The sequence below is a fragment of the Thainema salinarum CENA647 genome (assembly GCF_057732415.1).
Genome location: NZ_JBYJZJ010000022.1, coordinates 2,418,511 through 2,476,181 on the forward strand (window position 1 = coordinate 2,418,511; position 57,671 = coordinate 2,476,181).

Annotated in this window: 51 protein-coding genes, 1 tRNA gene and 1 CRISPR repeat array (1 of these 53 running past the window's edge); of the genes, 29 read left to right on the plus strand and 23 right to left on the minus strand. The window is 49.4% G+C overall.

Translation table 11 applies throughout. The features are described from left to right. Nucleotides 1-229: 229 nt before the first annotated feature. Complete coding sequence (locus tag AC286M_RS17560; RefSeq protein ID WP_488205624.1) at nt 230-406, plus strand: hypothetical protein; 177 nt, start codon at nt 230-232, stop codon at nt 404-406. 139 nt (nt 407-545) lie between these two features. Beyond that, nucleotides 546-1,241, plus strand: coding sequence for an ATP-dependent Zn protease (locus tag AC286M_RS17565; protein WP_488205625.1), 696 nt, complete (start codon nt 546-548; stop codon nt 1,239-1,241). A 4-nt stretch (nt 1,242-1,245) separates the two neighbouring features. Here AC286M_RS17565 and AC286M_RS17570 read toward each other — a convergent pair whose 3' ends face one another. The 4 genes from AC286M_RS17570 to AC286M_RS17585 form a co-directional block, all read right to left on the minus strand. Then, on the minus strand, nt 1,246-1,863 hold the full coding sequence (locus tag AC286M_RS17570; protein ID WP_488205626.1) for a hypothetical protein: 618 nt from the start codon (nt 1,861-1,863) through the stop codon (nt 1,246-1,248). A gap of 25 nt (nt 1,864-1,888) precedes the next feature. Beyond that, nucleotides 1,889-2,191, minus strand: coding sequence for a hypothetical protein (locus AC286M_RS17575; protein ID WP_488205627.1), 303 nt, complete (start codon nt 2,189-2,191; stop codon nt 1,889-1,891). Nucleotides 2,192-2,283: 92 nt separating this feature from the next. Continuing rightward, a complete protein-coding gene (locus AC286M_RS17580; RefSeq protein WP_488205628.1) occupies nt 2,284-2,526 on the minus strand; it encodes a hypothetical protein in 243 nt (80 codons plus the stop codon). After that, the gene (locus AC286M_RS17585; protein WP_488205629.1) at nt 2,523-2,903 is read right to left on the minus strand and encodes an acyl carrier protein; all 381 of its coding nucleotides are present in this window, start codon (nt 2,901-2,903) and stop codon (nt 2,523-2,525) included. Before AC286M_RS17585 ends, AC286M_RS17580 begins: the two co-directional genes overlap by 4 nt. A gap of 13 nt (nt 2,904-2,916) precedes the next feature. Here AC286M_RS17585 and AC286M_RS17590 point away from each other — a divergent pair, with 13 nt between their 5' ends. The 4 genes from AC286M_RS17590 (at nt 2,917) to AC286M_RS17605 (ending at nt 5,294) form a co-directional block, all read left to right on the plus strand. Then, nucleotides 2,917-3,300, plus strand: a complete 384-nt coding sequence (locus tag AC286M_RS17590) for an MGMT family protein (RefSeq protein ID WP_488205630.1) — start codon at nt 2,917-2,919, stop codon at nt 3,298-3,300. A gap of 60 nt (nt 3,301-3,360) precedes the next feature. Further along, on the plus strand, nt 3,361-4,002 hold the full coding sequence (locus AC286M_RS17595) for a hypothetical protein (protein ID WP_488205631.1): 642 nt from the start codon (nt 3,361-3,363) through the stop codon (nt 4,000-4,002). 45 nt (nt 4,003-4,047) lie between these two features. Continuing rightward, nucleotides 4,048-4,548, plus strand: coding sequence for a hypothetical protein (locus AC286M_RS17600; protein ID WP_488205632.1), 501 nt, complete (start codon nt 4,048-4,050; stop codon nt 4,546-4,548). Nucleotides 4,549-4,712: 164 nt separating this feature from the next. After that, the gene (locus tag AC286M_RS17605) at nt 4,713-5,294 is read left to right on the plus strand and encodes a Uma2 family endonuclease (RefSeq protein ID WP_488205633.1); all 582 of its coding nucleotides are present in this window, start codon (nt 4,713-4,715) and stop codon (nt 5,292-5,294) included. A gap of 377 nt (nt 5,295-5,671) precedes the next feature. On the opposite strand, the gene AC286M_RS17610 is transcribed toward AC286M_RS17605, so the two are convergent. Continuing rightward, complete coding sequence (locus AC286M_RS17610; protein WP_488205634.1) at nt 5,672-6,313, minus strand: TetR/AcrR family transcriptional regulator; 642 nt, start codon at nt 6,311-6,313, stop codon at nt 5,672-5,674. Between the two features lie 133 nt (nt 6,314-6,446). Between AC286M_RS17610 and AC286M_RS17615 the strand changes: the two genes are divergently transcribed. Together AC286M_RS17615 and AC286M_RS17620 are read left to right on the plus strand one after the other, a co-directional pair. Then, on the plus strand, nt 6,447-7,418 hold the full coding sequence (locus AC286M_RS17615; RefSeq protein ID WP_488205635.1) for a Rieske 2Fe-2S domain-containing protein: 972 nt from the start codon (nt 6,447-6,449) through the stop codon (nt 7,416-7,418). A 241-nt stretch (nt 7,419-7,659) separates the two neighbouring features. Then, complete coding sequence (locus AC286M_RS17620) at nt 7,660-8,283, plus strand: Uma2 family endonuclease (protein WP_488205636.1); 624 nt, start codon at nt 7,660-7,662, stop codon at nt 8,281-8,283. Between the two features lie 97 nt (nt 8,284-8,380). On the opposite strand, the gene AC286M_RS17625 is transcribed toward AC286M_RS17620, so the two are convergent. The 5 genes from AC286M_RS17625 to AC286M_RS17645 form a co-directional block, all read right to left on the minus strand. After that, the gene (locus tag AC286M_RS17625) at nt 8,381-8,857 is read right to left on the minus strand and encodes a Dps family protein (RefSeq protein WP_488205637.1); all 477 of its coding nucleotides are present in this window, start codon (nt 8,855-8,857) and stop codon (nt 8,381-8,383) included. Between the two features lie 235 nt (nt 8,858-9,092). Next, nucleotides 9,093-9,746 carry a WD40 repeat domain-containing protein gene (locus AC286M_RS17630; protein ID WP_488208848.1) on the minus strand — a complete coding sequence of 218 codons (654 nt, stop codon included), beginning with the start codon at nt 9,744-9,746 and terminating at the stop codon, nt 9,093-9,095. Between the two features lie 20 nt (nt 9,747-9,766). Beyond that, nucleotides 9,767-10,510 carry a hypothetical protein gene (locus tag AC286M_RS17635; RefSeq protein ID WP_488202632.1) on the minus strand — a complete coding sequence of 248 codons (744 nt, stop codon included), beginning with the start codon at nt 10,508-10,510 and terminating at the stop codon, nt 9,767-9,769. Between the two features lie 40 nt (nt 10,511-10,550). Then, on the minus strand, nt 10,551-11,033 hold the full coding sequence (locus tag AC286M_RS17640; protein WP_488203899.1) for a hypothetical protein: 483 nt from the start codon (nt 11,031-11,033) through the stop codon (nt 10,551-10,553). Nucleotides 11,034-11,091: 58 nt separating this feature from the next. Then, on the minus strand, nt 11,092-12,753 hold the full coding sequence (locus AC286M_RS17645) for a WD40 repeat domain-containing protein (RefSeq protein ID WP_488205638.1): 1,662 nt from the start codon (nt 12,751-12,753) through the stop codon (nt 11,092-11,094). On the opposite strand from AC286M_RS17645, the gene AC286M_RS17650 reads away from it, so the two are divergent. After that, nucleotides 12,752-13,836, plus strand: a protein-coding gene (locus AC286M_RS17650) for an ISKra4 family transposase (protein ID WP_488203071.1) whose coding sequence is annotated in 2 segments (ribosomal slippage) — nt 12,752-12,938 and nt 12,938-13,836 — 1,086 coding nt in all. Because the reading frame shifts where the segments join, the coding sequence is not laid out codon by codon here. The genes AC286M_RS17645 and AC286M_RS17650 overlap by 2 nt on opposite strands. On the opposite strand, the gene AC286M_RS17655 is transcribed toward AC286M_RS17650, so the two are convergent. The 3 genes from AC286M_RS17655 to AC286M_RS17665 form a co-directional block, all read right to left on the minus strand. Further along, nucleotides 13,808-15,145 (minus strand): AAA-like domain-containing protein, encoded by a 1,338-nt coding sequence (locus tag AC286M_RS17655; protein WP_488205639.1) that lies wholly within the window; start codon nt 15,143-15,145, stop codon nt 13,808-13,810. The genes AC286M_RS17650 and AC286M_RS17655 overlap by 29 nt on opposite strands. Before the next feature lie 218 nt (nt 15,146-15,363). Then, a complete protein-coding gene (locus AC286M_RS17660) occupies nt 15,364-16,383 on the minus strand; it encodes an AAA-like domain-containing protein (protein ID WP_488205640.1) in 1,020 nt (339 codons plus the stop codon). Nucleotides 16,384-16,541: 158 nt separating this feature from the next. Continuing rightward, complete coding sequence (locus tag AC286M_RS17665) at nt 16,542-16,757, minus strand: hypothetical protein (RefSeq protein WP_488205641.1); 216 nt, start codon at nt 16,755-16,757, stop codon at nt 16,542-16,544. Nucleotides 16,758-16,799: 42 nt separating this feature from the next. Here AC286M_RS17665 and AC286M_RS17670 point away from each other — a divergent pair, with 42 nt between their 5' ends. Next, nucleotides 16,800-17,204, plus strand: coding sequence for a GNAT family N-acetyltransferase (locus AC286M_RS17670; RefSeq protein ID WP_488205642.1), 405 nt, complete (start codon nt 16,800-16,802; stop codon nt 17,202-17,204). A 117-nt stretch (nt 17,205-17,321) separates the two neighbouring features. Here the strand turns inward: AC286M_RS17670 and AC286M_RS17675 are convergent, their stop codons facing one another. Further along, nucleotides 17,322-17,663: a hypothetical protein gene (locus AC286M_RS17675; protein WP_488205643.1), complete on the minus strand. Its 342-nt coding sequence runs from the start codon at nt 17,661-17,663 to the stop codon at nt 17,322-17,324. 287 nt (nt 17,664-17,950) lie between these two features. Between AC286M_RS17675 and AC286M_RS17680 the strand changes: the two genes are divergently transcribed. The 7 genes from AC286M_RS17680 to AC286M_RS17710 all read left to right on the plus strand — a co-directional run bounded on the left by AC286M_RS17680 (nt 17,951) and on the right by AC286M_RS17710 (nt 29,888). Further along, a complete protein-coding gene (locus tag AC286M_RS17680; protein ID WP_488205644.1) occupies nt 17,951-19,222 on the plus strand; it encodes an FGGY-family carbohydrate kinase in 1,272 nt (423 codons plus the stop codon). Nucleotides 19,223-19,475: 253 nt separating this feature from the next. Next, entirely contained in the window at nt 19,476-20,651 is a 1,176-nt protein-coding gene (locus tag AC286M_RS17685) for an ABC transporter ATP-binding protein (protein ID WP_488205645.1), read from the plus strand. Between the two features lie 80 nt (nt 20,652-20,731). After that, nucleotides 20,732-22,039 carry an ABC transporter substrate-binding protein gene (locus AC286M_RS17690; RefSeq protein ID WP_488205646.1) on the plus strand — a complete coding sequence of 436 codons (1,308 nt, stop codon included), beginning with the start codon at nt 20,732-20,734 and terminating at the stop codon, nt 22,037-22,039. A gap of 13 nt (nt 22,040-22,052) precedes the next feature. Further along, nucleotides 22,053-22,910, plus strand: a complete 858-nt coding sequence (locus AC286M_RS17695; protein WP_488205647.1) for an ABC transporter permease — start codon at nt 22,053-22,055, stop codon at nt 22,908-22,910. Nucleotides 22,911-23,091: 181 nt separating this feature from the next. After that, entirely contained in the window at nt 23,092-23,910 is an 819-nt protein-coding gene (locus AC286M_RS17700) for an ABC transporter permease (RefSeq protein WP_488205648.1), read from the plus strand. 105 nt (nt 23,911-24,015) lie between these two features. Continuing rightward, nucleotides 24,016-25,392 carry an AAA-like domain-containing protein gene (locus AC286M_RS17705; RefSeq protein ID WP_488205649.1) on the plus strand — a complete coding sequence of 459 codons (1,377 nt, stop codon included), beginning with the start codon at nt 24,016-24,018 and terminating at the stop codon, nt 25,390-25,392. Between the two features lie 104 nt (nt 25,393-25,496). Beyond that, nucleotides 25,497-29,888: a PAS domain S-box protein gene (locus AC286M_RS17710; protein ID WP_488205650.1), complete on the plus strand. Its 4,392-nt coding sequence runs from the start codon at nt 25,497-25,499 to the stop codon at nt 29,886-29,888. Nucleotides 29,889-29,967: 79 nt separating this feature from the next. On the opposite strand, the gene AC286M_RS17715 is transcribed toward AC286M_RS17710, so the two are convergent. The 4 genes from AC286M_RS17715 to AC286M_RS17730 form a co-directional block, all read right to left on the minus strand. Then, complete coding sequence (locus AC286M_RS17715) at nt 29,968-30,594, minus strand: precorrin-8X methylmutase (RefSeq protein ID WP_488205651.1); 627 nt, start codon at nt 30,592-30,594, stop codon at nt 29,968-29,970. A 140-nt stretch (nt 30,595-30,734) separates the two neighbouring features. Then, on the minus strand, nt 30,735-31,928 hold the full coding sequence (dxr, locus tag AC286M_RS17720) for a 1-deoxy-D-xylulose-5-phosphate reductoisomerase (protein WP_488205652.1): 1,194 nt from the start codon (nt 31,926-31,928) through the stop codon (nt 30,735-30,737). A gap of 28 nt (nt 31,929-31,956) precedes the next feature. Then, a complete protein-coding gene (gene cdf31 / locus AC286M_RS17725) occupies nt 31,957-32,898 on the minus strand; it encodes a CDF family zinc efflux transporter Cdf31 (protein WP_488205653.1) in 942 nt (313 codons plus the stop codon). Between the two features lie 175 nt (nt 32,899-33,073). Then, the gene (locus tag AC286M_RS17730; protein ID WP_488205654.1) at nt 33,074-34,015 is read right to left on the minus strand and encodes an ATP adenylyltransferase family protein; all 942 of its coding nucleotides are present in this window, start codon (nt 34,013-34,015) and stop codon (nt 33,074-33,076) included. A gap of 256 nt (nt 34,016-34,271) precedes the next feature. Between AC286M_RS17730 and AC286M_RS17735 the strand changes: the two genes are divergently transcribed. Beyond that, nucleotides 34,272-35,483: an HhoA/HhoB/HtrA family serine endopeptidase gene (locus tag AC286M_RS17735; protein WP_488205655.1), complete on the plus strand. Its 1,212-nt coding sequence runs from the start codon at nt 34,272-34,274 to the stop codon at nt 35,481-35,483. A gap of 173 nt (nt 35,484-35,656) precedes the next feature. Here the strand turns inward: AC286M_RS17735 and AC286M_RS17740 are convergent, their stop codons facing one another. Beyond that, on the minus strand, nt 35,657-36,805 hold the full coding sequence (locus AC286M_RS17740) for a transposase (protein WP_488203420.1): 1,149 nt from the start codon (nt 36,803-36,805) through the stop codon (nt 35,657-35,659). A gap of 524 nt (nt 36,806-37,329) precedes the next feature. Here AC286M_RS17740 and AC286M_RS17745 point away from each other — a divergent pair. After that, nucleotides 37,330-37,400: transfer RNA gene (locus AC286M_RS17745), tRNA-Cys, on the plus strand. 1,400 nt (nt 37,401-38,800) lie between these two features. On the opposite strand, the gene cas12k is transcribed toward AC286M_RS17745, so the two are convergent. Next, a complete protein-coding gene (gene cas12k, locus AC286M_RS17750; protein ID WP_488205656.1) occupies nt 38,801-40,669 on the minus strand; it encodes a type V CRISPR-associated protein Cas12k in 1,869 nt (622 codons plus the stop codon). Between the two features lie 117 nt (nt 40,670-40,786). Here cas12k and AC286M_RS17755 point away from each other — a divergent pair, with 117 nt between their 5' ends. Continuing rightward, nucleotides 40,787-41,110: a hypothetical protein gene (locus tag AC286M_RS17755; RefSeq protein ID WP_488205657.1), complete on the plus strand. Its 324-nt coding sequence runs from the start codon at nt 40,787-40,789 to the stop codon at nt 41,108-41,110. 129 nt (nt 41,111-41,239) lie between these two features. Then, nucleotides 41,240-41,899, plus strand: coding sequence for a CRISPR-associated protein Cas4 (locus tag AC286M_RS17760; protein ID WP_488205658.1), 660 nt, complete (start codon nt 41,240-41,242; stop codon nt 41,897-41,899). A gap of 222 nt (nt 41,900-42,121) precedes the next feature. Continuing rightward, a CRISPR array of direct repeats spans nt 42,122-45,787; the repeat unit is 36 nt; unit sequence GTTTCCAACTATTCCGAATTAACCCAATCGGTCGGG. 337 nt (nt 45,788-46,124) lie between these two features. Here the strand turns inward: AC286M_RS17760 and cas2 are convergent. Then, nucleotides 46,125-46,400 carry a CRISPR-associated endonuclease Cas2 gene (gene cas2 / locus AC286M_RS17765; protein WP_488205659.1) on the minus strand — a complete coding sequence of 92 codons (276 nt, stop codon included), beginning with the start codon at nt 46,398-46,400 and terminating at the stop codon, nt 46,125-46,127. Continuing rightward, on the minus strand, nt 46,400-48,490 hold the full coding sequence (ltrA, locus tag AC286M_RS17770; RefSeq protein ID WP_488205660.1) for a group II intron reverse transcriptase/maturase: 2,091 nt from the start codon (nt 48,488-48,490) through the stop codon (nt 46,400-46,402). The genes cas2 and ltrA overlap by 1 nt, the downstream gene beginning before the upstream one ends. A gap of 31 nt (nt 48,491-48,521) precedes the next feature. Between ltrA and AC286M_RS17775 the strand changes: the two genes are divergently transcribed. The 8 genes from AC286M_RS17775 to AC286M_RS17810 all read left to right on the plus strand — a co-directional run bounded on the left by AC286M_RS17775 (nt 48,522) and on the right by AC286M_RS17810 (nt 57,378). Beyond that, nucleotides 48,522-49,592, plus strand: a complete 1,071-nt coding sequence (locus tag AC286M_RS17775; protein ID WP_488205661.1) for an SAVED domain-containing protein — start codon at nt 48,522-48,524, stop codon at nt 49,590-49,592. An 87-nt stretch (nt 49,593-49,679) separates the two neighbouring features. After that, the gene (locus tag AC286M_RS17780) at nt 49,680-51,539 is read left to right on the plus strand and encodes a Cas10/Cmr2 second palm domain-containing protein (RefSeq protein ID WP_488205662.1); all 1,860 of its coding nucleotides are present in this window, start codon (nt 49,680-49,682) and stop codon (nt 51,537-51,539) included. A 4-nt stretch (nt 51,540-51,543) separates the two neighbouring features. After that, nucleotides 51,544-52,104, plus strand: coding sequence for a hypothetical protein (locus AC286M_RS17785; RefSeq protein ID WP_488205663.1), 561 nt, complete (start codon nt 51,544-51,546; stop codon nt 52,102-52,104). A 47-nt stretch (nt 52,105-52,151) separates the two neighbouring features. Next, a complete protein-coding gene (locus AC286M_RS17790) occupies nt 52,152-53,351 on the plus strand; it encodes an IS4 family transposase (RefSeq protein WP_488203413.1) in 1,200 nt (399 codons plus the stop codon). Between the two features lie 49 nt (nt 53,352-53,400). Further along, nucleotides 53,401-53,988 (plus strand): type III-B CRISPR module-associated Cmr3 family protein, encoded by a 588-nt coding sequence (locus tag AC286M_RS17795; RefSeq protein WP_488205664.1) that lies wholly within the window; start codon nt 53,401-53,403, stop codon nt 53,986-53,988. A 39-nt stretch (nt 53,989-54,027) separates the two neighbouring features. Then, nucleotides 54,028-55,077 (plus strand): RAMP superfamily CRISPR-associated protein, encoded by a 1,050-nt coding sequence (locus AC286M_RS17800; protein ID WP_488205665.1) that lies wholly within the window; start codon nt 54,028-54,030, stop codon nt 55,075-55,077. Next, complete coding sequence (locus AC286M_RS17805; protein ID WP_488205666.1) at nt 55,077-55,517, plus strand: hypothetical protein; 441 nt, start codon at nt 55,077-55,079, stop codon at nt 55,515-55,517. Before AC286M_RS17800 ends, AC286M_RS17805 begins: the two co-directional genes overlap by 1 nt. Then, a complete protein-coding gene (locus AC286M_RS17810) occupies nt 55,510-57,378 on the plus strand; it encodes a hypothetical protein (RefSeq protein WP_488205667.1) in 1,869 nt (622 codons plus the stop codon). Before AC286M_RS17805 ends, AC286M_RS17810 begins: the two co-directional genes overlap by 8 nt. A gap of 46 nt (nt 57,379-57,424) precedes the next feature. Here the strand turns inward: AC286M_RS17810 and AC286M_RS17815 are convergent, their stop codons facing one another. Next, nucleotides 57,425-57,671, minus strand: partial view of a TniQ family protein gene (locus AC286M_RS17815; RefSeq protein ID WP_488205668.1) — the 3' portion only. Its footprint extends 158 nt past the window's final position; 247 of the gene's 405 nt are visible here — the last part of the coding sequence; its start codon lies beyond the right edge, outside the window — the gene reads right to left on this strand; the stop codon is at nt 57,425-57,427.

The following is a 57,671-nucleotide window of genomic DNA, read 5'->3' on the forward strand; positions in this document are numbered from 1 at the left end:
GGATGAAATCAAGCAAGCGAGGAAAGCCGCGATTGCACTTCATTCCTACTGCTAGTCCTCCAGTTCAGCACTCTGTGGGAACACTTAAGTTAAGCCCAAATTTATCCAGTCTTCATCGGACTGGAACGGAATCTGAGTGCCTGATCTGTAGTTATTTCTGTAATCAGAATTTCTGTAATCAGAAACAGTCATCAACCCGTATTGCCATTAGGAAAAGAAGAGGTGAATTATGCTTATGCTGTGGCTCACTGTTCATACCAATTTTGTCGAAGCAGAAAATTTTGAAGCCAAAGAACCTCGCCATATTGCGCGGCAAGCCCTCATTCGGTTTTGGCACTTCAGCCGCTTCTACGGTCAGTTTGTTTCCACAAATCCGGCTCACCGCTCTTTGAATGAATCAAACTAAAATCTGCAAATCCCAAAAGAGGGGGCTGATGCCGCTTAGCGGCATCAGCCCCCTCTTTTGGGATTCGGATACAATATGCAGCACGAACGGGGATCGTTTGTTACGGTAAATAGAACTGTTCGCGTGATCCCGACCTGCCATGAATCAGACCAGCATTAACCTGATTGCCATCACCATCTTTGGCCTGACGATGTCGAGTCTGCTAGGGCCGATGCTGCATATTTCGCCTGTCATACCTGCGATCGCAACGGTTGGCATTTTAGGCGTGGCAACGGTAGACAGCTTTAGCTTCCAGGGACGCGGCGGCACGCTGCTGCTGGACTGGTTAAAAATGGGTTCAGCAGAGGAAAGGGAACGGGTGCTGCATCACGAGGCGGGGCATTTTCTGGTGGCGCATCTGCTAGAGATTCCCGTTACGGACTACAGCCTCAGTGCTTGGGAAGCCTTTCGGCGCGGTTTACCGGGACAAGGCGGCGTAATCTTTAGCACGGGTGAGCTAGAGCAGGAAATTGAACAGGGTCGACTCTCCGCCCAATTGCTCAATCGCTACGGCATGGTCTGGATGGCGGGCATTGCGGCAGAAATGCTGGTCTACAACAACGCTCAAGGCGGCACAGACGATCGGCAAAACTTCCGCATCCTCTGGACGCAGCTTCAGCGTCCGCTCAGTGAATGCGAGGCTCGTCAGCGCTGGTCAGCTTTGCAAGCGAAAACGTTATTGGAAAAGCATCGGGATGCCTATGATGCGCTGGTCACGGCGATGCAGGAACGGTTGCCTGTAGAGGAATGTAGAAGTGCGATCGCAGTTCACCTGCCCACTGAACCGTCAAAGTAATTGCCTATGTCCCAGCCAAAATCGCAATCAGGATGCGAAATAGCTCCTCTAAATCAGCGGGAACGCGATAGAGGTTCAAATCTTGCTCAATGCGGCGCTCATTCCGGTTAAAAAGACCGAACTGCCAGATATCTCCGGTCGAAACGGCGCCATAGAGAATGGGATCATTGCTCTCAGTCCACTGGTCGATCGCTATGAGTTCAACTGCGAGCTGCGTGAAACCTCTGGCTAGATCTGCGTTTTTAGCCTCAATAACCAACAGATTATGCTGAGTCTGCAAATAGTAATCTAATGAACCCTTCAGTTGTTCCGAAATATTGATGGCATATTCGATTCTCAGTTGGGCTTGGGTATAGTCAATCAATGCCAAGACAACTGGAGCAATGAGAACTTCCCGCCGAGCCGCTTCGCTAGTCAGACTGACGTAGGGTAGACGGCGCTGCATACTGCTTTTGAGATTGGCAAGCTGGCTGAGTTCAATGTCTGATCGAGGTAGGGTGAGCGCGCTGCGCTGAAGCGATACGCCAAATTCTGCCAGAATGTCATCTGGCTCATAGGCCATTTCAAAATAGTTGCGGAACGTGTAGGACTTTCCCGGTTCTAGAATGCTGGCTCTAGACATAATGAGACGTACCTGAAAAGCACAATTACTCTACTAAGCCACGATTCCTCTCGATTGTGTCTATCATGTCTTGAAACGATACGCCTTTTAAAACAGACAACAAGTTCACGGCTTTGGTCAGTAGATAGGATGTATCTTCATAATCATCTTGATTAGGCAAAACAATTTGAATTGGTTTACCTTGATCATCTATACCCTTCTCGAAAACAAGTAATTTTGGATTGGGGTGACTGATCGCAGTCCAGTGATGTTGTTGGAGGTAGGCCACGATTTCGGCAACATGAAGCTCCTGAATTGGAGGGTAATTTGACAAGACTTCGGGAGTCATGACCACTCTCCTATTTTGACATTCTGCATGGGTAACGCTAGCAATGCTCATCCAGCACAATCGCACTGAGACGACTAAGCATTTTCAAATTATCATGCATTCCAGTCAGGAATAATATGGCGTAACTGTTCTGCCAAATTCCAATCGGCTGGGCGTTCCTTTGGATCGAACCAAGGTGAGTCTTGCTTAAGCCAGTTGTCACGATAAGCTGGATTATCATCGTAGCCATACTCACAACCACAGCACTCGCAAATTTGGAAAGAATGACGGATCTCTTCTTCATCTATTGATTCTGACCAGGGCAATCCGCAAATTGGACAGTTAGAAATCTTCATACCCGAACTCTGTCATACAAATACTCTACTAAGTCAGAGATGCACTCAATCTTGATCAACTCGTGCTCAGGAATCGCTAATCCAAATTCTTGCTCAATTGCCGTAGAATAGGTGGCTGCGTCAAAGAAACCGAAAACTCCCATGTCATAGGAAAAATGCGTTGTTGCATGTAGCTCCGAAAACTGTGCGCCAGTTTGCTCACACAGAATACCTGCAACTATGGCTGCTATCTGCTGGTGCGACTCAGAGAAGCAACATTTAGCCCCACGGTGTGCATCATCCGAATATCGTAAACCCGGACGATGTGGTGGACGGAACTGATCGAGAAAACTCATGATTTGATTGAGTAGGTTCATGCTTTTAATGATGAATGTCAATGATTATTCGCCTATGACAGCTTACGAGCAGATTTACAAAATTGTGCGGCAAATTCCAATGGGCCAGGTGGCAACCTATGGGCAAATTGCTGAGTTGGCGAACATGCCGGGGCAGGCGCGGCTGGTAGGCTATGCGCTGTATCGCGTGGTGGAAAAAGATGAGGTTCCTTGGCATCGGGTGATTAATGCGAAGGGAGAAGTGTCGCACTCGCCGTTTCGGGAAGGTTCGGACTATCTTCAGCAGGAGTTACTGGAGCAGGAAGGGGTCAAATTTAATGAAAAAAACAAAATCAAATTGAGTGAGTATCAGTGGCGACCAGAATGGTCTGTGTCGGAACGTGGAGTTGTGTTGCATTCGCAGCAAGAAACCCATGCAGAAGCCGATGTAACTGATTAGTATGGTTTTAGAAACTGTAATCTGCTGCCTGAATGCCACCTGCCATCTGCGATCGCAAACGTGACTGACTCTGAACTTTCGACCCAAGCTGCTCAATTCGATTCATCTGCCTATTCCACTCAACCGAATCAATCGGCTCAATCGGCCAAGTCCACTCCTCAAGCGCCATCTGAGCTATCAACTCCAACGGCTCAAGCTGAACAGTTGCCTCAGCCGACTCCGCCAGTCCAGCCAGCCCTGATTGCGCTGACGCTCGACTATGCGGCGCAGGATGTGCGGCGGGTGTTGGAGGAGCAGCGGGAGCAAAGTCAGGTTTTGACGACAAAACTTAACATTCTATTTGTGACGAATGGTGCGCTGCTGACCAGTTTGACTATCTCGCAACTGATCTTTCATCCGAGTATCTTCAGCTTGGCTGAAATTACTGGATTTGCGGTGAGTTTTGTCCTATTGGTGCGAGCGTATTTACCCCGTCAAGTGGCGGTGAGTCCCAATCTGGAAGACCGCAAATTTTTGGAGCGCTATCTGGTTCTGACGCCGGATCAGTATCAATTACAGATGCTAGCCAATTTGACTGAGATATATAATGCGAACAAGCAGCGAGTGGATGATGTCTCTCAAACACTCAAGTATGCTGCCTACAATACCCTTGCGATCGCAGGTATTCTGTTAACGCACATTTTGGCGACCTATTTCGTCTAAATGGTTGGCAAATCCTGCACATCGCCTGTCGCGTTGGTCTCCGTTATGAATCCTCCGATTACTGAAATGTCCCAAAATGGATGTTCGGCTCAGGAAAACCTCTGTATTCCTGAACCCGATAAGGAGAACATCACGGTTTTATCCAGTGAGTTACCCAACAGTCCAATTTTGCCTTGGCACCATTTCGATTCGCCCTGGATCGATGAAGATGCTGAATCTGCTGAAACGGCTGATGATGTGAGTGACGCAGAAGAGAGTTCCACTGAGGCCGTGCCTGTGGAAGAGTGCCCTGCGAGTCCGGTAGAGGCGGTTGAAACAGCATCGGCTGAACCCGCACCTGCAAAACCGACAGATTCAGACGCGACGGCAGCAACGGCAGAACAATCAGAGTCATCAACGACGGTTCTTGATGTCGTGGTGGAACCCTCTCAGGAAAATCATCAACCCGCGACCGAACAACCCACTGTCACGCTAATCATTCCTCCACCGGATCTAGACGCGCTGCTCATCGACCAACCCCCTAATCACCACGATTCTGCCGCTTAACCCGTGAAGTACTCTGTAAATTAAGTTGATGGTTGATGTGCCGCGTGGAGCACGGCACATCAACCATCAAAACCCATTAAAACAAAGTTGACAGAATATTAAGCAGGCGTTGTCTACTACATTTTGTGATTTGGGTAAGACCTTACTGTTGCAACGACCTAGCTATGTCGATCGCCACTCAGCGCTTAACTCTAGAGGAATATCTGGCCTATGACGATGGCAGTGATGTTCGCTATGAGTTGCTGAATGGGGAACTGCTGCCGATGAGTTTAGGGACTGGTCGTCACGGAGCCATCATCAAGCGGTTAGAGGGTATTTTGGATGATGAGATTGAGCGTCTACAGCAGCCGTGGATTGCGCTGGCGGGAACAGTTGGGCTGCAATCGCCTCGGGGTGAAGCCTGGGATACAGTGCGGATTCCGGATGTGACGGTGCTAACGTTGGCGCAATGGGAGACATTGCAAAACCGGGAAGCGGTCATTCGTCTGAACGAGCCGCCACCGTTACTGGTGGTGGAGGTGGTGAGCGAGTCTACGAAGAGTACGGACTATCGGGCCAAGCGGGCAGAGTATAGCGTGCTGGATATTCCAGAGTATTGGATCGTTGACCCGCTGAAGGAGAGGGTAACGGTGTGTATGCTGTTGGAAGGGTGGTATGAGGCAGCAGAGTATTCAGGCACAGAGGTGATCGAGCCACCCATGTTTTCAGCCTTGCAGTTGATTGCTGAGCAGATTTTGCAAGGATAGCTTACTGACGTGATGTGCAATTTAGAATGTCATCCACATCCTTAAAAATGGCATCATGTCCAAAATGCGCCACTAATCGGTCATAAATCTGTCCGGCTAACGGCTGAACAAGTTTTGAGTGCTGGTAAGTGATGTTTGATGCTTTATAAAAAGTTAAAACTACTCGAAAGGACCTATACAATCCAAAACAGTTTGGTGGTCATCCTTGTATCCGTGCCACAATTCCAAATCGTAGGGTGGTTATACTGAACGTTTCCACCTAAACACCGCAATTGGTATGTTTAGGCTGACAGATTTCTACCTAAACACCCAATTTGGCGGTTTAGGTAGACTATTTCCGTCTAATTAATAGTTAGGCGGCTTAAGCAGGTATGCGTTTAAGCCGCTATACCTGCAAGAATAAACTCGACAGCCGTTTCTGTTTGCTGCTTGACCATGTCAGAACTTAGAAGGTCTTTATTAGAGTCAAGGTATTTCAGGTTTTCATGGGCATCGAAGTAAAACGAGCAGATACCCAAAATATTAATTGCTGTTAGAAACGGATCAACCTGGCGGAATTTTTTCTCAGCGATTCCTCGTTCCAAGATTTCTACAATCGTTTGAAAACCCGCTTGCCATCCTGTCTCTGCACCATAGCGACCTTGGTTCTGAATAGCTTCCTGGAACCATAGCATTCCATGCCAGCGATTGCTGACCTCAAATCCGATATAGTTTCGGACAACTGCCTCTAGCGCCTGATCGGCAGACAGCTTTTCCCAATCAATGTTTTGAAAGGCGTTGTTAATGTCGTCAACAAGCTGCTGTAAAACCGATCGGTAAAGGGTTTCCTTGTTTTTAAAGTAGTAACAAAGCATTGCTTTTGTGACGCCGCTACGAGATGCGATCGCCTCTGTCCGTGCGCCAGACAAACCGTACTGTGCAAATTCTTCAATCGCAGCCGACAGAATATTAGCCTTTGTGACTTCCGGATTACGGCTTTGCTTTTCCTTTTTGGCAGCAGAGTTAGACAATTTGGGCATGACCTAGGTTGATCCAGCAAACAGACGACTGTATCCAGCCTACCCCCTGGTTTTCCATCAGAGATACTTGACAGATTAATTAAACATCCGTTTAATTAACTAAACAAGTGTTTAATTAGAGGTTCGATACGTTATGCTTCCCATTCTTCCCGGTGCGCCTTGGCTCATAGCCCATAAGTCTATGCTGGAGGTCAACAAACCATATAAAATCACGCTGAATGGTCAAGATTACGTCCTTTGGCAGAATGCCGCTGGAGAGGTTTTTGCTCTTAACAATATTTGTCCACATATGCAAGCTCCGTTGTCCAATGGATGGATTTGTGAGGAGCGTAATTCGATCACCTGCCCGTTTCATGCTGTGGAATTCGATGGGTCAGGGCATTTGTTGCGAGATTGTGGGTTAAGCCGTGTACCGCTAGCCGAACCATTAGAGTTGATTGTTGATGGTGACTTCATTTGGACTTATGGTGGGTTTGATCCTCGGCTACCTATTCCCGAGTTACATAGGAAAGTTGCATCTGAATATGAATTTTTGGGAGTGACTGCTCTGAGAAGTATTCAAAATAGCTTCTTGAGTAGCCTGATGATCAATTATGATCACGATCATCAAAATGGTACTCACAGAGAGTTTTTCAAGGTCAAATCCACTCGATCTACATTTCTTGAAAAAGATGGTATTTACGCTAAAGTTTCTCAGGTAGCTGAGAAAGATGACTACACAGCAGAAGAGATTGAAGCCAATCCGATGCTAGGAGCAATTCCGGAAGTGATGGAAAATTTCCTTGAATATGTTTTTCCATCAACTCAGTTCTTTTGCTTGAATTCTCCTGATGTCAAAACATATCAAGGACATATTCTTTATCCAGAGACAGAGGATACGACTAAGACTTTCATCCTGCTCTATGCAAAATTTAGCAATCCTGAATTAAAACCAATCATGCAGGATTCTCTACTCAATGCAGCTTCGATTGTGGTTCAACAAGATGCGGATTGCCTTGAAAGTTTATACCCAAGGCAAAAAGCTAAGCTTCATCTGCCAAATGAAGAGATTATGTTCTACGCAGAAGAACTTTACAAAAACTGGAACCATTCATTAGCAGCCTAACACTTCGTTGGTGCGGACGGCACAAAGGTTATCGGTGAGAGTTCAAGCCTGTCTGCCGCCGCACAACTTCACCGTTAGTCCGATCGCACTTTTCCAAAGCTCAAATAGAAGGTGGGTAGGAGTAGTAAGGTGCGATCGCACTTTTCCAATACTCAAACAGAAGGTGCGAATAGAAAGTGCGATCGCACTTTCTAAATTTTTCTAGAGTAGACTGAAGGCACCAATGGGACAGAGTTGGCTTATGACTATTGCGTTCAACCAGCCAATACAACAGTCGCTCGACTTTGATCAGTTCCTCAACCGTTATGGTGGGGATAAGCGCTATGAGCTGATTGATGGAGAGGTGTTTGACTTGGAACCAACAGGTCAGCATGAGGAAGTAGCCGCCTTCATTACTCGAAAGCTTTGCGTCCAAATCGACAGCACAGATTTATCGTGGTTTGTGCTTCAACGCGGATTGTTGCGCCCTTCTAACATCGGTATGACGGCATTTCGACCGGATGTGGCAGTTATTGACCAAGGTGAATTGCCCCAAGAACCGCTTTGGCCTGACCAATCGATCTTGACTCTAGGCCGTTCGATTAAATTCATCGCCGAAGTTATCAGCAGCAACTGGCAAAACGACTATGCTCGTAAAGTTGAAGACTATGCAGCTTTAGGTATCCCCGAATATTGGATTGCAGACTATGCGGGATTGGGCGGAACTCGATACATCGGTAAACCCAAACAGCCCACTCTTTCTATCTGTACGCTGGTCGATGGAGAGTACGAAATTCAGTGCCTTCGAGGTAATCAAACCATCGACTCGCCAACTTTTCCAGAATTGAAGCTAACGGCTGAACAAATTTTGAGTGCTGGTAAATGATGATTGTGGAGCTTGTATGGTGCGATCGCACTTTCCTAATATCCAAGTATGAAGATAGGAATAGAAAGTGCGATCGCAATCATGTAATCGTGTGCCACTAGCCCAGTAAGCTTCTCAGCATCCAGGCTGTTTTTTCGTGAACTTGCATCCGTTGGGTGAGCAAATCCGCCGTAGGTTCATCGCTCGATCGCTCCACCACTGGAAAGATTGAACGGGCCGTGCGGACGACCGCTTCCTGACCTTCCACCAGCTTGCGGATCATGTCCTCTGCGTTTGGGACACCCTCCTCTTCGTCGATGGATGAGAGCTGGGCAAACTGTTGATACGTTCCAGGAGCCGGAAAGCCCAAAGCCCTGATCCGTTCAGCAATCAGATCCACCGCTAAAGCCAGCTCGTTATACTGCTGCTCAAACATGAGGTGCAACGTCTGGAACATGGGCCCAGTCACGTTCCAGTGGAAGTTGTGAGTTTTCAGATACAGGGTATATGTATCGGCGAGCAGTTTGGAAAGCCCTTCGGCAATCTCGCGCCGATCCTGTTCTTTAATTCCAATATCAATTGGCATCGACTGCATCCTGTTTACCTCCTAAAACGTTTGATCATGCGATCGCTTTTATTACAGCACTGATGGTCTAGTACTTCCAGAAAGAAATTGTGAAACCGCTCTAGTCATCAGACTCATACACGGCTGAGTTGTTGTACCCAATGTTGTATCCAAGTTCTCAATCCTACTGACGGCTGTTTCTGTAAACGACGGCGATAGCTGAGGTAGCGCCATTCCATCTATACGCCTGCCATCGTCAGCTTTACTAGTAGGTGCAGAGAGTGCGATCGCGGTTACTCAAATTTTGATTATTCGCTAAATAATCTGCTAGCCAACCGCAGGCATAGTCTACTGGATCGAGATTCAGGATTGGGTCAAGATCCCACTGAATAATAGTTTTATCGCCACTAGACGAATAGAGCGTCTGTCCGTCAGGGCTAAACACCACGCTTTGCACAATCGCCGTATGGCGAGACAAGGTGGTCAGCAGCGAACCATCTGCCGGATTCCAGAGTTTAATCGTCTTGTCGTTTCCGGCTGAGGCCAAAATGGATGGTCGCCCCGAGGCATCCGAGGCAATGGGGGAAAACTCCAGCCCCCAAAGTCCATCGGTATGTCCCGTTAGCGTGCGAATCAGCGAACCATTTGCTGGATTCCAGAGTTTAACGGTTTTATCAGCACTGGCCGAAGCCAGCAGCGCACCGTCGGGACTATAGGCCACACTGCGAACCGCTTCTGTGTGTCCTGTTAGAGTTGCAATTTTTTCACCTGTGTCGGATTGCCAGAGTTGAACAGTGCGATCGCGGTTTGCCGTAGCAATCTGGTTACCGTTGGGCTGCCAGGCTAGGTTATAGATTAAGGTGTCTAAATCCAGCGGAATATCTGTAACCGTTTGGCTGTCCCAATGCCAAAGCTTAATTGACTGATCCTAGTTCCAACTTATTTTGTGTCAGCGTTCCTGAGCAATGGTCTTCTGCCATTCAACGATGAGGCAATCAGCCAATTGCGAACCCAGTTGTCGTGATAGCGGAAGCCGTTGAGTTGCTCAAAGGGGCATAAGCACCCGCCCATTGCTTTGCGAGTCTTGCGACAAAAGGGATGGAAGTTCCAGAGTAAGGCCATCGAGCGCACCGACTGTTCCGCCGAGTCCCAGAATCCATGAAAATCTTGCATGGCATACAAGATGCGGTCAAGATAGTTCATCGGACGGTCAACCTGATTGCTGGTGCGATAGGCGTCAGGGAAGTCAAAGGCGCGTTGGAAGACGTGAGATTTGTCGTTGAGGCGTCGCAAGCGAGCGTCAATGGCCTGGGGCAACGCGTGGGTGTTCACCCACTCCAGCAACCGACGCAACCGTTGAGCAAAGTGACGTTTGCTCTGGCCCCGATACAGATGCCAAAGCTTGTCGGCTAGTTGCTGACCCAGGACTGGTTTAGAGCGGCACCCATCGCGAATTTTAATCACCTCATGCAGGAAGCACAGAATCCAGACCAGGCCAGGGAATAGCTCCTCCCAAGCGGCTCGGGTGGCCTCCCAACCATCAGTCGTCACCGTCTCGGGCGCATAGTCGGGAACATGATGGGCAGCTTCCTGCTGGAATACCCCATAGGCTGCGGTTAATCCATCCTGACCCGCATTGGCACTGAGACTGGCTCCCAGGACGCACCCTTGCGCCGCTGTCACTGCCAGATAGACTCGCTGCCCGTGCCAATCACAATGCTTCTCATCGGCAACTAGATGGGGGGAGCGCCGTTTCCCTTTTGAGGGTACTGCCCACAATCGAGGCTCGACCGAACGACTGACAGAGCCGATACCAGTGCATCTCAGAACGGCCCAGCACATAGGCAATCCCCTCATACGACAGGCCATGCTTTCTTAAATAGAGCGCTTTGTCGGCCATCTCCGCCGTCTCGCTCATGTACGGCATCACCAAATCGGGACGCAGTTGATAAGCCTCTCCGGTACTCGGCAGCAAAATCCGCCGGGTCTTGAGCTGTTGACGAGAGGACTCGACCCATCCGTGAAAGCGATAGCCTGCCTCAATCCCGTCGGGAAACAGTTCCGGGTGGGATGCGATCTGCTCGTTGAGATACTGGCGAAAGGCTTCCCGGTCTTCTACTAAGACCTCGTAGTCAAGGTCGTCTGCAATGGGCAGACAAATCGTTTTATCGCCTGCTGTGCCACGCTTGCGTCGTTGCTGAGCCATCGGCTTTGGCCTGCTGAACTCTCTGCCTCAATTCTACTCAACACAAACTTGGGTGGAACTAGGACTGATCAACATCGCTTACTGCAAGCGTTCGACTATCAGGACTGAAGACTAAACCGCTTTGGGCCGTTAACTGTAACTGGTTCATGGCTGCTGGAGCGCCATCTTGCTTCCAGAGTTTCAACTGGCGATCAAAACTGGTGGACGCCAAGGTTTGTCCATCGGGACTGAACGCAAGCTTCACGATGGGTGCATTGTGGGCTTTGACCGAGGATAGCAGCGTGCCATCATTCTGCCAGAGTTTAATGGTCTGATCGGAACCTGCGGAGGCTAGAATGCTTCCGTCGGGACTCATGGCTAACGCCAAAACTGCAGCGGTATGTCCACTCCAGACGGAATAAAGAGGCGAATCAAATTTCCAGAGTAGAACTGCTTGCTCATCGCCCCGACCCGATGACACTAGATATTGACCATCAGGACTAAAGTCAATCGACTTGCCGACGTTTGTAATGCCTGGGAAAGCCAAAATCGGCGTTCCATCCTGTTGCCAAAAGCGGACTTCGTGATCTTCGCTGGTTGACAGCAGCATTTGGCCATCAGGACTAAAGCAAACACTGGTCACTGCTGAGGTGTGACCCACTAGCGTCTTGAGCAATTCACCACTGCGGCTCCAGATCCGCACCGTATTATCAGAGCTAGAAGTAGCAATGCGCTGACCATCGGGACTGAAGACCAAATTCGTCACCGTAGATGTATGCCCATTCAGCGTAGTGATGAGCTGCCCCGTATCCGGTTGCCACAGCTTAATCGTGGTATCGGCACTAGCAGACGCAAGCATCTGACCATCAGGACTAAAAACCACGGCCCGCACCATTGCCTGATGACCTTCTAGGGTGCGCAGCAACGTACCATCCGGTCGCCAGAGTTGAATTGTTCCACCAATACTGCCAGAGGCTAGCGTATTTCCGTCCGGGCTGAATCCCAAACTAATCACCGGGGTACGATGAGCCTTGATCGTATTTAGCAGTTCTCCTGTGGTTTGCCAAAGTTGGATTGTGCCACTGCCACCGCTAGCAGCCAACATTTGACCGTTAGGGCTAAATTGAATCGCGGAAACTCGCTGATCGTGTGTTGCCAGTGTCGCCAATAGTCTGCCGTCGGGTCGCCAGAGTTTGACTGTTGCATCTTCACTGGCAGAGGCAATCAGACGACCATCAGGACTGTAGAGTACTTGCTGAATTTCGCCAGTATGGCCTGAAAATCGGTTCACCTCGTTGATGCCAAAGATAATCCGCCGCAGCACGGCATCTGTCTGATCGATTAACTCTGGATTAGGCTGGCGCAGTTGCCTCAGTTGCTGATCAGCGTGGAGTGTCTGAATCATTGAATCTAACCGCCTACCCGCATCGAACCAGCCTTGGGCAGAAGCCAATAGCGCGTCTACTTCACTTTCTTTCGCTCGCTGTTCATTGGCTTGAGCGCGATAAGATTCGCTGACGGCAATGCTCCCTAAACCAGCAGAAACCAAGCAGGCCGCACCGATAATTCCTAACAGCTTCTTCTGGAGCCGATTATGCCACTGCTGCTGCTGGAGCTGAGCTGCGATCGCAACTGACCGTTCGGCTTCTAAGGCCTGTTGCACTTCTTTGCGATGGGAGCACGTCATCCGCTGAGGAGATGAAAATATAATGGAGTGAGTGCCCTTATCGGATCCTGACATGACTCCAGACCAGCGCGACCAAATGCAGCATCACGTCAACGCTTTAGCACAGATCCTCTATGACGACGCCAAGGAACAGGGGATGAGGATGACGAGCTTAGGCGAAATCGAGCAAACGGTCCGTGAGCAAGTGCACCGTCATGTGTCACCCAACTTAGGTCTTTTTTTATCGACACAAGCGTCGGCAAAGATGAAGGAGAAACCCGAAAGCTAACCAGCATCCTTGGCATATTGCAGGTTGGCCGACAGCAGGCCAAGCGGCTTGGAGTCAAGCCCAGAGTCCAGTTCAGCCCCCTGGTCGAGCTGTGTTGTCTGCAGATGGGAGCAACGGTGTCCTTCGTGCAGGCGAGTCGGGATGTTGAACTGCTCACCGGGGTCACCGTGAGCGCCAAGAGTGTCGAGCGCATCGTAGGGCGCAATCCGATTGAGTCATCGGCTCCAGAGGAGACAGTCAAGGAGATGGCTCTCGATGGCGGGATGGTTCGCCTAGTGACTCCGAGCGGAGAGCCCAGCGAGTGGAAGCAGTACAAGGCGGTGCGGCTGGACGGTGACGGTGTGGGTATGGCCTGGTTTGACGACAATGATGCGCTGTTGGCCTGGCTCAGGAGCCTTTGCTGGGCCAGTGTTGTGTTCTGCTTAGGAGACGGACACAGCGGCATTTGGTCGCTCTACCAACAGATGGAGAGGCTCACTCGCCAGGAGGTCTTGGACTGGTATCACCTGATGGAGAACCTGTATAAAGTGGGCGGTTCCCTTCAACGGCTCAACCAGGCCAGACACCTTCTGTGGCACGGTCAGGTCGATGAGGCCAGTGCCCTGTTTGCGGGGCTCAACTCTCAGCAGTCTCAACGATTTGGGAGGTATCTGGAGCGACATCGCGCTCGGATTGTCAACTACAGGTACTACCAGCAAGAGGGGATGCCGATTGGCTCAGGCCCGGTCGAATCACTCATCAAGCAGATTGATGCCAGAGTGCAGGTCGCAGGTGCGCAGTGGAACCCTCAGAATGTTCCTCAAATTCTGGCGCTCCGCTGCGCTTACCTGAACAACCAGCTCAACCTTTATTCTCTCGCCAGCGGATGACGTGCTCCCCTTTGCGATCGCAGGCTTCACTGGCTACCAGAAATTGATAGTCAGCATCACTCAGAACTTTGTCTCTGGCCCAAAGTTGAGCTTCTTGTAACGCCTGTCCCCGCAGCCGCCGCGACTGATCTTGACGTTTTGCAGCAATCCACGCGCTAAAGGTTTGAGAATAAGGACGCAGCTGTTCCAGTTGCTCATCCACCCAGTCCAAATTAAACACAGCTTGATAAATGGGATTTTTGATAACTAGATGTCCAGCTTGTTTTTTGACGAGTCCGGACAGCAGTAGATCCGTTTGGGCAGAGCTTTGATCAAGCGGGACAGACTGGTGCTGCAAAATATGCTGATAAATGCCCAAACGGCGGCCAATCCGGTTATCGGGTCGTAAGATGCGATCGCGGATCGTCCGGAGATGCTCCGGTTCATCCTGGGCTTCCCACTGATGAATAATGCGATCGCGCACCAGTGCTTCAACCCACAGTGATTCAGCCTGAATTGGCAGAAAGGCTGCATTATCGGCTAGGTCATGGTTCACCTGCCGGATAATACTGCACAATTTCTGAGTGAGAAACGGTTGGCCACCGCTCCAGATCAGCACTTCTCTTAGCACGCGTTGAGCCTGTTCGCGATCGGGCATCAGACCCGGCAGTAGTGGGTAAGCTTCATTAAGCTGCAACCCTTGCAGTTCAATCGCTTGACCAATATTAAATGGGGTTCGTACTTTATCTTGAATCAGATCAGATGGCGTGGCGACACCCAAAATGGCAAAGGTCAAACGCTCGTAAGTGGAGTCAATACTGCGCTGGTTATAGCAGAACCGAATGAGGGCAAAAAAGTCATCGAGCGAGAAGCCAAGGCTGAGAACACTATCCGTTTCGTCGATAAATATACAGAGCTGATCAGCCGGAAACTGCTCCAGCAGTACATCGCGCAAAAAATAATGCAGTTTTTGCACAGGAGACAAATCATCCTGTTCGTGCCACCACGTTTTGTAATTGACGCGGCCAAACAGCTTAAAGCTACGCCAGAGGTCAGCCACCATACCGCGATACCACTGGCTGGGTGTAGTTTGATCACTGCCCAGGCTGGTAATATCAACAGCAGCACAGCGCACTCCTGCTTGGGCTAAACGATGAATGGTGCGCACCATCAGCGATGACTTCCCCATCTGGCGCGAGTCGAGTACGTAGCTAAACTGTCCGGCTAGCAAGGCTTCAAACAGCGCCTCATCTGCTTGCCGCTGCACATAGAATGCGGCTTCGGGAGCAAGGCTACCCCCAACTTGATAGCAAAACGCAGATTCCATCATGAATGGCGATTAAGGAAATCTAAGGCAGGAGATGCACTACAGATGTAATACACCCGATCAACAACCTTATGTCTTTATTATCTACTCATATGAAATTCGGTGGAAAATCCAATTCATTTTGTGTGAAATGCTCGCGAAGCGAGCATTTCACACAAAATGAATTGGATTCTCATACACAGATTTGATATCAGGATCTACTCAGGAATATTGAGCGACTCTCAAATTTCGCATCTATGGCGGAAATAATCGGCATACAATTGACAGCTAAACTGATAGTCTAGGCTGCCTGCTGGTTGAATAATACCCAAACTAACCAAGTGATAGGCAAAGCGAGATGCAATTTGACAGGTTCCTTTTGCTCGCACAAGAGCTTGTATCGCTGCAACCAGCGGTTGCTGCTGAATAACGATGGACCAGCAGCGCTGTAGATAAGACTGATAGATTCCGGCTGGCGTAGCGGCCTGTTCCAGCAACTGGCTGAGTTTTAATTCAGGATTATGAGCGAGATGAGCAATCGCTGCGTGTACAAGATAAGGATGCCCCCCCACCATATTTATGAGCTGGTTCACATCTGTTTCCTGCCAGTTGAAACCGTAGCGTTGAGCAAGTTCATGCACCTGTTCCTGCGTAAACTGAAACAGATTCAACTGTAAGCCAATGTTGAATGGTGATTGATCCACCCGCAACGGTATTGATATTTCGCTAGAGTAGGCCAGAATCCACCGCAGCTTTTGCCAGTCACCAGCGCGCTGAGCTAGCTCGTACCAAAACCGGAGTAGGGCGAGGAAATGATGTGCGATCGCAGGCTGTTCAAAAATCCAATCTAGTTCATCCAGAGTAATTACCAGTGGTTTATCAATCTGTTCCAGCAGGTAATTCTCAAAGTAAATCGTGCAGCTTAATTTACTGTCAATTTCATCATCCCAATAGTCCTCCAAATTGTACTCTAGACCAAGCTGACGTGTAATCTCCGTACAGAACCAGCGCAGTAACTCATTCAGGTCACTGAAGTGAGAGTTGGAAAGTTGCCTAAAGTCAATCTGCACAGTTGTTATACCAGCAGCAGCAGCTTGGCTGATTAAGCGTAAAAGCAGCGAACTTTTACCCATCTTGGGACAAGCACGAATTCGCAGCAAGCTACCAGGTTTCTGTAGTTCTTCACCTACAGTTTCTTCCCATAAGTTGCGCTGAATGTAGAAAGGAGAATCAACTGATAGTGGCTGTCCGAATTGATGCAATCGGTCTGATGGTTGGCCTAACGGTTGATGATAGGAGCGTGATAAATCTATCCTTGCTTTTGCATAGATCATGAAGAAAATATAAAGGAGACTGTACCTCTATTATTGCCCTCATCCATGAGAAGCACACAGCTCGGTTTAATTTATTTGTTAAAGTTCTATAACGCCAAACGCTGATCAACCCATTGCTTTGCCTTGCGAATCGTATCGGCTCGGCTCGGTGCGTAGGGCACAGCCACCGCGCAACCCAGCGCATAATTCGCCCAGGCCGCGTAGATGTCCTGTCCTTGAAACGTGCTGCGGTCAACTTGAATTTCAAAGCCGCGATAGGTAAAGGACAAGACAATGTGGGGATAGTCTGGGTTAATAATCATGCTTGACCAACAAATTGAACTAACAAATCCTACAAGCCGATCATGATCACGTTTTCTGAGCAACGCGATATTCCAATTGAGCAAGTCCTTTCACTCTACCAGGCGAATCAATGGTCTGCCGCTCAGAAACCTGACCTGCTCCAGCAAGCCTTGCTGCATTCTCATTCGCTCGTTTCGGCTTGGAACAGCACACAGCTAGTCGGTATTGGAAACGCCATTTCAGACGGTTTTTTAGTCGTTTATTATCCCCATCTGCTCGTTCATCCTGATTATCAACGGCAAGGCGTTGGTCAGCGCATTATGGCCATTCTCAAGCAGCGCTATCACGGATTTCACATGCAGATCCTAGTGGCTGACCAAGCTGCCGTTTCATTTTATGAAAAGTGTGGATTTAAAAAGGCTGGACAAACGGAATCTATGTGGATTTATGCAGGAGACGATCATTAGCCGAACGCTCGATTATTAATAGACCTTATCGAAAATTGTTTTGTAGCGCGGCTCCGCCGCGCTACAAAACAATTTTCAACCCCAAAAACTTTATTGGAAATAAAGCCTAATTATTTATTACTCATCAAATAGCGATTCCAGCTCAGTCCTAACCGCATTAAAGTTAGCAATGCGGCCCACAACCAGACTCTTCGATTGCACCGATTTCAGCGTTTCCTGCCAATGCTGAATGTCGTCTTCGTGGTGCAGCCAAAACTGCACCATACTTTCCATGACTTGATCCCAGTCCCAATCCGGTTTTCGCAGGGTGGTTTCGGTGGATTGAATGAAGCCGTCCAGGGTGCATTTGTAGCTGCCGACATAGGTGCGGCTACGCTGGGGACTTTGCTCCACCTGCTGTTGATAGTTGAAAAAGTTTAAGATTGGCGAAACACCAACAATATCAAAACTGTAATTCATCGTGATCTCCTAATCTGAAATCAGGACTAGCTACAGATACAGTGCTAAACTATTCCATTCCGTTTGATGTCTAGAAAATGAAATATTTCAAGCCGCTAGCTTGCAATAAAAAAAGACACAAGCATTGCTTGCGCCTCATTGCCTAGACTCTTTGAGATGGTTGACCAAAAGCACATTTGATGTAATCCGCGCAGTCCATATCAAGTATGAATCTGACCGTAAAAGAAGTTAGTTTTTATTAATTGATTGGTATTATAACCAACTCGATTAGGGCTAAGTTGTAGTCTATGAACCTTTATTTACACAATTTCTGTCTAGGGGTGGACTTCGGTACCTCTGGAGCTAGAGCGATCGCAGTTAATCCAGACGGTCAGATCCAGTCCGAAAGCCGTTGCGCTTTTTCGCAATCAGATCAGCAGCCGGATCAGTGGCAAGCGGCGCTGTGGAGTTTACTTGACCAGTTGCCGCTTGAAGTTCGCTGCCGGATAAGTGCGATCGCAGTTAACGGCACCTCTTCAACTGTCTTGCTCTGCGACCGTAACGGTGTGCCAGTGCGATCGCCGCTGCTCTACAACAATGACTGCGGCAAAGCGGTGCTGGATCAGATTCGTCGGTTTGCGCCCGCTGACCATGTGGTGCTGAGTGCCACTTCTAGCTTGGCGAAGCTGCTGTGGTGGGAGACTCAGCCCGATTTTGCTCAGGTTCAGGAATCTTATTTACTGCATCAGGCCGACTGGATTAGCTTTCTGCTGCACGGTCAGCTTGGCATCAGCGACTACCACAACGCGCTCAAGCTGGGCTATGACGTACAGCAGCTTGCCTATCCCGACTGGTTGCGATCGCAGCCTCTACGCAGTCACCTGCCTAAAGTCCTGGCTCCGGGTACCGTTATCGGCCCTGTGACGCCAGAGATTAGCCAGCGCTTTGAGTTGCCCGCAGATTGCGTCGTATATGCAGGCACGACCGACAGCATTGCTGCGTTTCTGGCTAGCGGTGCCCAACATCCCGGCGAAGCGGTGACTTCTCTCGGTTCGACGTTAGTGCTTAAGTTGTTGAGCGAAACGCGGGTTGATCGGGCAGAATATGGCATCTACAGCCATCGGCTCGGCTCGCTCTGGCTGGTCGGCGGCGCATCGAATACGGGGGGCGCGGTGCTACAGCAGTTTTTCTCCTCGGCTGAGCTACAGAAGCTGAGTTCCCAGATTGATCCGGAGCAAGACAGCGGCTTGGATTATTACCCGCTAACTAAATCGGGTGAACGATTTCCGATTAATGATCCTAATTTGCCGCCTCGCATGACTCCCCGACCGGATGATCCGGTGCAGTTTCTCCAGGGTTTGCTAGAAGGAATGGCTCGGATTGAAGCTCAGGGTTATGCCCGCTTGCAGCAGTTGGGCGCATCTCCGCTTCGGCAGGTATTTACAGCGGGAGGGGGTGCCCAGAATCAGGTATGGACAAAACTGCGATCGCGCTACCTTGGCGTCCCCGTTTTTCCTTCAGTTCAAACCGAAGCGGCTTATGGTACAGCCCTGCTGGCCCGTCGGCAAGATCTTGATTGACAGATTGTTATTAATCGAACCATTGAAAAATATAACTAAACGGTTGCGTCTCTCATATTCTGACTCTAGAGTGATTGCAAATCGAGAGTGTATATGATTATACAGTGCTCTCCTGGTAAAGCTTTTTGAATAGGACGTTAGATGTTACGTGGTGCAGCAGAGATTCATTTCTCTAGCAGTTTCTTCGGCTTAAACGTATTTTCATCCTTTTGCCTGACGTTAGGCTGATGCCGTATTCCCTGGGAGCATAAACATGCAGGACGCTCAAGTTATTTCTTCTAGCGCTGAACACTCAGCCTCAATTCCGTTTCAGACTACTGCACAGGGGGTTTCCCTCCGTTCGGTTACCAAAAAATACGGTTCGTTCACCGCCGTTGAAAACATCACCTTAGATATCCCGGCTGGGTCGTACTGCTGTCTGCTGGGGCCGAGCGGCTGCGGTAAAACGACCACCATGCGGATGATTGCGGGTCATGAAGAGATCACGCAAGGGGAGATCTTCATTGGTGATACCAAGATTAACAACTTGCCATCGGCCAAGCGCAACACCGCCATGATGTTTCAGAACTACGCTCTGTTTCCGCACAAAACCGTGTGGCAAAACATCGAGTTTGGCCTCCGAATGCGTAAGGTGCCCGCCGATGAGCGCAAAGTGCGCGTTCAGGAAATGTTGGAAATTGTGGGCCTAGAGAAATTTAGCGATCGCAAACCCAATATGCTCAGCGGTGGACAACAGCAGCGGGTGGCGCTGGCCCGGGCGTTGATTACTCGTCCCCAAGTCCTGCTGCTGGATGAACCGCTCAGCGCCCTGGATGAAAACCTGCGGGTCAAAACGCGCGGCGAACTGCGCAAGCTCCAGCGCCAGTTCGGCATGACGTTTATTCAAGTCACCCACAATCAGGACGAAGCTTATTCGCTCTCCGATCAAATTGTGGTCATGGATCACGGGCGATTGGATCAAGTTGGTACGCCCCAAGAAATCTTTTCACGCCCCATCTCTCGGTTTGTCGCTCAGTTCACGGGCGATAACAATATTTTCTCCGGCGTGGTGCAAAAAGCGACCGAAGACGGCCAGGGCTATCTGATTGAGCTAGCCGTTGATGGTCTTGGAATTCTGTGCTGTCGAGGTGAGTTTGCCCAAGCGGGCACGAAAGCCGCTTGCTGCGTTCGTGCCGATCATCTAGTCCCTCACCCAATTGCGATCGCAGGCAATCTGCCAATCACATCGGCCACAAACCGAGTGACAGCTCGAATTACAGCCATTGAATTTACAGGCTATGTCACCCGCGTCTCCCTTGCGCTTGAAAAAACTGGACAGGAGGTGCTCTACAAAGTCAGAACCCACGATTGGATGCGAGAACCCATGCAGGAAGGCCAAGTTGTCGTCCTCGACTGGCCCGCAGAATACTGCATTTATCTTCCCCATTAACTGGCCCACTCACGGGCCTCACTCACGGGCTCACCTGAATTCTTGATCACGTTTCGTCAACTTACTACTCAAAATCAACCATGTCTAAAATTTCTCGTCGCCGAATGATTCAAACGGGTCTTGCTGCTAGTGCTTTCTTAACAGCAACTCGCTGCTCGTCTGCGCCCAAGGGCACGCCCAACAATCCGGCTACTGGCCCAGAGGTCAACACCAACCAAATTAAGGATGTCACCCTTCGCTTCATCGGCACAGGCGTTTCTCAGATCAACGAAATTCGGGATAAAGCCAAAGAAGACCTGGGCTTCAATCTGGAAATGCGGGCCCTGAGTACCGAAGAAAATAACCAGATCGCTATCACTCAGCCGAAACAGTACGACATCTTTGACGGTGAGTACTTCAGCTTGCCGCTGGTAGTGCCCTCTGGTAATTTACGGCCAATTGAAATTAGCCGCATCACCAACTGGGACAAAATCGTATCCTTCTTCCGGACGGGAGAATTTAACGGCATGCCGGTTGAACAGTCCCAGGGCACGACACCTTACAAAGTGATGTATCTGACAGGCCCCGATTCGGCTGAATTTGCTGATGGGCCAACGGACTACGCTACTCTAATCCCCTTCCAGTACAACGCCGATACGCTAGGCTATCGACCCGACTTAGTGGGTCGCGAAATCCAAAGCTGGGGTGACCTATTTGACGAAGAGTTTCGCGGCAAAACCTCTATCCTCGACATTCCTCAAATTGGCATCATGGATGCAGCAATGGTGGTGGAAGCCTTGGGTTTAATGACCTTCGGCGATAAAGGCGACATGACCAGAGCCGAAATTGACCAGCTGACCGAAATCTTAAAAGAGCAGAAGCGGGCAGGCCAGTTCCGAGCCTTCTGGAAGACATTTGATGAGTCGGTCAACCTGATGTCTTCTGGTGAAGTCGTCCTACAATCCATGTGGTCGCCAGCGGTGACAGCAGTGAAGTCCCAAGGTATTGAGTGCGTTTATGCTCCGCTGAAAGAAGGCTATCGCGGCTGGGGCGGCGGCATTGGTTTGTCGAAGAACCTAGAAGGTATTGCCCTAGACGCGGCCTATGAGTATATCAACTGGATGCTAAATGGCTGGGTGGGTGCTTTCCTTGGTCGCCAGGGCTACTACAGCGCGGCACCGGAAACGGCCAAGCAGTATATGTCTGAGGCAGAATGGGCCTTCTGGTATGAAGGCAAGCCAGCCTCTGAGCCAATGGTTGACCCATTCGATAAGACACTCGAAAAAGAAGGGGCTGTGCGAGATGGTGGTACCTTCGATGAACGCTTCGGCAATATCGTCGTTTGGAACTCAACAATGGCTGAGAATACCTACCTCGTACAGAAGTGGAACGAATTTATCGCGTCGTAATCCTATCTGAACTATGTCTAACACTTGGAAAGCGCTTAAGCCCTATTTCCTGGTTACGCCGCAGACGCTGGTGTTTCTGCTGTTTCTGGTTTTTCCGATCTTGATGATCGGGATTGTCAGTTTTTGGCAGTTCAACGGCTACTCCATGACACCAGCATTCACGCTGGATAACTACAAAGGCATTTTCAGCTCCGATGTGACGCTGAGAACATACTTGAATACCTTCAAGTTCGTGGGATTGGTGTGGTTAGCAACGCTGCTGATTGGCTATCCAGTGGCTTATTTTTTATCCTTTCATGTAACTAATCTGCGCTGGCAAATTTTTCTCTTTTTGTTCTGTACCATTCCCTTTTGGACATCCAATATCATTCGCATGATTTCCTGGATTCCACTGCTGGGCAAAGAGGGACTGGTTAACCAGATGCTGCTGGGTGTGGGAGCCATTGATCAGCCGCTGGAGTTCTTGCTGTATTCTGATTTTGCTGTGGTGCTGGGGATGGTGCATCTCTATATCATTTTTATGATTGCGCCGATTTTCAACAGCCTGATGCGAATCGATCGCACATTAGTTACCGCTGCTGAGGATATGGGGGCATCGGGATTGCAGGTATTTCAAGAAGTTGTTCTGCCGCTGTCGGCTCCCGGTATTGCGATCGGCTCCATTTTTATCGTGACGCTAGTGATGGGTGAGTTTGTCACGGTGCGCCTGATGGGTGGGGGACAGGCGGCATCGGTTGGCAAGCTGATTCAGACCCAAATTGGCAGCTTGCAGTATCCCCTAGCGGCGGCTAATGCCGTCATTTTGCTGATTGTGACGATGATGCTGGTAATTTCAATTTTGCGGGTTGTGGATATTCGCAAAGAGCTGTAGAAAGCTGCTGCTTCTAGATGGAACCTACAGGTCGCTTAGGAGCGTGGATTTAATAAATTGGCAAATTGTAGGGGCGGGTTTAGTAGACCAATCTGCACCATGTCATAGAGTTGACGGCGAAACCCGCCCCTACGCAATATCGAGCTTATTGAATTCACAATCCTTATCACACATATTACTGATGAGTAAACTCATGGAACTCAGGAAAAAGCCGCTCTCGTTTTACATTTTGGCCGTGTTCTTTGGGCTGTTTGTGATCTTTCTCTATGGCCCCATGTTCACGATTTTCATCCTGTCGCTTCAGGGGCCAGATGGAACGCTGACCTTTCCGGTGCGGAGCTTTGGGTTTTACTGGTTAGGCCAGGTTTTCCAAGAGCAGCGGGTTGGTAATTTTGTTGAACCGTTTCAGCGATCGCTAATTTTGGGCATCGTGGTTATGGTGATCGCGGCAGCGTTTTCGGTGATGGCCAGTATGTCCTTTCGTAGTCGATTCAAGGGATCGACGGCGCTGTTCTATCTAGCGATTTCCAGTCTAATTGTGCCCAGTATTCTGATTTCTCTGGGAATTGGCGTCGTTTTCCAGGTTCTAGGTGTCACTACCAACTGGTTTTCGTCTGGACTGGGAGCGCATTTAACCTGGACGCTGCCGATCGCGTTTTTGATTATGCTGGGCATCTTTAATCGCTTTAACCCGTCCTACGAAGAAGCGGCCAAGGATTTGGGTGCAGGTGATAGTCGCACGTTTTGGGAAATTGTGTTTCCCTTAATTGGGCCGAGTTTAATCGGGGTGGGACTACTCACGTTTACGCTGTCCTACGATGAGTTCACCCGCACGTCGCTGATTTCGGGTCAGGATAATACGCTGCCGCTGGAAATTTTTGGCATGACAACCAATGTCACCTCGCCCGCTCTCTATGCGTTGGGCACATTGACTACCCTGTTTTCGTTTTCGATGATTGCGATCGCATTTGCGGCTTATACATTTTTCTCTCGGCGCTAGCTTGAATATGTTGATTTTGAAAAAAATCTTCAGCAGAATGCAGAATTCCTCAATACTAGACTTTGAAACATCGTGTGAATGGGTCAGATCGAATAGGGAACCAGCATGAATCAACCAAAGCGACGGCGACGGCGGGGCGTCATCCTGACGCCGCAGGGTTTTGACAAGTTACAGCAAGCCAAAACCGATGCCGAATTTGAAAATAACCACGGTAATCGCTACACGCTGGAAGCGCTAAGTGAACGAACTGGGCTCGCCGTTGATACTCTGATGAAAGTGCTGGCCTGCGAATCCAAGGTCGATAAGCAAACGCTAAAGTACTGTTTTCGCGCCTTTAACCTGACGTTAGACACTGGCGATTTCTTTTATCCGGATGATTTAGATGACGTGGAGGTTGAAGGCAGCGCGGGCGCTACCGATAGCGATCTAGCTGACGAAATGGTGAGCGGTGACCTAGAGCCCGATCCGCCTGGAGGCCAGGTTCCTATTGGCTCGACGTTCTACGTTGAGCGTGCGGGAATTGAGCCAGAGTGCTACAAAACGGTGCTGCAGCCGGGTGGCCTGGTACGCATCAAAGCACCTCGTCGCGTAGGCAAAACGTCGCTGCTGTCCCGCATTCTGCATCGAGCAGCCCAGCAGGGATGTAAAACCGTTTCGCTCAGTTTCCAGCTGGCGGACAAAGACATTTTTGAAGACCTCGATCTGTTTCTGCGCTGGTTTTGCGCCAATGTGGGCTTGGGGGTTCACCTGCCTAATCAGCTGAATGAGTATTGGGACGACCTATTTGGCAGCAAGATTAGCTGCAAGATCTACTTTGAGCAATATATTCTGACCAAGCTAAATCAGCCGCTGGTACTGGCACTAGACGACGTAGATCGATTGTTCCAGTATCCCGATTTAGCCGATGAGTTCTTTGGATTACTGCGGGCTTGGCATGAAGAAGCCAAAAATCGCGATATTTGGAAGCAGTTGCGCTTGGTGGTGGCGCATTCTACCGAGGTTTATATCCCGCTGAATGTGAATAAGTCGCCGTTTAATGTGGGCTTGCCGGTTGAACTGGACGCGCTGAGTCCAGAGCAGGTGTGTGACTTGGCCCAAAAGTATGAACTGGCATGGTCAGCGGTACAGAATGAGCAGCTGATGCAGTTTACGGGGGGCTATCCATATCTGGTACAACTGGCGTTTTATCACCTATGGCATCAGGACGTGACGTTTGAGCAAGTGATCAACTCAAGTGCGATCGCATCTGGCATTTATGAAGATCATCTCCAGCGTCAGCTTTGGAGTCTCCAGCAAAATAGCGATCTATCTGCGGCCTTTGCTCAGGTCGTTGCGGCGAAACAGCCCGTTAACCTGGATTTAACCCAAGCCTTTAAATTGCAGAGTCTCGGTTTGGTTCGGTTACAAAGTAATCAGGCAATTCCCAGTTGCGAACTCTATAGCCGCTACTTTAGTGAGCGCCTGAACGCACTGCCCCAGTAGCGCTTGGCTCCCTTTGACTGTCTTTATTGGCTGTCGTTGTTGGCTATTTGCGATCGCAGGGCTTTACGATGTACTCACCCCTAGCCTGAGAGGCTGTCTCACCTATGCGCCGCCTGACGTTTTCTCTGCTCACTTCAATTCGGCAAGCTCCGATGCGAACCGTGTTGGTGGTGCCGTTTATCGCCCAGTTGGCGGTCACGGTTAGTCTCGTCGGCTACATTTCTTTTCGGCATAGTGAGGCCACCGTACGTGATTTGTCCTCGCAGCTCCGCACCGAAATCTCAGCTCGGATTCAGCAACAGCTTTTTTCCTATGTTGAAGTGCCCCACGCGATTAACCGAATTAATGCCAGTGCGTTGCTCAATGGCGATCTAGACGTGGCCAATGGTGAAGGGTTTAATCAACTGTGGGAGCAGGCCAAAATCTATCCCAACACCAACTTAATTTACTGTGGCCTAGAAAAAGACGGTTCGCTGCTGGGCGTGGGTCAACGCGAAGGGGACAAAATGCCCCAGCTCCAGATCTACAACCAATCAACTAACTATTTTGGGTACTACTACGCCCTCAGCAGCACTGGGGAACGTACGTTTTTGAAAGACATTTGGGAAAAGCCCTATGATGCTCGCCAGCGTCCTTGGTACAAAGCAGCAAAAAGCAAAGGGGGCGCGACCTGGGGCGAAATTTATCTTGACTTTGATAGTCTGTTACCCACTCTGACCGCCAGTTATCCCGTGTACGAATTGGGCAGCAAACAAGTGCTGGGGGTCTGTGCAACCGATTTTGTCCTGCCGAAGGAAATGAGCGAATTTTTGCGATCGCTAAAGGTGGGCGAATCCGGTCAAACATTTATCATGGATCGCTCCGGCAATCTGGTCGCCACGTCTACTGACGAAGACATCGTGGCAGTCAGTGATGAGAACGATTTTGAATATCGTGCAGCCATAGACAGCAGTGACCCGTTGATCAGCGGCACCGCAGCTTATCTCAACGCCAGCGCCCTAGGACTGACCCATATTCATCAGCCTCAGCAACTGGAATTCGATTTAGATGGCGAACAGCAGTTTGTTCAGGTCGTGCCGTTTGATGACAACCGTGGCATTGACTGGCTGATTGTCGTTGTCATTCCCGAAGCCGACTTCATGGGCCGCATTCAAGATGGCGCGCGGCAAACGGCAATCCTCTACTTTGTCGCCATGCTGGTGGCGATTACAATTGGCGCACTGACGGCTCAATGGATTACCCGCCCCATTTCGCGCTTAAACGAGGCGGCCAAGAAAATTGCCCTGGGCCGCTGGAATGAGTCGGTCGATGTGCAGCGCACCCACGAACTCAGTGGCCTAGCCCAATCGTTTAACCAAATGGCCAGCCAGCTACAGGATTCATTTATGGCGCTAGAGGCGCGGAATGCCGATCTAGAAGCGACCAAAAACCAGTTAGCGGAAGCAAAAGATCAGCTAGAAGCGGTTTTAGATGCTGTGCCGGGGCCAATTTCCTGGATCTCATCCGATGGGGTTTACTTGGGTATTAACTCCCACTTGGCCCGTACCCTCAATCTCGATCCAGAAGATATGGTGGGACAACGAGTGGGCATTGTGGGGAATAGTCCAAACTATGTCAAATTTATTCAGCGGTTTTTAGACAGCAACGAAAACTCTGCTATTGACAAAATTCCTATTCCTGTTGGCGACCAGGTGTTTTACTACCTGCTGGCGGCTCAGAAATACCAGCAGGGCAAAGCGATTGTGATTGTCGGCATCAACATTACCGAAGAGCGACAGGCTCAAGAAGATTTACGGCAGGCTCAGGCAACAAACCAAGCCATCGTGAGTGCCATTCCTGACTTACTGCTGCGGATTCGGCGGGATGGAACTTATTCCGGCTTCAATCCAGGCCGCACGACAAAAACTCTGAATGAAGATTCCATGCAGGTTGGCATCAGCATTTACGACACGATGCCAAAAGCGAATGCTGACGAGCGCATGCACTATGTGCAGCGGGCATTAGAAACGAATGAGCTACAGATCTATGAATACGAGATTGAGGTTGATGGTCAGCACCAGTTTGACGAAGCTCGCTTAATTCCCCTGAATGAAGATGAAGTGTTGGTAATTGTGCGGGATATCACCGATCGCAAACAGGCCGAGGCCGAGGTGCGCCGGGAAAAACAGGTATCTGACAACATCATCGACAGCATGCCCGGTATTTTCTATCTCTATGATGAAAACGGCTACTTAATTCGCTGGAACAAGCTATTTACGAAAGTTCTAGGCTATTCCCAGACTGAGCTGGCAACAAACCCTGTACACGTGCTGGATACAGTGGCCGAGTTCGAACGCGATCTGATTGCGCGCCGTTTTCAACAGGCCTTTACGGAAGAGGGAGCGGTCGCTGAAACGCATCTGCTGACGAAAGCTGGGGACATTATTCCTTACTTTGTCACGGGTCGCTCCATGATGATTGATGGCAAAGCGTTTCTAGTTGGCGCAGGCATCGACATTACCGAGCGGTTGAAAGCGGAGAATGCTTTGCGGCTGAGTGAGGCAAACCAGCGGGCATTGATTATGGCTATGCCTGATTTACTGATTCGCGTCAGTCATGATGGCATCTATCGCGAAATTCAGGGACGTAACCGCCTCTCGATTCATGACAGCCCAGATTTCCAAGTCAATAGCAGCGTCTATGATTCTCTGCCGCCCGTCGAGGCGCAGCGACGGATGCACTACATTCAGCGCACATTAGAAACCGGGGCGATGCAGGTCTATGAGCAGCAGCTCAATATTGACGGTCACGTCCAGTACGAAGAAGTGCGGATGGTGGTGACAGGTGAAGATGAGGTGCTGATGATTATCCGCAACATCTCCGAACAGAAGCGAGCGGAAGCGGCGTTACGGATCGCGGAACAAAACTATCGGGGCATTTTTGAGAATGCGCTGGAAGGTATCTTTCAGTCCACACCCAGCGGCAGTTTTATTCGGATCAATCCAGCGATGGCGCGCATTTATGGTTACGCTTCACCGCAGGAGATGATCGATAGCGTTGATAATATTGAGCAGCAAATTTATGTTGATCCGGCAGATCAGGAAGAGTTTCAGCGCCGGATGACGCAATATGGCGAGGTCAAAAATCTGGTGTATCAGAGCTATCGCAAAGATGGTTCAATTATTTGGGTTGAAGAGAATACGCGGGCTGTACAAAGTGAAGACGGCCACCTGCTCTACTACGAGGGCATTATCGCCGACATCACCGATCAGCGGCGGCAGAAAGAAATTTTGGAAGAGCGGGTAGAGGAACGGACTCGCAAGTTGTCAGAAACGCTGCAAATCCTCAAGGCGACCCAAGCGGAACTGATGATTGAAAATGCGCTGCTGCGGAGTGATGAAGCGGCGGAACAGTTCGATTATCAGGTGGGCGGCAGTTTACCGCTGGATGCGCCGACCTACGTGGTGCGACAGGCCGATCGCTATTTATATGCAGGACTAAAGCAGGGTAAGTTTTGCTATGTGCTGAATGCGCGGCAGATGGGTAAATCGAGCCTGCGGGTGCAGATGATGCGGCGGTTAGAGGCGGAAGGGTTTGCCTGTGCGGCAATTGATATTTCCGAGATTGGTAATCGGCGGCTCTCTCCGGAGCAGTGGTATGCCGGATTTTTGTATACGCTGGCAACCAATTTTGACCTGTTAGGTCAAGTGGATATTCGCCAGTGGTGGCGCGATCGCGAATTGCTGTCGCCCGTGCAGCGACTGGGTGAGTTTATTCATCAGGTGCTGCTGGGGCAAATTAGCCAAAAAATTGTGATTTTCATTGACGAAATTGACAGCGTGATTAATCTTGATTTTGAGATTGATGACTTTTTTGTCCTGCTGCGATCCTGCTACAACAAGCGGGCGGATGATGCCAATTATCAGCGGTTGACCTTTGCCCTGTTTGGCGTCGCAACCCCGTCGCAGTTGATTCATGATAAAGCCCGCACCCCGTTTAATATTGGTGAGGCGATTCAGCTTAAAGATTTCCAAATCCACGAGGCCCAGCCGCTGCTTTATGGTTTGGCGGAAAAGGTGGCGAATCCACAGGCGGTGCTGCGGGAAATTCTGTATTGGACAAACGGTCAGCCGTTTTTAACGCAGAAAATTTGTAAGCTAATTCGCAGTTCCCACGTCACAATCTCGGCCAATCATGAACAGGAGTGGATCAGCGACCTAGTGCAGGAGCAGATTATCAAAAACTGGGAGCTGAATGATGAGCCTGAACATTTGCGGACAATCCGCGATCGCATTTTGTCCAGTCCACAAGCGGCCCAGCAGCTTGAACTTTATCGTCGCATTCTCCAGCAGGAAAGCCTTCATGTTTCCGATTATCCCGGTCAAATGGAGCTGTTGCTGTCGGGGCTGGTAATCCAGCAGGAGGGCTATTTAGTCGCCCACAACCGCATTTACAGCATCATTTTTGACGCAGCCTGGGTAGAGCGAATGCTGAGCCAAGTGCAGAGTTTTGCCTAATTTCGCCTAAGTTAAAAGCCTCAAAAGGCGATCTGGCCGCCGCATGCGGCGGCCAGATCGCCTTTCTGGAAGTTATGATTCAAGGACTTTTCCGCTCATGCCCGTAGGCTTGCCATGCCAGATCCACTAGGCCATTGACAATGGCGGCAGCAACAACAGAGCTACCTTTGCGACCTTCAATGCGAATATGCGGAATCAGATGGTCTTGCAGCCGCTGTTTAGCCTGCTCGGTGTTGATAAATCCAGCAGGTGTGGCAATTACTAGCGCGGGACGAATCTCACCAGATTCAATCAAGTTGGCCAGGGACTCTAGCGCGGTCTGGGCTTCTCCGACGACAAAAACACCTTCGGGATAGCGGCGAGCTAGAGTCTCTGTACCCCAAGCGGCGCGGGTTTTGCGGCGCTGGGGACGGGTGAGAGCATCCAGGCTACAGTAAATCGGATTGGCGAACGTGTCTTGAATGCGCTGGGCAATGCCGACCTGCACCATCGGCACATCCACCACAATCGTACTGCGGGCAGCTAGCGCCGCTGCTCCGGCCTGTAGAGCCTGATCCGAGAACCGCACCAGCGACTTGTATTCAAAGTCAGCCGTTGCATAGATCACTCGTCGGACAATTTCGTACTCCGATGGAGAAAAGGTGTGTTCGCCAATTTCACGATCAATAATTCGCAAGCTCTGAGCATCCGTCACGTGCCATTCCATGTCAATTGTTTATCGATAAGTAGCTAAACGTAGTTCAACTCGTAACATCAAGACCGAGGGAGTTCCCCGGAGAGGCACTCCCCCGGTCTTGATATTACCAACCAACGTTTGGGTCGCGGATGTTTTGCGTAAGAGCATGTTTAGCGGAGGCTGACGTAGGAACTGCTGTCTAGCGATTCGCTGACCGTCAAAGCCGTTTGCCGTGCCCACTGATCAGCCGCGAGAATATCATCCAAGCTTGGCTGTGCCTTGTTGTCGGACTGGTGGCGATCGCAAACTTGTTCAATCAGGCGGGGAATGTCGAGGAACTGAATTTTCTCGTCCAGGAACAGCTCTACAGCTTTCTCATTGGCGGCATTGAGCACCGCAGGCATGGAGCCACCCGCTCGACCTGCTGCATAGGCCAAATTCATACAGGGATACTTGTTGTGATCCGGTTCGCGGAAGGTCAAATCGCCCGCTTTCACCAGATCCAACGGTTCCCAATCGGTATAAATCCGCTCCGGCCAGGAGAGCGCATAAAGCAGCGGCAACCGCATATCCGGCCAGCCAAGCTGCGCTAATACCGACGTATCCTGTAGCTCAATCAGCGAGTGAATAATGCTCTGGGGATGGATCACGATGTCGATGTGGTCGTAATCCATGCCGAACAGGTAGTGGGCTTCGATCACTTCTAGCCCTTTATTCATCAGCGTGGCCGAGTCTACCGTAATCTTGCGGCCCATTGACCAATTGGGATGCTTCAGTGCATCGGATACCTTGACGGTGCTCAACTTCTCCACGGGCCAATCGCGAAACGCGCCGCCGGATGCGGTCAGCAAAATGCGCCGCAGTCCCCCTTCAGGCACACCCTGCAAACACTGGAAAATGGCTGAGTGCTCTGAGTCAGCAGGCAGCAGCTTGACGTTGTGCTGCTCCACTAGCGGCAAGACAACCGGGCCACCCGCAATCAGCGTTTCCTTATTGGCCAGGGCAATATCTTTGCCGGCCTCAATCGCGGCAATCGTGGGCAATAATCCGGCGCAACCGACAATCCCGGTCACCACCGATTCCGCATCTCCATAGCGCGCCACTTCGATGACGCCTTCTTCTCCAGCAAAGCAGATCGGCTGTGGATCGAGATCTGCGATCGCAGTTTTCAACTCGTCAAACTTGGTGCGATCGCAAATGGCGACGATTTCGGGGCGAAACTGGCGGACTTGCTGAGCCAGTAGCTCGACGTTACTGCGGGCCGCTAAACCCACTAGCCGAAACTGGTCGGGATGGTGTTCAACAATGTCGAGCGTTTGTGTACCAATAGATCCGGTTGAGCCAAGGAGCGTAATTGCTTTCACGATTGCTTAAGAATTCGCAGCAACTCCACTATAAGCCGTTGTGGGGATCATTTGATACTGCATTGCCATAGCTAATCTGTTCAGATTTGTAAGCAGGTGGTTCCACGTGAATGGTGCAGCGGACTGGCCCGTACTTCGCTTCTAGCTTTTCTTCCACTGCTTCTGTAATTTCATGGGCTGTAGCGACATCCCGCGCGGCCACGATCAGGTGCATGTCGATAAAAATTTGCCGCCCCAGCAGGCCACGAGAGGCAATGTCGTGACAGTTGATAACTCCCGACACCTGCATCACGGTTTCGTAAATGGCCTCAGGTGCGATCGCCATTTCATCCACCAGCCAGGGCAAATTCGATTTCAGCACTTCCCAACCGCTGCGAAAGACCAGAATTGCCACCGGAAACGCCAGCACAATATCCAACCACTGAAAACCCGCCCACACGCCAATTAAGCCACCTAGAACAGTGATCGTGATCCAAATGTCGCTCATCGTATGGTAAGCATCAGCGATCAAAATCTTGCTGCCCAGTCGATTGCCAATCCGTCGCTCATAGAACGCCACGAAAATATTAATCCCCAGCACCAGCAGCATGATCCACAGGGCTGGAGCCGACATTTCCACCTCACCACCGCCCTGAATCAGCCGATCTACTGCTCCCTTGAGAATTTCAAAGCAGGCAATGCCCAAAAATGCAGCAATACCCAACGCACCGACTGCTTCATACTTTTGATGCCCATAGGGATGATCGCGATCCGGTTCGGGCGAGGCGATTTGATTCGTAATTAAGCCTAGGACATTGTTGGCGCTGTCCGTAACGCTGTGGAGGGCATCGGCCAGTAAGCTGAGCGAACCCGTCCACCAGCCCACGACGGACTTGAGCAAAACAACCAGCACATTCAGTGCCAATGTCCACGTCAATACCCAGCGAACTTCGGCGCGATAGTCATTGGGATTGGAATGGCTCTGAGTCACGGAATTAACCTGATGACAATAACCCTAATTTTATAAGCAGCAGGGGAAAAGGAAGCAAAGGAGTTGAGCACAATCTCCCGTAGGGTGGGCACTGTCCACCAGCCCTAACTCATCAATCCCACGATAATCCCACGAAGATAGTGAGCGCTGCCCACCTTGCGAGGCTACGGGGCGGCTAATGAACAGCGGCTTGATTCAGCAGCGTCATCGGTCGCATCTGCTTGAGCTGCTCCAGTTGTGCTGTATCCTTTACCAGCAGCGTGCCAGCATAGGCCAGTGAATTGAGTGAAATGCCATTTACCTTTTCCTGCGATCGCGGAATCACCATCATCCACGCGCGGGTGATCAGCAAATTGTAGATTGGGGGTTCAGCGTTTGCAGTTAATCGTAAATGGTGAAGAAGCTGATGGTAATGGGTTTCGAGAATTTCGCCTGCTTCAGTGTCGGATTGTTGGCAAAGATCAGAAAAGGAAGGAAGAGATGCGATCGCATGCTGAAAATCGAACACAGGCAGCGTACCGATACCGTTAGTGAACTCCACCTGCTGCATCACGGTTGCAACGGGTAACTTCTCACCATTGGGCATCAGTGGAAACGGAATCAGTTGCAGATGCTTATGTCGCTGGCTGGCCCCCGCCTGCTGCCCCGCATTGTAAAAAGCCAAACCATCAATGGGGCGCATACACTGCCACAGCGCCGCAAAATCCTGGGCATTCAGTAAATTAAGCTGTTCCTCAAACTCGCGGGTCACCACTAGCAAATGATGATCGACCACGTTGAACTTATTCAGCACACAGGCATGAGTGTTAGATAAGTGAGTGACCAATAAATCCGGATCAGGGGGTAAGAATGGATCAAAATTTTCATCCCGCTTTTCCGTCTCTTTCGCCTTGCGCTGGAGGTTTTTCAGCACGTACACCACAAAGGGAATGTTGTCCTGCTCGACGATTTCGTAGCGCGTTTCTAACGGCTGCAATGCCCCACAGCGCAGTCCATGCTCCGATTGCGCCTGCACCTTAGCCCACAATGACTCTGCATGTGAATCTGTATGGTGACGGTCTGGGGTGGAATGAATCGACGTTCCTTCCATGTCCTGATCTAAAGAACGCTTACTCATACCGATGCCTACCTGATGCCTAACTCCTGTCTGCCAACTGTACCGAATTGTGCGATCGCAATGAAAGCCCCAGAGAGATAGGATGTCCCAAATTGCGCGACCCTTAATCTCACCTTCATCTCCTGGATCACCGATCAGGACAGGTAGAACTCAATTCAAAATCCAATCAAAGTCCAAAAATGAACCAGTTAATTCAAGTTTTAGCTACATTAGACTAAAACCTATCAGCATCGGCAGTAACTCAGCGGCAAATATTATGGGCTTATCAGTGAAACAGCTTGGACTCTATGCGGCCTTTTTAGCGATTGGCAGTGGAGCAGGCTGGGCCAGCCATCAATATTTCAATCGCAACGCTGAGCGCGCCATCGAATCTCCTGCATCCACCGTTCCGGCAGCTCTAGAACCTAAGTCGAATCGTGAACCAGCACAAACAGCAGTTGCGATCGCACCTACGAACCCAAACTTTATCGCAGACGCCGTCGAAAAAGTTGGCCCATCCGTAGTGCGGATTGATGCCTCGCGGACGGTCGCGCGACAAATACCAGATGCGTTTGAAAATCCCATCTTTCGCCGCTTTTTTGGTGATGAAATCCCGAATATTCCTCAAGAGCGGGTGGAGCAGGGAACGGGCTCGGGCTTCATTCTCAACCAAAACGGGCAGATTATCACCAATGCCCATGTGGTTGAAGGCGCTGAAACTGTGACAGTGACGCTCAAAGACGGTCGCACATTTGAAGGACGAGTTATCGGGGCCGATTCCGTGACAGACGTAGCCGCGATTCAAATTGAAGCTACCAACTTGCCGAATGTAAGCATCGGTCGATCTGAAGATTTAACGCCGGGGCAATGGGCGATCGCCATTGGTAATCCCCTTGGCCTCGACAATACCGTTACGGCTGGCATCATTAGCGCTCTGGGCCGTTCGAGTTCGCAAATTGGCATTCCCGACAAACGGGTGCAGTTTATTCAGACCGATGCAGCCATTAATCCAGGCAATTCCGGCGGCCCGCTGCTGAACGACCGAGGCGAAGTCGTTGGTATCAATACGGCTATTCGCGCTGATGCACAGGGATTGGGCTTTGCAATTCCAATTGAAACGGCACTGCGCATTTCAGAACAGCTTTTTGAATCCGGTGAAGTTCAGCATCCATATCTAGGCATTCAGATGTATGACCTGTCGTCTGAATTGCGCGATCGCATTAATAGCGATCCGGAAATTGGCTTCAAAATCAATCAAGATGAAGGCGTGCTAATAGTGCGAGTCATGCCAGGTACTCCAGCAGAGGCAGCAGGATTACAGGACGGCGACATCATTGTCAAAGTCAACAATGTTCCGGTGCAAAAAGCGTCTGAGGTCCAGCAAGAAGTTGAGGGCAGTCAGATTGGTGAACCCGTGACGATTGACATCATCCGCGCTGATAAACCCTTACAGCTAGAAGTACGCCCCACCTCCCTGCCATCTGACTAGGGCACATCATCAATTAGAGTTAGAAACCTTAAGGAATCAGCCGTACCGCGCCCGTCCCCAGCAAACAGGCTAGGGGCTGGAATCCTCATACGAAGGTAATTTCGTCGAAAATTTGATGACAGCCCCTAATAGTCTGTCAACCCGCAGCACTTATTACAACACTCCGGACAGATTTAGGAGACTATCGCCCCGTAATCAAGCAGCTTTTGGTAATTAGGATGGGATTTAATTAAAGTCGGCTCCAAGTCAAACTGGTCAATAAATCGGTCTAAAAGATGTTGGTTGAGGGCCAGTCGTTTGAAAGAGGCGAGCGAGAAGCTCAGCGAATCATCGTCTTTCTGGTTGTTTTGCAACGCGACTTTAGCCAGGTTCAGTGCCATCAAACTGGCATTGACATGGGTGTCTATCGCTTCGGCAGAGCGAGCTTGACAGTCCACTAACCCGGTAAACTGACGAGCATCACGGAAAATAAATTCAATCTGAAATCGGGCCGTGTAGCACCGGTAAAGGAGGAACGGGTCAATGTTGAGGTCGGTAGAAAACAGCACGACATAACTGCGGCGACCCCGATGCTCTTTGAGCAGATAGGCCAACCGGATGTTGCGCTTGAGGCTGACCGACCAAACGATGGCGGTATAAAGATAAACTCCATCGTCCAAGCGTTTGACCAACTGAAATCGTCGGTGGTCTTGCAGGTTGACCTTGCCGTCAAAGCGTCGAGGAGCACCTCGCCCTTGGTATGGCCCCTCATAGAGGAACTTGAGGTTGGCATCACAGCGCAGTTTGCCAATCGCATGAAACCCGAGTTGCACCACGCCAGTGACCCACTTGTACTTGCTGTAAAACCCGTCGGCGACAATGTAGCGAATCCAAGTGGGGAAGAACGTCAGGCAGTAGGCCAGATGCCCCAGATAGAAGTCAATCCGGTTGCCCTTCGCGCCCTTTCCCTGTTTCGAAGACGCTCTCAAATGAGGTAAGTCTGCCTCGGTTTGCTGGGCAGACAGCGTGTACCCTGTATTCTGCTCCAGATCGACAATCGCCACCACTGACAGTTCTAAGCCCCGTTCTGGACGCTGGGTTTTACCGTTGTAGAACTGGTCTAGACCGTAGGTGTGCCGTCCACTTTTTTCCATAAAGGTGCAATCGACCACTGCGACCTGAACCGCCTCGTCTCGTCTTAATGGTTCTATCAGTGCTTGATTGAGTCCTTCGAAGCCAATGCCCCGTTCGAAGTGTCGACGGTAACTTCGCTCGCTTAAGTCACTGTAACGACTGAGGTTGGCGTAGTTCACCTTGCCACAGACCACGAAAATTGTGGTCATCAAGGTCAACAAAAACTGTTGTTGGGGTTTACCAAATGGCCTGCTGTCTCCAGCAAACCGGTTAGAATCCGATTGAGGCTATCCATTGGTGCGACATGTTAGGTACATTCGCACTCTACACGGTGGATAGCTTTCTTCGCACTCTCCCAAAAACTGTCCGGACTGTTGTTATTAGACTTTATCGGAAATTGTTTTGTAGCACGGCGGAGCCGCGCTACAAAACAATTTCCAACCCCAAGAACTTTATTTCCAATAAAGTCTATTTGACACAATACTAAGCCTGCCTACAAAACTAGAGACGCACTGATCACCGAGCAGCGACTAGTGCATCTCCAAGTTTCAGGTTGCTGACGCGATATCGAATTGTTTTTAGACTTTACTGCATAAATCGTTGTGGAACGGTAGCCACGCCAAGACTTATGCTCTCCATAAAGTCTCTATGCCAGAGCGATCTGTTGGCAAAATTTAGATCAGCCTGTTGATTTGGCCGAAAAGTTTGCTACACTGGTGTACCTGAAGGGTATGGCGGCATAGCCAAGTGGTAAGGCAGAGGTCTGCAAAACCTTTATCCCCAGTTCGAGTCTGGGTGCCGCCTTTTGTTGTTGTACATTCGCACTTTAAATGTCGCGATTCGCAGATTAGTGTCGTTTTACGGCACTTTTTCTGTTTTGGAGCAAGTTTCGCACATTAATGTCGGAAACTTGGGAAAATGCAAGATTTGCAGATTGATGTCGTTTTTAACGATATGGATTTCGTTTTGCAGACCTCTGCCTCTTTCAGTTCTCTATCAGATCTTTCAGTTCGCACATCGCTCAGAGAGCGATTGCGACAATCAAGCTGGAAATCAAGCCTGGGTTTCCTCCGTCTTTCAGTTCGCACATCGCTCAGAGAGCGATTGCGACTCGATGGCTCAGCGGAAAGCTTGAATTTCGGCAGGCCTTTCAGTTCGCACATCGCTCAGAGAGCGATTGCGACTCACATATAGCTTTTCTGAGAGAGGCGGACACTTCTTTCAGTTCGCACATCGCTCAGAGAGCGATTGCGACTCACATATAGCTTTTCTGAGAGAGGCGGACACTTCTTTCAGTTCGCACATCGCTCAGAGAGCGATTGCGACTCTGCTGACAACATCGCGATCTCACAGCTGGCCAGTCTTTCAATTCGCACATCGCTCAGAGAGCGATTGCGACAATGTCTTCAGATTATGAGCCTGACGTGAGCCGTGTCTTTCAGTTCGCACATCGCTCAGAGAGCGATTGCGACCCATCGGTTGATAGTCGCTGTACGCGAATACCGACTTCTTTCAGTTCGCACATCGCTCAGAGAGCGATTGCGACTCAACAGATGGTCAAATCCGCTATTCAGTGGATCTCCTTTCAGTTCGCACATCGCTCAGAGAGCGATTGCGACTCTGAGCTCCAAAACTCTTGTACCGACAGCCTTCCTAGTCCGTTTTTGGCAAACCAGTCTGTAACTAGTAGATAACTTGACTGTTGAAGAGGATTTTGGCAACCCAAAACCAATCAAAGCAGTGTCAGTAAAGGAGTTTAGATTTTGGCAAACCTACCGGGCTTTTCGACTGCGCTTAGGTTTGCCAAAAATTGATGATAGAGAACTCCTCCTTGTTCGGAGGCGATTTGGCACTGCCACTCCAGTATCTTTAATCTAGATTTAGATAAAAGTTCCTGTACCCCCTTAATTTTGGGGCTTAACCCTAGCTTCACCATACCTCTGCTGGGTGCGCACCTGCGCTACATTTGAAGAAGACACTCAACAAATTAAGCTTCCCATCTCCATACAGACTTCAGCTAAGGATTGAAAATCTGCACCAAGATGACAGTCGGTAGGCGGACAGAACCATAGGGTCGGAAAGCACGGTCGTTTGACAACGACCAAACGGACCCACATTTTTCACAGTTCAGCGGCTGAATCAGCTTGAACTGCGGCGCTGTTGAAATATTAACTTATCAAGGTGCGAATGTACTAAATCGCGATTCATTCTGCCGCCGATAACCTGGAATGGTAGGCTGCGATCGCAATATCTCGGGCTTGTTCTTTAGGATGCCCTTGCACAGGTTGAAACCCAGACTCAATGGCAAGACCCGCTTGCTGTGCTTTAGTTTGGATACTGTCGATGAGTCGGCTATAACTCCATTGGTGAATCGTCACTTGAAAGCGGCTAGCATATCTGGCTTGCGCTTCGACTGAGCCTGGGCAAGCTTGTTCGGCTCTCGCTTGAGTTTCGGCAGAGAGGCGTTCTCGCAAACCTTTCAGACTGGGAATGACAATACTGCTGGCCTGATATTGTTGGGCGAGCTGGACGATGGATTTAGCAAGCAGCCGATCAACTTGCTGACCCAGTTCTGATTCCGATGGCTGGTGGGCGATACCTCGCTTCTGATTTTTATGGCGTTTCAACGCATTTTGCTGTTGCTGCTGGCGATGCCGATTGAAGAGTCGATATTGCTTGCCAAGCAACGTTTTAGGTGTGCGATAGGTTAATGTCTGACCAGTTCTGACGTTAATAACTGCTACTGTCACCGGATCAGCTAGGCCAATGCTCAGGCCAATGACGATTTCAGGGTTGCCTTGATAAGACTGCTTGCTGGGACGGGCTGGGATGTTTTCCAGTCGTTTTAAGGTCGATTGATTTCTGGGATCGGCGTTGGCATAGCTTAGCCTCTTCAGTGCCTTTTGTGCTTTCTCTTGCTGCACTTCTACTGTTCCTTCTGCGGTCATCAAGCGAGTGTCAAACGAGCAATGCAGCGCCAGGCGATGAACTTGCCACGGTTCGCCCTTTCCTTCTCCTTGTTTCCACGTCAACATGGCAGAACGAAGAGTCAGTAATCCGGCTGGATAGCTTTTGTCATCTTGCCTATAGGTTTGCCAATCGTTAGTGAAGCGTTCAAAAAAGTGAAGTTGACGTTGGTCACAGTACAACTTGAACGGATATCCTTGATGCTCTTTAAACCAGGCTTGGATCTCGGGATCAGCGTTTTTTAGATATTTGTCTAACCCGTTGAAGCTAACGCTGATGCGGCCTTGCTCTGTTTTAGCCCAGCGTATATCGGTGGCACTGCCATAGATGAGGGGATAGGGAAGGTCTACGGGGCGGATTAACAGCTTTGCTTGCCAGTCTTGAGCTTGTTCAACTGTTCTAGAAATTTGTCGGCAAGTGGTCTGAAGGGTTTCAGTGAATTCTTCGCCACTGAGGTCTCGCCCTTTGGGTACGCGAGCTTTGAGTTGCCGCTCAAGCTGCTCAATTTCTTTTTGTTTGCGTTGAATTCGATGGGCAAATTTTTCTGGGTCTTCTGCTTGTTTTGGTAGTTTGCCGCCGTTCTTGATGAGATATGCGATCGCACATTGCTGAAGCAGGTCATCTGTCTCCTCATAGGCGTCAAATAGCCAGGATATAAGACTTTTATCAGTCGTTGAAGCAGACTGCTGCTCAAGAATAGCGTGTGCCCGTTGCTGAAGTACTTCAAGGGTAGAGTGGCTGAGTTCAATGAGTTCAGCATCACTTTTGACAATGCTCAGCCATCGCTGTTTACCATCCAGGCGCAGACGCTGCTTTTTCTGAAGTGCAAGCCATGCCTCGTAAGTATACTGCACCATCTGGATTGCTGAGGCATAGCTTCGTCCGGGTTGGCCTGGATAGTCTGCTTTGAGAGCAGCACAGAGATCTTTGACTGCTTTTTCGGGGATTGTTCCTCGACGTTGCCAAGTTTCAAAGTCAGGATGTTGGTTGACTTGCTTGAGCAATTCATTGACGAGCGGCGTATTGCACTCAGCCATCAGATGCCATAAATGGCGGCGAACGGGTTCAGGAGCAAGGAGGCGGCAGTGAATCGTTTTGATGCTCATGGCATATACCAGCGCAACGTGAGAGGGAATGCTTCAGCTTAATCGAAACAGTTCAAGAGTACTGTATTCTTGAGAGCATAATATATTAAAACTTGTCATGATGACAAGCTGATTGACATGGCTCTTGCTCCCCGAACTCCGTCTCGTAGACACTGGTTGGCGTTACAGCTTTATCTGCAATTAGCGCACAGTGAATTAATGGAACTTGAGGAGTTTCTGCGGGTCTGGGATGTGTCACGAGAGGAACTCGCTTATATTTGCGATTGTTCGCTGACAACGGTGAACCATTGGTTCTCTCAGGGGGAGCACCGCAGATTTCCCAGTGAGCGGCATCAGCAGCGACTAGCGTTAGCGCATCATATTTGGACAACGATTGAGACGGAGCCCGAATATCTACAGGTTTTGCGGCAAATGTATTACAAAAGGCCACGTCGGCGATAAAGATCGGTGCTTGTCAAATGGCAAGTTTTTCTTGCCAAATTGAAAGATGAAATTTTACGGTGTTGGCTGAATTGGATATAGGAACATTTGTTCCGTTTCATCAAGCCGTAGATTCTTGTTGCCACCGTTATGACTCCTCTACAAGCAAAATCGGTTCCGTCGGTGTGGATTACGTGGTTATCAAAGCTGATGGCAGATGAGGTGCAGTGTCACTGGTCAGCCTGGTTCCGCAGTCACTATGCCTATGAGAAGTTACCGAGTGATTTTGACGCGGCAGGTTGGAAGGCAAAGCATCGGGCGCTTCTAGATGAGCGGGTGGCTGATCTGGAAGCAGAGGGACATTCGGTGTATGTGGAGGGGGAGAACTGGTTTGAGGTGCCCGGACGCCAGTTTGCGGTGACGGTGGCAGGGAAGCCGGATATTGTGGCGATCTGTGGGGATCAGGGTTGGGTAGAGGATTGCAAGACGGGCAGGCCGAAAAATTCAGACCTGTATCAGGTGTTGCTCTATATGCTGCTGGTACCGCTGAGTGTGGAGCGGTGTCGGGGGCTGCGATTGGAGGGACGATTAGTTTATGCGGATAGCGTGATTGATATTCCGTCAACGCAGGTGAATGAGGAATTTAAGGCGCAGTTGCGAGATGCGATCGCACTGCTCAGCGGTACAGAACCACCCCGCAAAGTCCCCAGTTTTCAGGAGTGCCGATTCTGCGATATTTCAGCGGAATATTGCCCAGATCGGATTGATAAGCGGATGGCGGAACAGGTGGAAGAGAATCAGCTTTTTTGATGGTTATATTTAGGTGCTCAAAAACTGAGATCGCAAATAAACGTGCAATTTCAAAACGAGATCGCAGTCTTGAGCATGGGCTGGATAACTGCGATCGCACCTTCCCAAAACAGAAGAGGAGGAATCGAAAGTCCCCCAGAATTGGGGGATTTAGGGGGCCATTAACCCATTCGGTCGGGTAGCTGATCGCATTTATTATTACAACCGCGCCTGTCAGGTGATGTTTCCAACTATTCCGAATTAACCCAATCGGTCGGGGAGATAATAAATGCTCAGCAGGCCGAAAACTCTCTCGGTACGAATATGTATCGGTTTCCAACTATTCCGAATTAACCCAATCGGTCGGGGATCTCTGTTATCTCGGCGGTCGCAGCGTGTTTGGTCATTTATTGTTTCCAACTATTCCGAATTAACCCAATCGGTCGGGATTTGATTTGGAAAAGTGTTCAGGGCAAGCCTAGAGAGGGAGCGGTTTCCAACTATTCCGAATTAACCCAATCGGTCGGGGCGGTCTTTCTCCCGAGGCAACGGGTGGTTCTATCGGCGTGTTTCCAACTATTCCGAATTAACCCAATCGGTCGGGACTCTCTTATTAGATCTTCCGCAGATGCTCCTTAAATGGATTATCGTTTCCAACTATTCCGAATTAACCCAATCGGTCGGGAATCAGAAGATTAAGAATAAAGGTTCAGAGTCTGAAATAGTTTCCAACTATTCCGAATTAACCCAATCGGTCGGGCATACGCTCTACTGCAACTGCCGATGGATTATTACATTCCGGTTTCCAACTATTCCGAATTAACCCAATCGGTCGGGTAACGATGATTCTCAGAGCAGTTACTTTTACTTCGAGCTGTTTCCAACTATTCCGAATTAACCCAATCGGTCGGGTTTGGTTCCATCCCACGAGCGTCATGGTGTGTGATTATGTCCTACAGTTTCCAACTATTCCGAATTAACCCAATCGGTCGGGCGTACGATGGATTTTCACGCACTTTGCTTGTTCCAGCCCCAAAGGTTTCCAACTATTCCGAATTAACCCAATCGGTCGGGTGTGACCCTGTGAACATCATCCACGGCTACACCATCCGCATCGAGTTTCCAACTATTCCGAATTAACCCAATCGGTCGGGTGCTAAAGCACCAGGGTACGAGCGGCAGGCAGTAACTCTTTCGGGTTTCCAACTATTCCGAATTAACCCAATCGGTCGGGATAATCTCCTTACCCCCCAGATGATCAATGATATCGCTAAGTTTCCAACTATTCCGAATTAACCCAATCGGTCGGGCTTCGCACTAGGGGAGATTGCACTTCAAGAGTGCCGCTCTATTGGTTTCCAACTATTCCGAATTAACCCAATCGGTCGGGCATCTCTCGCGAGTTCGCTGATGCGGTGCGGCAGATTAAGAAAGAGTTTCCAACTATTCCGAATTAACCCAATCGGTCGGGACTCAATGATGTCTTCGATCCTGATAATTTTCTGGCGGAGCGTTTCCAACTATTCCGAATTAACCCAATCGGTCGGGTGTTGTCTAGTCGAGGTACCGATTCGTTTGGTCAATACCAGTTTCCAACTATTCCGAATTAACCCAATCGGTCGGGGGCTATTTGTCTTTTCCTTCGGCCTGATCGTATTAATCACGGGTTGTTTCCAACTATTCCGAATTAACCCAATCGGTCGGGTTTCTCGAAGTTAATGCCGTATCTTCCAGTTATACACACTGCTCAAGGAGTTTCCAACTATTCCGAATTAACCCAAACGGTCGGGCAGCCCTGATGGTAACGTTGATCCACGTGCAGGAAACGGAACTGGGGAGTTTCCAACTATTCCGAATTAACCCAATCGGTCGGGTAGAGTTCACGGTGGCACTCGAGAAGGAGCTTACGGTCTTCAGGTTTCCAACTATTCCGAATTAACCCAATCGGTCGGGCTGAACTAGAAACCGAGCCAGCTTCCACCGCTTCTATCCCCGTGTTTCCAACTATTCCGAATTAACCCAATCGGTCGGGCGGAAGACGGGATCGAGCTTACTGGAGCGCAACAGCTTGCGTTTCCAACTATTCCGAATTAACCCAATCGGTCGGGGCCTCGGGAGGGCAACTTGGGGCATTGGTCTGTGTGCAGACGTTTCCAACTATTCCGAATTAACCCAATCGGTCGGGACTGTTGACTTCCGTCTTGACTCTTCCGTTAACGGGTTCACATTGTTTCCAACTATTCCGAATTAACCCAATCGGTCGGGCTTCCTGAACCCAGGAGATCAACCCTATGTGACTGGTGCGTACTAGTTTCCAACTATTCCGAATTAACCCAATCGGTCGGGTTCATTATAAATCCCGCGGTGCTGACCGCACCGTTTCAATGTTTCCAACTATTCCGAATTAACCCAATCGGTCGGGTCGTGAGCCCATTCATCAGTTGTCCTCCATTGACTTCGGCAGTTTCCAACTATTCCGAATTAACCCAATCGGTCGGGTGTAGTTCTACTGGAGAATAAGTCAGGTGGCTATATTCCTGGATAGTTTCCAACTATTCCGAATTAACCCAATCGGTCGGGAGTTTTGGAAAATGATCTTTCCGAAACCCCAGTGGCTAATTGTTTCCAACTATTCCGAATTAACCCAATCGGTCGGGTGTCTTGCCCCCCGCTTCATTGGCAGTGCAACAGGAAGTCGCCATAGTTTCCAACTATTCCGAATTAACCCAATCGGTCGGGTAGACAAATTAGAACAATCTGCAAAATCACCAGAAGGTTTCCAACTATTCCGAATTAACCCAATCGGTCGGGTTGAAGTTACTTCAGGTACCGACTTCAATGGTAATCGTTACAGTTTCCAACTATTCCGAATTAACCCAATCGGTCGGGCTACATGATCAACGAGGAAGAGGTTGCTGCTGTCCTCAAGAGTTTCCAACTATTCCGAATTAACCCAATCGGTCGGGCAGAGCTTCAATTGGCAATCATCCACTTTTCAAAATGGGCTTTAGCGTTTCCAACTATTCCGAATTAACCCAATCGGTCGGGAGCCTGACACCGTTGCATCAACAGAGGTTCTGGGATACACGGGAGAGTTTCCAACTATTCCGAATTAACCCAATCGGTCGGGAACCATCAGCCTTGATGAAGCTCGTGAAATGGTCAAAGGAGTTTCCAACTATTCCGAATTAACCCAATCGGTCGGGCTCACCTATCTGGAACTCAACCTCAATATGTATTGAACTTCCGGTTTCCAACTATTCCGAATTAACCCAATCGGTCGGGTCGCAGCCAAACCCTGAAGCTACAACAAGCACTGAGAGACTATACGGTTTCCAACTATTCCGAATTAACCCAATCGGTCGGGGGCACCAATGCGTTTTCCTTGTCTCCCTCAACGTCCTGCGTTTCCAACTATTCCGAATTAACCCAATCGGTCGGGACGTCATTCGGGGCATCGAAGGCGTTACAGCAGTTACTAACAGTTTCCAACTATTCCGAATTAACCCAATCGGTCGGGTCGAGGAAATTCTACAAGGTGATCGTATGAACCGTAAAGTTTCCAACTATTCCGAATTAACCCAATCGGTCGGGCGTTGTATTGAACAACGGTGAAACCTTTATTGAGGTAACAACAGTTTCCAACTATTCCGAATTAACCCAATCGGTCGGGGAAATTCTATTCGAACCCAACGGGGTTTGGTGTCTTTTTCTTGTTTCCAACTATTCCGAATTAACCCAATCGGTCGGGGTTCAAGACTCAGATTATTTAAGTGTCAACGAAAATCGAGTAATTGGTTTCCAACTATTCCGAATTAACCCAATCGGTCGGGACTCAATTACCCCGTCCAGTCAAACTGTTGGTGGTGGCCGGTTTCCAACTATTCCGAATTAACCCAATCGGTCGGGAGCGACCTTCTAGAGGCCAGTGACAGAAGGAGTTTTATCCCCTTCATTTCACGCATCCCTATCCTATCACTTCCAAGCTAAGACAGTATCTCTCCTTACAACTCCTGAAACCCTTATACAACATGCTTCCCACGTACCTGAACGAAAAAACGTAGGTTTCAACCGATCAACGAGGTGCGCGTAATGCTTTCCAAACTATTAGTCTGTCAAAGTAAAGATGAGGGGTAGAAGAATTTTGAAAATATTGCGGAGCAATATTTTCAAAATTCTTCTACCCCTCAAAACACACTTGACAAAGCACTATGTCTAAACATGCCCAGAAAAACGCTTCAATAATTCACACGATATAGATATCAGGTGGCTCTTCTAAGGGTTCACCTCCAATCGAAAGAGCCTTCTGAAATGAATCACGAGTAATCCAATACATTCGGATGCTATCTTCCTCCGGTTGCACCCGCCGCTGGATCGCTTGATGGAGTTGCTGCATCTCTTTCAAATCCAGAAAACACTCGAACACTGAGTATTGCACTCGTCGCCCATATCCTTCTAAAAACGTTGCCAGCTTAGTTCGGCGCTTGTCATCTGGAATGTCATACGTGACTAGAACTAGCATTATTTGATTCGCCGAAACGCCTCATAGACTTGATTTCCTAACAGTGAACGCTTGTAACGCTGAATTTGAAGTTGAATCACTCGTCGATAAGACACAGATTCTTTCACCTCTGGATGTGAGATCTGCTCTGTCATTCGCTGTTCAAAATGTTTCAGAAAAACACGCCGGGCCGGATCGGTTAGGTAGACTCCCTGATTCTTCTTTGGCCAAGAGAAGTCTGTGGGCCGAATTGCTTTCGTATTAATTAACCGCAACACCAACGAATCCACCACCGGAGAGCGAAACTCTTCCATCAAATCAAACGCTAAATATGCTTTTTGCCGTTCTGCTCCATGCAAATTGCCCAGGTAGGGATTCAATCCCTCCGCCAACAGCAAACTAAACATATTGTTGAACAGCAGCGTATAGCCAAAACTCAGCAGTGAATTCACCGGATCGGTCGGCGGATGGAAATTGCGCCCCTGCCAGCTAAAGCCCGGATTCGTAATCAAATACTGAAACGATTGAAAATATTGCGTTGCTCCCAGCCCCTCGTACCCTCGTAGTTGATCCAACGTCAGCGACAAATCCCCATTCGTCACCGTCGCAATCGTTTGATTCAACTGATCAATCGCCGCTGCCACCGCTGGCTGCTGCCGCTTGCGATTCTGCCGCAGCAAGAAAATTTTAGAATTCCATAACTTACCTGCCACCATCGCCCGTGCTGTCGATAAGCAAAATGCCTGATCATGCTGCCGCTCAAATTGCGCCGTCTCCACCACCAAATCGCCCAGTTCCGCACTCCACAAATGCCCCTTGTACTCTCCCAACTGACTCAGGAAAATCACTGGAATCTGCATCTGCAAGCACGTACTCACCACCGCCGTACTCAACTGCACATTGCCAAACACCAAAATCCGATCCACCTCCCGAATCGGCACCTCTAACTCCCCCTCCCCTGGCGGCTTCAGAATAAACCGACCCTGCTCCTTGTTCAGCCAAGTTCCCTGCTGTACCACGTATAAACTCGACATACCGTTCCTCCACTCAACTTCATTCGACTCAATCTCCACCTGCATCGGAGTTCGCACTCCATACCCCAACACCACAAACAGCGGTGGCGGAATCGGCTGCTGTGATGCCTTTAATGCTTCTACCAGTGCCTGCTGCATCTCCGTTGGCTGTGCTCCTGTTTCCCTATGTACCAGCCGTAACTCCTGCCGCTCCTGTGCCTTTATCAAATCCAGCTTCCGTCGAGGAGCCAACCGCGTCACCAGATCCCCCGCAAACGCATGACCCAAAAACCGAAACCCTTGATCAAAATGGGTAATGCGCGTCTTCTCTGGATGAAGCTGGAGATCCATCTCCTCCAGAATGTGAATCACCCGCTCCCGCCCTTGCTCTAACCAGCGCCGACTGCGAGCCATCAGCACAAAATCATCTGCATAGCGCACTAGTTTCCAGCCCTGATCCGTCACCTGCTGATCCAAATCGTCCAGATACACATTGGCCAGCAACGGCGAAATTACGGCTCCCTGTGGCACACCCCGACGCGGCAGCAAAATGCCACCCTGAGTTAACACTCCCGCCTCAATCCACGATCTCACCAACCGAATTAACCACGGCTGATCGATGCGTTCCTTGACCTCCACCAGCAACCGCGCATGATCAATTCGGTCAAAATACTCCACAATGTCGGCATCTAGCACCCACTCATAGCCGCGATCGCGCCAGCGAGCCACCTGATCTACCGCCATTAGGTGAGAGCGTCCAGGGCGGTAGGCAAAACTGCATGGCTCAAACTCTGACTCCATCACTGGATAAAGCACCTGAAGTAACGCCTGCTGCACAATGCGATCTCGCACCGTGGGCACACCCAGCTCTCGCCAACCACCATCTTTCTTCGGAATAAATAACTGGCGCAGCGGCATTGGTCGATAGTGCTCTACTTCCACTACTTGACGCAGAGTAGACAACGCAGTCGCCTTGCGCCGTCCAAAATCCGTTACTGTTTCACCATCAACACCCGCGCAACCGTGATTCGTTGCGACTTTATCCCAAGCCTGCTCGAAGTTGGCTAAACTGAGAAATCTTTCGTGCAGAGAGACCATAACCGTACAGTTCCACTTGCAGGAGGTCGGAGTGTTCCAGCGAATCCGCCACTTCATCCAGGGAATCCGTGACTTTATTCAACGTAGCCGCAGCGCCCTCAACCAATTACGCAGCAGCCCTATCGATACTCTTAGTAATCCCTATGCCACCCTGGCGTCGATCATTGCCATGTTCGGTGCCTTTATTGCCGACAGTGCAGGTCAAGGTTATTTAGTGGTATTTGTAATCGCATTCATCGTTTTCCTAGTGGGTTTGTATAGCGAAGCTCGCAAAGCGGATATTTATCAGCACACTGCCATACCACTGCCGATTGTGATCAACGTGGCCAATCCCGCCAGCAGCGATAACGCTCTCAATGCTCTGTTCAACCTGATTGAGCAAGAACGCCGCTTCCAAAATCACCGTCGCAACCTGGCTCAATGTCTAAAGATTTTGCCGTCCGACCTTGTTTTTAATTACCGCGATAATATTCATCGATCCGAACGATTAACCGACTTTCTTAAAATCACTCGTTACAACATTGAGCGACTGAAAGAACAAACGCCTAAAAATACCATGCTTCACCTGGCCTATATTGGGCCAGCTAGCGTCGCTATCCTTGTCGGCACCATGCTGGGTCTAGATGGTGTTACCGTTTACCAGTACAACAAGTCTGCCGATAGCTACTATGCCGTGATAGAAATCCGCGATCGTAGCGTCAAAGAAGATATCGTCACCTATGACAAATTCGATGTCACTCTACCGGATCGTCATCAGCCCAACGTTACTGTTGCAATTGACGTTGCCGCTCATAAGATCCGGTTGAATGATCCAACGATTCAAACCTATGGCGATGTGATCTATCTAAAAAGTAAATCCGTTGGCACCATCACCAGCAATGAGGACTGGCTACAATACTGCCGCGAGATCTTCAAAGTACTCAATTACGCCCAGCAAAACTATCAGGAAATTCAACTGGTTTATTCCATGCCAGTGGCACTTGCGATCGCAGTAGGTATTGCCCTACAGAACTACTGGAACATTTTGCTGACTAATTACGATAGTCAGGCCAACAGCTATCAGCCCTTAATCAAGCTCAACGAGATCCGCTACTACTTTTAACATTACTTTTTACGTTGAAGAGTTCATTAAGTTCGTTGCCGCTATCCATCTTTCAAGGCTAGGGTGGGGACTAATTTTGACCACTTGATGCCGATGACGTTTATCTATACGGCCATTACCTTTGCCCCTGTCCAAGGCTTTATTGAAAAATCTCGTAAGTTACGTGACCTATATGGTAGTTCCTTCATCCTTTCCTACCTATCTGAGCAAGTCTGTTTGGCTGCTCGTCAGCACCTAATCGGTAAAGCAGAACTCAATGACGGGGATGATGATCCCATCATTTCACCCGCGTTGATTAATGTGACCCAAGGTGTTCCAAATCAGATCTTGATCCGTGGTGAGTTTCCATTCCTACAGGCACAGGAAGCATTTAACCAAGCCTGGACAGATATCGTCGAGACTTGCCGCACTTGGATCCAATATCAGATCCCAAACCAACCCAGTGGAGAGTGTTGGGAATATAAATACTGGCAACGAACCTGGCAAGCTTGGACAAATCACACCTGGGAATTCTTTTGGGCAACGGGAACCACAGGCGATAAAGCAAAAGTGAACCTTAATGAACGCAAGTTTGCACGGGCATGGACAGGCATCAACTGGACAGGTGAAAGCTCTACTCTATCTGGAATCGACTCACGAGCTTGGCCCCATCTTGGGAAATACCAACCCTATTCCCGCTCCCAACCAGCAGAAGATGCTGAAGTTAAAGCGTTTTATGCTCAACTGAGTGAACGGTTAGGTATTGCAACTATTACACCCCGTGAATTTCTGAGCATTCCTGAACTGGTCAAACGCCTGATCACTATTGAAGAGATCGCCAACTACCGCCAGCAGCTTGCGGTTGAAACACCACTGACCTTTAGAGCATTGAACCGCTTGCTGAACCGAGACGAGGACGATCTCCAAGTCAGTCGTGAGGTTGAAAATGCCGAGCGTGAGGATAAAGAACAACGACGCTGGACAGGCTGGTTTCAAGGAGATGGTGATAAGGCTGGGGATTACCTCCGCAATAAAGACGATGTTGAGCTACACCAGTTTAGTTGCCATATGCGCTCATGGGGAGCCAACCTTAAGAAACAGCTTCCTAAAATTGAACTCCATGATCCATTTAAGAAAAAGCTAGATCCCGACGGTCGCATTATCTACGCTGGAGGGGATGATTTTTTAGGTGTTCTCTACCGCAATGAGCCATTTCCTGCGATAACACCACTTGAATGTTTACGTTGGTTTGAAACCTTCAAATCCCAAGTTTGGAGTCACGCACAGGAACCGATCACCGTTAGTGTTGGTTTTGTCTGGGCAGCTCCCAACGTTCCACAACGAGATGTGCTCCAGCACTGTCGCGAAGCCGAGCAGTCTGCCAAACGCTCCGGTCGAGATCGCATTGCCTTTCGGATTTTGTTTAATAGCGGCAACCATCTGGAATGGGTTTGTCCCTGGTGGTTACTAGAAGGTGATTTCTCTAACTTACCTTCACCTCCAGAGCAGTTGCCTGCGACCGGACTCATTGCAGCCTACTGCGATCGCAGCACTAAACATCGCGATCGCAACGATCAACAAAACTATGCCCAGTCGTCTAGCTGGACGCACATCTACAACGATGTTGGCGTTTTGGAAACCCGTCATGCCTTTAATCAAAGTACCGATGTGGCATTAGGACTGATCGAAATCTACTTTGGTAAATCGTACCGCCAGCTTTTAGAGCATCAGGAATACTGGTTCAACCAAGATGCTGAAACTGACGAAAAGACCCGACTATTTACTGGCATCTTAGGTGATGTAGAAGGTTATCGAGTCAGTGATCGGCAGCAAGACAACTTCGGTGAACTTGACCAAACCGCTATTCAAGAAGCATTCAATGACTGGGTGATCAACCTGGCCAAAGTCGGGTTTCACCTGTCTCAAACATCCAAAGATGTTCAACCTGCTCATGCGATCGCAGCCTAAACCTATGACTTCAGAAAATCAACCCCAAGCCTTCACACCGTTCCAGTATCTTATTGCTATTCATCCATTAGGACTACTCTATGGAAGTGCTGGCCCTTTTCTATCACCTGAAAACTTAGTTGGCCGAGCTGGTACGCGCTTTCCACCGAGTTCTGCCACATTATCAGGTGTTTTCGCTGCTCAGTATGGTGATAGCGGTGTCAAGAAACTCCAATTAGCTGGCCCCTTTTGGGCTAAGTCTGACACTGTTGAGGCTAGTTCAGATCAAGACTTTTATGTGCCTACTCCTTTCATTTACCTAATCGAAAGAGGTTCCGACGAAATTGCTCATACCTTAAGCTGGCAACCTCATCCCAATGATTCTGACAGGATGAGCTGGCTGAATCAAAACCAAGAGACTCCAGTTGGCAAATTTGAATCGAATACTTGGCTAGCACTCAGTCAGTGGGATAATCCGTTTCTCGTACAGAAAGCTCCCTGGTCATTTCTGCCCCATCTCCATCCTCGACCTAACCGGGTGACAAGCGAGTTCAGAACCAAGGTGGACAAAGCTTTGAGAGAATAACAGAGGCAAAGAAATAGGGAGCCTTGAGCAGACTCCCCCAACCAAATATGTTTCCTGCATTCTACCAAACCACCCTCCAAGCTCATCTGAGCGACCCGCAGTATTTGACCCTGCAGCTCTTGTTATGTTTGCTACAGGCCCATCGTCAGGTCAAACTGTCAGTTTTAGCCAGTGTCTTTCCTCAACCGATTCAATATGGCAGTCGAAAACGGAACTTACAGCGGTTTTTAGTCTTGCCTCAACTGAGGGTCAAACTGCTGTGGTTTCCGCTGGTGAAATACTGGATTCGGCAAGAGCAAACCGGACGGGGATTGAATCGATCCCAACGCCGCCGCCTCAAACAACTGAAGCATCAAAAGTATGGCTACTGGATTCTGGCGATTGACCGCACTCAGTGGAAAGGGCGAAATATCTTCATGGTCTCTCTGATCTGGGGCACCCATGCCCTGCCCCTGTATTGGGAGGTCTTAAAGCAAAGCGGCAACAGCGACCTTCGGACTCAAAAACGACTGCTAAAAGCCGTTTTCCCCCTGTTGAAATCCTACCCCGTCTTAGTGCTTGGAGACCGAGAGTTCCATAGTCCAAAACTAGCTAAATGGCTAGACTCCAGGGGCATCATGTTTGCCTTGCGGCAGAAGAAAGACCTTCATTTTCAAGTGAGTGTGCAACAGGAGTATACCGTGGTGAAAGACTTGGGCATTCAACCCGGCATGAGACAGTTCTATCGGGGCATCTTGGCCAACAAAGGCGATGGGTTGGGTCCCTTTAATTTGGCGATCTATTGGAAACGAAGCTATCGTAACAAAGGCCCGAAAGACCCCTGGTATATTCTCACCAATCTGCCTAATTTGAAGCAGGCCATTGAGATCTATCGCTGTCGCTGGGGCATTGAGCAGCTCTTCAAGGACTGTAAGACTGGGGGCTACAACTTAGAGGACACCAAGGTCAATGAACCCCGATTTTTAGCCTTGCTCTTACTCATTGCGATCGCGTACAGTTTGGCCACCCTACAGGGGCAATGGATGCGGCAACTCCGCATTGACCACTATGCTGGACGTATTCAAAAACACCAAGATAAAACCTTGCGACACAGTGAGTTCAGCTTGGCTCTCTATGGGCAACGGTGGACGTATGGGATGGAACTGTGGGCCAATCAAGCGTTTCAGTTGATGGCGCTCAAACCCCACAAACGCCTCTATTTTCAGCGGGGTCTCCGTGCCCTATCCTTGATGCAGCAAGCTATCTAGCTATGTTGTCACCCTTTCAGATCCTCGACTAGAGCTTGATCAGCGACGAGTGGCTGCACCAACTGATGATGAACCTGACGAAGAAGCGCGAGGCAGCCTGTTTTTAGAAAATGCCGTACAGCTTGCACCCGATGTCTGCCTCGTTTATCTAGCTAATCAACCTCTTGATGATGGTTGGTATCGCTTTGGCGGTGAAGGTCATATGGTTGAAATCACTTGCCACGATCTCTCCAGCCATATCTGCGATCGCTTATCGGCTCCTGTTGGTCGAGCCTTTGCGCTGCTTACACCTACCGTTTGGGGTTCCAATCGGCTCTCCAAACGTTATCCCGATGCGTGGCAAGACAAATTGGCAAGTGGACACGCTGATCAAGAATCCATTTTGACGGCTAAACCTGTCCCCTTTCGCTATCGCATGGGGGGTGGCGAAGAGGTTAAACGCTTATCCCGTGGCCGCTATGCAGTCCCAGCGGGCACTGTATATGTCATGAGCGAGAAACACCCATCTTGGTATGAATGGCCTCTGAGGTGGTTTCCCAAAGAAGGTCCCTACCTCAATCGCTGGGGCTGTGGTTTAGCGTTACCGCTAGAAAGTGCAATCGGCTCTGCCGTCTCAAAGAGAATCACAACTGCTTAAAGACCGACTAATGTCCTGAACATTGATATCGAAAAGACCATGTATAACCGAGCATACGGAATCATTGAAACGCTAGCTCCGCTTCATATCGGAGCCAGCGCCGGAGAGGAAACTGGCAATCTCAATTTGATTTTTCGTGACCAGTTCACTCAGACAGGCATTATCCCTGGTAGTTCTATTCGTGGTCGTTTCCGAGCCGATATGCGGAGTAAACGCCAGCACTGGCTAGAGTCTCAACTTGCGACTCACGGCATCGAAATTCCAGATTCGCTCGAAATCACAGAAGTTCTTGCTGATGAACAAGACAAGAAATTTGCTCGAATTGAATGGCTTGAACGGCAATTTGATGGCCTTAAAGGCGAGAAAGACGAACTGCCAAAGCGTATGGATGAAAACCATTGGTATGGACATCATGCCATAGCAGGTCAAGAGGATGGTGGAACGACAGAAGCAATTGTGAAATTTGAACATGCATCTTTGCTGTGGATGCCTGTCTTCTGTCCAGGTCAGCCGATTGTCTGGGTTAGCTCACCCCGACTACTCCGACGATATCAACAAATCACTGGAATTTTAGATCCAGTGCCCAAGCCGACCAAGGATAATGGGTCATCCACGACGAAGTATCCCGCGCGGTTAAGAGACCATCGAGATCGCATCTTTTTTAACTTAGGCTATCTCGATAACCTAGAACGAGTAGATAACCTAATTAACTGGGTGCCAGAGCCATATCGTTCTCATATCGACAACTTAGTTGTCGTCGCTGATAAAGATATTGGCACGATCCACGATATGGCCCTTTACCGTCAGACCCGTACCAAGCTTGGAGACAGCATCAAGAAAGTCGAAAATTTCTTCGGGTTTGAAGCACTTCCAGAAGATTGTCTGCTCGTATTTCCGATTGCGATTAAAGAGACATTTCCTAAATCGAACCAAACTAGCTCAAGCGACCAAGCGGCGGCTCGTTGGCAACCCTTCACCAGCTCAACAGAGGCAGAGCTGTATTTTGGCGGGCTGGAATCTATTGGCTGTGGTCGATGTAGTGTCCAGCTAGACGGCAACTACTTTCAGCGGAAGGAGAGCGAGCAATAATGTCTTTCAACACCTATGGATTAGATCAAGTTGCACATAAGTTAGTGTTACAAGCCCAAAAGCGAGATAACAACTCAACCATCAAAGGCTCACCCTGCTTACGAGAAGCGTACAAAATGAGAGAGTCTGTTGCTTACGGTCTAGAACGCTTTTGGGGTGAACACCTCCGTCACCAGGGAAAAGAGCAAAAGAAGTCTGACTACTGGAAAGCAACCTGGACGGCATTGGTCAACATCATGTCAGATTCGGGTGTCACTCTGCCAAACGGGGCAGATCCTGAAGAAGTAGCTGAGCAGCTTTGGGGGGATCGACAACTTGATGCACAAGGAACCAAGCTAACACCGGATGATCGGAGCCTAGCTCTTGCTGTCCTAACTCAGCTTTGCGACTGCATGGTGTGGTGGACTCAGCGCTATAAGGGAGATGCCTCAGATGACTGATCGTGCAAAATCAGTGCCGATGATGTTTCGTGCTCAAGTCAAAGGACGTTGCCAACTACACTACGTTCCATCCGGACATATTAATCAATGGACGAATGAATGGATAGAAGCATCCGCAATTGAGCCACCCACACCTGGGTTACAAATTGAATATCGAGAGTATCAAATATCCTGGCGATTCGTTACCAATGCTGGACAAGATGAGGGAATCATTCGCCCAGTTATTGATTCAATGGGTATGCCTCTCTATCCAGGCAGCAGTATGAAAGGGGCATTTCGAGAAGCCTGTAAGCTACTCGAAAATACTCTTGAATTTGGTGACTGCTCCTTCTACTGCGGTAGTGCAGACCAACCCGGCGTTCTTCGGTTTCATGGAGGATATACCACTAATCAAGATTGGGCAAATCGTTTAACGGATGTAGCTCATCCTCAACAGGGATGGCAGGTCACGGCACAAGACCAAGCTCAGAAGCCGTCGGGCGAGAGTGCATTTGCCCTAATTTCTCTTTATCGACCGACAATTAGATTTGGAATTTCTAGCCTACAACCCACACAAACTAACTGGGATGAAGTGTGGAAAATCTGGGAAACCGCTCTAGGGTTAGGAATTGGATGCCGTGTCAGTAGTGGCTATGGTGTAACAACGACCAATCAGAATGAGCCAATTATCACAGGTACAGTTCTATATCAGGCCAAGTTGCAGGGAACAGGCATTGCTTCACAATCTCTTGATAAGCAACCAGAATTCCGTCCCAACATGTTTAGAGCTGCTTTTAGAGGTCATGCCTTGCGCCTCTTTAGCGGTTTAAATCCTGAAGTTGCAGATCGTGTTGTAAATGATCTGTTCGGAGATGTTCAAGCAAATCCAGCAACTGTTGGACTGCTGAAAATCATGTTCTTACCCGATACTGCTGCGGAAGAACTGATTGATGAGAGTGGTAACTATGACGTAACTGGTACCCTATATTGGGTTCTATTCAAGTCACTTGAATTTGATCCACTTGACCCCAAGCAAACGTTGCCTGAGAGTCTCCAAGTAAGTCAGCTCGAACATTTAACGACACTCGCTAGAGCACTCGTTCAATTTTCTATGCTGCTGGGTGGATTCGGAAGGTCTTGGCGACGAGCTGAACACTATCGCTTTTATCAAAAGTACTATAACAGCTCAAACTCGCGACATAGCAGACAAAGAAAACCACCTATTGGCTGTCATTGGGAGTGGGCAGAGAGCCAACAGCAAACTATTAAGTTGAAAGAAGATGCACAGCAGATCATTCAAGATGCAGTTAATGCTGCCCAAGAATGGTTAGATATTCGATTTCCTAGCTATCAATCATCTTCCACACGCCAAACAGATTCACAATTAACGGAGATAGAACAACGCCAACGTAGAAGAGGAATTGTTCTCCGATCAGCCAAAAGGAAATCGGAACAACAAGCTGATTGCCTACCGAGAGAAGCCTGGCGGACTGACAATGTACAGGTTTGGGTGCGTGAGGCTGCGAATGAAAACGACTCAAAAATCATTCCGTTGCTACACGGCTCAAAGAGTAAAAGCTCAGATAAGGAATCCACACAGAAGCGTAATTCATCTGGTACTCAGCTAGCGGCCTTGGCACGAGGGCGAAGACCGAACTCAGCACCTCCTGCACCTAAAATTTATCAATCTGATCTAACCGGAACAGTCGGTAGAGGAGCAAACAAAATCGGGCGTATTTGGCATCGGATGTTTTCTATAGGTGAGGGCAAGTATCTTGAAATAACAACTATTTTTTATCAAAACTGTGCTGAGGCAAATGCCCTCATCCAATGGTTTCAGCAGATGCCATCAGAGTTCTCTTTGCTTTGGCCCACCAAGTAAAGCTGCGATCGCACAATCTTATATTTCACTTTAGTACTTGCCAGCCTCACACCGTTTTCTTGATTCTGGCCTGATACTTCACCATTGATGTAAATCGCATTCCGCAGTGGTAACATTTGCCATCTGTCCACAGTGCTGGAATCTTAAACGCTGTCTTACAGCTTGGGCACTGCTCCAGCAACCGTAGCCTATGCTCAAAACAAACTGCGATCGCATCTTTATATTGCCAGTCCATCCGATGGCAGGGTTCCTCGGCATAGCAAGCTCCACAGAGCCGGATGGGGCGAGGTTGT

What these genes read in the sequence shown, in the direction of transcription:
- AC286M_RS17560 (WP_488205624.1), top strand. Translation starts at nt 230, where the DNA reads ATGCTTATGCTGTGGCTCACTGTTCATACCAATTTTGTCGAAGCAGAA.
- AC286M_RS17565 (WP_488205625.1), top strand. Translation starts at nt 546, where the DNA reads ATGAATCAGACCAGCATTAACCTGATTGCCATCACCATCTTTGGCCTG.
- AC286M_RS17570 (WP_488205626.1), bottom strand. Translation starts at nt 1,863, where the DNA reads ATGTCTAGAGCCAGCATTCTAGAACCGGGAAAGTCCTACACGTTCCGC.
- AC286M_RS17575 (WP_488205627.1), bottom strand. Translation starts at nt 2,191, where the DNA reads ATGACTCCCGAAGTCTTGTCAAATTACCCTCCAATTCAGGAGCTTCAT.
- AC286M_RS17580 (WP_488205628.1), bottom strand. Translation starts at nt 2,526, where the DNA reads ATGAAGATTTCTAACTGTCCAATTTGCGGATTGCCCTGGTCAGAATCA.
- AC286M_RS17590 (WP_488205630.1), top strand. Translation starts at nt 2,917, where the DNA reads ATGACAGCTTACGAGCAGATTTACAAAATTGTGCGGCAAATTCCAATG.
- AC286M_RS17600 (WP_488205632.1), top strand. Translation starts at nt 4,048, where the DNA reads ATGAATCCTCCGATTACTGAAATGTCCCAAAATGGATGTTCGGCTCAG.
- AC286M_RS17605 (WP_488205633.1), top strand. Translation starts at nt 4,713, where the DNA reads ATGTCGATCGCCACTCAGCGCTTAACTCTAGAGGAATATCTGGCCTAT.
- AC286M_RS17610 (WP_488205634.1), bottom strand. Translation starts at nt 6,313, where the DNA reads ATGCCCAAATTGTCTAACTCTGCTGCCAAAAAGGAAAAGCAAAGCCGT.
- AC286M_RS17615 (WP_488205635.1), top strand. Translation starts at nt 6,447, where the DNA reads ATGCTTCCCATTCTTCCCGGTGCGCCTTGGCTCATAGCCCATAAGTCT.
- AC286M_RS17620 (WP_488205636.1), top strand. Translation starts at nt 7,660, where the DNA reads ATGACTATTGCGTTCAACCAGCCAATACAACAGTCGCTCGACTTTGAT.
- AC286M_RS17625 (WP_488205637.1), bottom strand. Translation starts at nt 8,857, where the DNA reads ATGCAGTCGATGCCAATTGATATTGGAATTAAAGAACAGGATCGGCGC.
- AC286M_RS17640 (WP_488203899.1), bottom strand. Translation starts at nt 11,033, where the DNA reads ATGGCTCAGCAACGACGCAAGCGTGGCACAGCAGGCGATAAAACGATT.
- AC286M_RS17645 (WP_488205638.1), bottom strand. Translation starts at nt 12,753, where the DNA reads ATGTCAGGATCCGATAAGGGCACTCACTCCATTATATTTTCATCTCCT.
- AC286M_RS17655 (WP_488205639.1), bottom strand. Translation starts at nt 15,145, where the DNA reads ATGATGGAATCTGCGTTTTGCTATCAAGTTGGGGGTAGCCTTGCTCCC.
- AC286M_RS17665 (WP_488205641.1), bottom strand. Translation starts at nt 16,757, where the DNA reads ATGATTATTAACCCAGACTATCCCCACATTGTCTTGTCCTTTACCTAT.
- AC286M_RS17670 (WP_488205642.1), top strand. Translation starts at nt 16,800, where the DNA reads ATGATCACGTTTTCTGAGCAACGCGATATTCCAATTGAGCAAGTCCTT.
- AC286M_RS17675 (WP_488205643.1), bottom strand. Translation starts at nt 17,663, where the DNA reads ATGAATTACAGTTTTGATATTGTTGGTGTTTCGCCAATCTTAAACTTT.
- AC286M_RS17680 (WP_488205644.1), top strand. Translation starts at nt 17,951, where the DNA reads ATGAACCTTTATTTACACAATTTCTGTCTAGGGGTGGACTTCGGTACC.
- AC286M_RS17685 (WP_488205645.1), top strand. Translation starts at nt 19,476, where the DNA reads ATGCAGGACGCTCAAGTTATTTCTTCTAGCGCTGAACACTCAGCCTCA.
- AC286M_RS17690 (WP_488205646.1), top strand. Translation starts at nt 20,732, where the DNA reads ATGTCTAAAATTTCTCGTCGCCGAATGATTCAAACGGGTCTTGCTGCT.
- AC286M_RS17695 (WP_488205647.1), top strand. Translation starts at nt 22,053, where the DNA reads ATGTCTAACACTTGGAAAGCGCTTAAGCCCTATTTCCTGGTTACGCCG.
- AC286M_RS17700 (WP_488205648.1), top strand. Translation starts at nt 23,092, where the DNA reads ATGAGTAAACTCATGGAACTCAGGAAAAAGCCGCTCTCGTTTTACATT.
- AC286M_RS17705 (WP_488205649.1), top strand. Translation starts at nt 24,016, where the DNA reads ATGAATCAACCAAAGCGACGGCGACGGCGGGGCGTCATCCTGACGCCG.
- AC286M_RS17710 (WP_488205650.1), top strand. Translation starts at nt 25,497, where the DNA reads ATGCGCCGCCTGACGTTTTCTCTGCTCACTTCAATTCGGCAAGCTCCG.
- AC286M_RS17715 (WP_488205651.1), bottom strand. Translation starts at nt 30,594, where the DNA reads ATGGAATGGCACGTGACGGATGCTCAGAGCTTGCGAATTATTGATCGT.
- AC286M_RS17730 (WP_488205654.1), bottom strand. Translation starts at nt 34,015, where the DNA reads ATGAGTAAGCGTTCTTTAGATCAGGACATGGAAGGAACGTCGATTCAT.
- AC286M_RS17735 (WP_488205655.1), top strand. Translation starts at nt 34,272, where the DNA reads ATGGGCTTATCAGTGAAACAGCTTGGACTCTATGCGGCCTTTTTAGCG.
- AC286M_RS17740 (WP_488203420.1), bottom strand. Translation starts at nt 36,805, where the DNA reads ATGACCACAATTTTCGTGGTCTGTGGCAAGGTGAACTACGCCAACCTC.
- cas12k (WP_488205656.1), bottom strand. Translation starts at nt 40,669, where the DNA reads ATGAGCATCAAAACGATTCACTGCCGCCTCCTTGCTCCTGAACCCGTT.
- AC286M_RS17755 (WP_488205657.1), top strand. Translation starts at nt 40,787, where the DNA reads ATGGCTCTTGCTCCCCGAACTCCGTCTCGTAGACACTGGTTGGCGTTA.
- AC286M_RS17760 (WP_488205658.1), top strand. Translation starts at nt 41,240, where the DNA reads ATGACTCCTCTACAAGCAAAATCGGTTCCGTCGGTGTGGATTACGTGG.
- cas2 (WP_488205659.1), bottom strand. Translation starts at nt 46,400, where the DNA reads ATGCTAGTTCTAGTCACGTATGACATTCCAGATGACAAGCGCCGAACT.
- ltrA (WP_488205660.1), bottom strand. Translation starts at nt 48,490, where the DNA reads ATGGTCTCTCTGCACGAAAGATTTCTCAGTTTAGCCAACTTCGAGCAG.
- AC286M_RS17780 (WP_488205662.1), top strand. Translation starts at nt 49,680, where the DNA reads ATGCCGATGACGTTTATCTATACGGCCATTACCTTTGCCCCTGTCCAA.
- AC286M_RS17785 (WP_488205663.1), top strand. Translation starts at nt 51,544, where the DNA reads ATGACTTCAGAAAATCAACCCCAAGCCTTCACACCGTTCCAGTATCTT.
- AC286M_RS17790 (WP_488203413.1), top strand. Translation starts at nt 52,152, where the DNA reads ATGTTTCCTGCATTCTACCAAACCACCCTCCAAGCTCATCTGAGCGAC.
- AC286M_RS17800 (WP_488205665.1), top strand. Translation starts at nt 54,028, where the DNA reads ATGTATAACCGAGCATACGGAATCATTGAAACGCTAGCTCCGCTTCAT.
- AC286M_RS17805 (WP_488205666.1), top strand. Translation starts at nt 55,077, where the DNA reads ATGTCTTTCAACACCTATGGATTAGATCAAGTTGCACATAAGTTAGTG.
- AC286M_RS17810 (WP_488205667.1), top strand. Translation starts at nt 55,510, where the DNA reads ATGACTGATCGTGCAAAATCAGTGCCGATGATGTTTCGTGCTCAAGTC.